This window comes from Bradyrhizobium viridifuturi (assembly GCF_001238275.1).
Classification (GTDB): Bacteria; Pseudomonadota; Alphaproteobacteria; order Rhizobiales; family Xanthobacteraceae; genus Bradyrhizobium; species Bradyrhizobium viridifuturi.
In genome coordinates this window covers 1-54,009 of the sequence record NZ_LGTB01000047.1, presented here as the reverse complement: position 1 = coordinate 54,009, position 54,009 = coordinate 1, and the positions used below count along the sequence as shown (strand labels likewise).

The window sequence follows — 54,009 nt, the reverse complement described above, 5'->3', positions numbered from 1 at the left end:
TCTGGGATGAACCCAACCCAACGACACGGTGTCAGCGCACGGGATCGAGCGTACCTTCACCGCCTCGTGTTTCCATCGTTGTACTGCCGTTCGCCAACCTCAGCGGCGATCCCGAACAAGATTACTTCGTCGATGGTGTAACCGAGAACTTGACAACGGACTTGTCGCGTATCGCTGGCTTGTTCGTAATCGCCCGAAACAGCGCGTTCTCATACAAGGGCAAAGCAATCGACGTACAGCAAGTCGGCCGCGAGTTGAACGTCCGGTACGTGCTTGGAGGCTCCATGCAGCGCATTGGCAAGCGGCTTCGAGTGAACGTGCATCTCATCGATGCCGAAAGCCGTAAACATCTTTGGGCCGAGCGCTTCGAAAAACCTGTCGCCGATCTCTTCGATATGCAGGACGAAATCGTATCGAGGCTCGCCAACTCGTTCGGTGCCCAACTCGTTGTAGTCGAGGCACGAAAAGCGGAGCGCTTGCGGCATCCCGACGCACTAGACCTGTTCTTTCAGGGTACTGCCTGCTTGTACAACGGGCCGACGCTTGAGGACTTGGCCAGGGCGCGCGGCTTTTTTGAACGTGCTTTGGTGATCGATCCCCAAGGGGTCGGAGCGGCTTGGGCGTTGATCGGCATGGCAAACGTCGATCTGACAATGGGAGCCGACCTGCTAACGGACGAACGAGCCGCGCTTCTTTCGGCGGCCGAAGCGAACGCGATCAAAGCACGTTCACTAGCTCCCAGCATTGCCGCGGCCCGCCTGACACTGGCACTCATCTACATCAACACAAACCGCGCCGCGCAAGGGATTACCGAATGCGAGCAGGCATTAGCACTTGATCGCAATTTGGCCTATGCTCATGGCGTTATTGGTTTAGCCAAATTCTATATGGGTCGTGCTACCGAGACTGAAGGCCATGTACTCGATGCTCTCCGTCTGTCCCCTCGCGATCTCGTTGCCAACCGGTTGATGCGTTTTGTGGGCATGGCAAAGCTACATCTCGGTGCGGATGCCGAAGCTGTCAGTTGGCTGCGACGAAGCATTGAGGCCAACCCCACTTATCCTCTCGCCCATTTTTCGCTCGCCGCTGCCTTGGGCTTGCTCGGCGCGCTCGATGAGGCGCGAACTGCTGCGAAAGCGGGATTTGCGCTCAACCCGGGCTTTACGATCCGCCGCTTGCGCGCCGCCAAGATAAGCGACAATCCTATTTATCTCTCTGGACAAGAGCGCCTCTGTGAGGGCATGCGCATAGCCGGGGTGCCGGAGGGGTGATGCCGGAGATGGGTCATAAGCCGTCTGTGGCGGCCAAGCGGAGCGACCTACCTCGGAGTCCGGACGTTTACGAGTAGACGCGCTAGTTCTTCCTCAGCGCAAAATAGGCACCGCAAAACGCCATCACGGCGCCGAGGCACAGGGCGGCGAGGCCGGCGAGCACGGCGGAGATGGTCGACACCGCGCTCGGAGCCGAGGCCGCCTGGCCGGCGCCGGCCAGCATCAGCACGCCGACGACGATCAGGAACTGGCGCATCCGCTGCGGAATCTGCCCGGCCACCGCGCTGTGCATCAGGTTGGCGGTGAAGTAGCCGCCGGAGAACCCGACGCTCGCGATCAGCCACCAGGCGATCGCTGCACCTGCCGGCATGAATTCGTGGCTATCGGAGCGCCACAGCCCGCCGAGATCGAGCCCGTAGCGCGCGCCGAGCATATGCACGGCCAGCGCCAGCAGCACGCCGGATATCATCGCGCCGCCGAGGATGAGGTAACGCGGAAAATAGGTCGTCTCGGGCATGACTCGCTTGTAGGATAGGCGTGACACTCCATGCAAGCGCGCGGATGTGTCCGAACAGGTGGAACGGCGGATTGCCAACAAGGTTGCAGCAGCGGTCGGAGGCAGGCGAGGGCGCCGCCGTGCGCTATGCCTACAAGGCCTCGTTGGTCGGCTCGGCGCACCAGTTCGAGCTGACCGAGGATGGGCTGGCGTGGCGGATCGCCGGCCGCTCGGGGGTGTGGGACTACAACGACATTTCCGCCGTGAAGCTGTCCTATCGCCCGGTGTCGATGCAGCAGCAGCGGTTTCGCGCCGACCTCGACAACGCCAAGGGCGGTCGGATCGCGATCCTCTCGACCACATGGCAGACCGCGACGCTGGTCGCGCCGCAGGGGCATCTCTATCGTGACTTCATCATCGAGCTGCATCGCCGGATGCAGGCGGCCGGCAGCACGGCGAGGCTGTCCGGAGGTCTCGGGCCGAAGACATACATCGCGGCGCTGGCCGTGCTGGCGTGGCTTGCAGTGGCGATGGTCGGCCTGCTGGTGATGGCGCTCATGACATCCAACTGGACCGGCGCGCTGTTCCTGCTTGGCTTCGCCGCGCTGTTCAGCTGGCAGGTCGGCGGCTTCGTCAGCCGCAACCGGCCGCGGCGCTACAGCTTCGATCAATTGCCCGAGACGCTGCTGCCCAAGCCGTTGCCCAAGCCGGACCGCAATCAAGCGCAATGAAACGTGACTTCGTGCACTGCCTCGCGCGCGGCATCGTCGGCGTGTGGTGTCGCGAACGGAGCGGGCAGGGGCATGGACGATCGAAGTTTGCGGATGCCGTCCGACGACGAGATCGCCGCGATCAATGCCCGGCACCTGATCGAGACGCCGCTCAAGCCCGCCGATCTCCTTTTCGTGTTCGGCACCCGCGGCGATGTCGCCGAGCGGGTCGACACGGCGGTCCGGCTCTGGCGCGACGGCTTCGCGCGCTGGTCGATCGTGAGCGGCGGCATCACGCCGGGCGATGGCCGCTCGGAATGCGAGGTCATCAAGGCCGCGATGGTCGCGGGCGGCGTGCAGCCGGAGCGGATCCTGGAGGAGCATCGCGCGCAGAACACCGGCGAGAACGTGATCTTCTCGCTGCCGGTGATCGACGCGGCGTTGGGGCTCGCCAATATCAGGAGCGTGATCTGTCTCGGCAACAGCTGGACCGCGCGGCGCTATCCCATGACGCTGCATCGGCACTGGCCGGAGGTCGAGAAGATGCTGGTGACGGTGGACAGCTTTGCGGTCCCGCGTGCGCTCTGGCACACCGTTCCCGAATTTCGTCGCCGCGTCCTGACGGAATGGGACAAGATCGAGCCGTACATGGCGCGGGGATTCATCGCGCAGTGGCCGGTTGCCTGAACGGCAAATCTGTACGTTCTCGCCGGTCCGGACTGTCAGCGGGCTGTAAGCAACACGCTGTAACATTCCGTCTGAATTGCTTCCAGCTGGAGTGTCAGATGACAATCCGGACCCCCGTTCTGGCTCTGGGCCTAGTGCTCTTGAGTGTCGCGCCGGCTCTTTCCAAGGGCGGCAGCGTCGGCAACAAGCATGATCTGGTTGATCCCCATCACATCGATTCTCTGCCGCTCGAAGTGCGGCAATATATTGCCGGAATCTGCAAGGACACGCCGGTCGCGCAGCACGACTTTGCGACCTACTCGCCGCAAGAGAAGCGCTGGCGGATCAACCTCGAATATCTGCAGTGCGGCGTGATCGGGGAGTTTCGCCGAGGCAACCAGTGCCTGGATGTGGACTTCGTCGCCGACGGCGCGCATTTTCGTCTCGCCCGGAAGACGTATGCGGCCTGTGGTTTTTGATGCTCTGTCGCGTCGAGCAGCGGAAGGCCGGCGCCTCGGAGTGAACGTGCGATGTCACTCCGTCGAGTCAAAATCCTCTTCGGTCGCGCTCAGCATTCCCGCCAGCGTCCGCAGGCCGAGGTCCAGTTGCTCCATCGGCGGCGCGGCGAGCGCAAGCCGCACCGCATTGGGCGCGTGCCCAGGCGTGGCGGCGAAGGTCGTCGACGGCGTCAGCGCGATGTCGCGGCGTGCCGCGGCCGCGACCAGGGTCTGCGAGCGCCAATGTGGCGGCAGGGTCAGCCAGAGATGATAGGACTTCGGGTTGGTCTGGATCTCGAAATTGGCCAGATGCTTCGCTGCGATCTGCTGGCGGCGGCCGGCGTCGATTCGCTTCAGCCGTGACAATTCGGCGGCGGTGCCGTCGGCCATCAGACGCTGACCCGCCGCGAAGGCGTATCCCGACGCGGTCCAGCCGCCCGAGCGCACCGCGGCCATGATGCTTTCGCGCAGCCGCGGCGGCGAGACGATGAAGCCGAGCGCAAGGCCGGGCGCGACCTTCTTCGACAGGCTGTCGAGCACGATGCAGCTGTCGGGCGCGAGCGCGGCCAGCGGCACCTCGTCGTCGAGGAATCCATAGACGCCGTCCTCGATGACGACGAGGCCGAGCTTCTCGATCACGCGCAACAGCTCGGCGCGGCGCTCGGCCGGCATCGTGATGCTGAGCGGGTTCTGGATCGTGGGCTGGACGTAGAGCGCGGACAGATGGGCCTCGCGATGCGCCTTCTGCACCGCATCCGGGCGCACGCCGTGCTCGTCCATCGCGAGCGGCACCAGCGTGATGCCGAGCCGCCCGGCAATGCCCTTCACGAACGGGTAGGTCAGCGCCTCGACGCCGCAGCGTCCGCCAGGCGGCACCACGGCGGCGAGCGCCGCGGCGATGCATTGTCGGCCGTTGGCGGTGAACACGATCTGGTCGGGATTCGGCGCCCAGCTCTTGCGCGCGAGGAATTCCGAGGAGATCGTCCGCGCCGCCCGCGTGCCGTAACTGGTCGCCGGCCGCAGCGCGCCCTCGAGCACCTCGGGCCGCTCCAGCCCCTCGAGGCTCTTTGCGATCATCGTCGCCTGGTGCGGCAGCAGCGGATAGTTGAATTCGAGGTCGATGCGGGCGCCGCGCGGCTCGGGCGGGGCCGCGTTGCCGCGGCGCGCCTCGCCGGACACGAAGGTGCCGCGGCCGACTTCGCCGACCACCAGCCCGCGCCGCAACAGCTCGGTATAGACCCGGCTCGCGGTCGAGACCGCGATGTTGCGGTCATAGGCGAAATGACGCTGCGGCGGCAGGCGGTCGCCCGCCTTCAGCGCGCCGCTGGCGATCTCGGCGGCCACCGCATCCGCCAGCTTCAGATATTCGAATCTCGACATTATTGCACCGAGAGCAATGTTTTCCTTGCTCCGAGCAATGTACCGGATCATTTAAGAGGGAACAAGCCCATGATTGCACCGAGGAGAGCGCAAGCAATCCGAGGTCACGACGGCGCAGGTGCTGAAACGGCATTTGTGTCAACGGCATAGCTTTGCCGTCTGGGCATCGATGGAGATGACAATGACGACGATATCCTCAGCCGCCGCAGCGCCCGTGCGGTCCAGTATGTTGGGCGGATTGCTCCGATTGCTCCGCGTGTCGGGCGATGCATTCGCGACCTATTGGGTGCGCCGCGAGGCGATCAAGACGCTGCGCCAGCTCGACGACCGGACGCTGCGCGACATCGGGATCTCGCGCTGCCAGATCGAGACCGCGGTGGCCGGCAACTTCGACCTGGAGCTGGTGCGGATCCGTTGAGCTGATCCCGTGCGGGCGAGGGGGGCCGGGCGGGGAAGCGGCCACCTGGCTCCTTTGCATGGGGTTATTTTCGATATTTCGGCGGCGCGCACCTGCCGCGGTCGTCGAGATGGTGCGCGGTGCGGCCGGACCGATCGCGCTTCAGTGCCGGACCACCAGCACCGAGCATTTGGCGTAGCGCACCACGTGGCCGGCATTGGAGCCGAGGAAGTAGGTGCGCATCGCCGGGCGGTGCGAGGTCATCACGATCAGGTCGGCCTTCATGGTCGCGGCCTCCTCGAGGATCTCGTGATAGATGCCGCCCTGGCGGACCACGCCGGAGATGCGCCCGGGCGCGATGCCGGATTCGCGCGCCACGATCGCCAGCGCCTCTTCCGATGTTTCACGCTGCTGGCTGTCGAAATCCGCCGGCACGTATTCGGCGAGCATCACCGGCGTCATCGGCAGCACGTTGAGCAGACGCACCGCGCCGTTCCAGGTTTGCGACAGCGTCGCAGCGGTTGCGATCGCAGGCTTCGCCAGATCGGTATCGGCGAGGTCGATCGGCACGAGAATGGACTTGTACATCAGCGCCTCCTGTCCGCGATTGGTCTGGAGCCGTTTGGTCCCTGTGGCGGGACGCGCGCCTTCTTGTTCTTGCAGTAGCTCGTGGTCGACGCGAACCGGTCCCCCTGTCGCGCGATCGTCAACATAGCATGGCGGAGCGGCGGTGTCCGCTTGCGTCAGCCGCGCGAGGCCTGCTTCAACAGTTTAGGGCTGACGAACAGGACGAGCTTGCCGCGCCGGAAGGAGACCTCGTTCCAGTCGTCGATCGCGAAGTCGAACACGGCGAGCCCCGAGGTCGGCAGATTGTCGGCGAGCGCGCGCTTGGCCGCCTCGTCGCCGCTGCCGGTCAGCGTCAGCGCCAGCGCCAGCTCGTGCATGCCGGGATTATGTCCGATCAGCATCAGCTGCTTCGGATCGGTGACCGAGGCCATCCGGATCGCGGTCAGCAGCTGCGCCGGATCGGCGCCGTAGAGTTCCGGGACGAAGTCGACCTTCGGCGCAGGTCCCGCGCCCTTCAGTGCCTCGCGCACGATCTCGAAGGTCTGCGTGGTGCGGACCGCGGGCGACACCAGCGCCAGATTGGGCAAAGGCGGGTGGCGAGCGATCCAGCCGCCGATCTCGGCAGCATCGCGGTGGCCGCGCTCGTCGAGACGGCGGTCCTGGTCCTGCCCCGAGGGCGCGTCGTGTTCGGTCTTGGCGTGACGCAGCAGTAGCAAACGGCGCATGGACTTCCATCTCGATTCGGTCTGGTCGAATTAATTCTACAGGCTCATGCCCTGGACAAGGTGACAAGCGCCGCAGCGGTTCGTAAGAAACGACATGAGCGAGACTTCCACAAGTGCGGCGGACGGCCCCGATGCGGCGGCCTCGCCGTTTCGTGACCGCCTGGCGTTCGACCTCGACGTCGATATCTGCGTGGTCGGGGCGGGGCTGGCCGGGCTGACGGTGGCCCGCGAGGCGGCACGGCTCGGCGCCAGCGTCGCCGTGCTCGAGGGCCGCCAGGTCGGCTGGAACGCCTCCGGCCACCATCTCGGCACCGTGATGCCGGGCTTCGGCTTGCCGATCGCAGATGTGATCGAGCGCGTCGGCCTCGATGACGCCCGCGAATTGTGGGCGCTGTCGAAGGAGGGCGCCGACTATGTTCGCGCCACCGCCACCGAGGAGTTGATCCCGGGCATCAGCCCAAGCGACGGCGCGCTGGAGGTCTCCAATGTCGATGTCGGCGAGGCGCTGATCAGCCGCTTGCAGACGCTGGGCGAGGAATTTGCGACCGAAGTCGAAGGCTGGCAGGTCGATCGCGTGCGCAGCGTGCTGCGGACCGGCCGCTATTTCCACGGCATCTACTATCCGAAGGCGTTCCAGATCGACGGCCGCAAATACGTCCACGGCCTCGCCGCGCTGGCGACGCGCGCGGGTGTGCGGATCTTCGAGGAGACGCCGGTCGTCAGCATCGATTTTTCCGGCATCCGCAAACGCATCGTGACGCCGTCGGCGCGACTGCGCGCCAACCACATCGTCCTCGCCGGCAATATCCATCTCGGTGCGCCGCTGAAGCGCCTGTCCGATACGCTGCTTCCGGTGTGGCGCTACGCGGCGCTGACCGAGCCGCTCGGGGAGCGGCTGGCGGAGACGATCGCCTTTACGGGCTCGGTCGTCGACAGCGACGGCATCGACCATTTCCGCGTCGTCGATGGCGATCGGTTGTTGTGGGCCAGTCCCGAAACCACCTGGGATGCGCGGCCGAAGCGGTTCGGTGCAGCCGTGCAGCGCCGCATCGCCACGGTGTTTCCGCAGCTCGGCAAGCCTCCGATCGCCGATACGTTCGGCGGCGCGGTCGGCGTCACCGTGCATGGCATGCCGCAGATCGGCCAATTGCGCAGGGGCCTGTGGGTGGCGAGCGGCTTCGGCCGGCAGGGGCTCAACACCTCGGCGCTCGCGGGCCAGTTGATCGCGCGCAGCATTCTGTGGGGCGATGACCGCTGGCGGCTGTTTTCGCCGTTCGAGCTGGTCTGGGCCGGCGGCACCACGGGTCGCGTCGCCGGGCATTTCGTCAGCCTGTGGGCGAGGGGCGCTTCGTCGGCGGCGGGCGTCCTCGCGCGTTACCGCGAGGGAGCACGGGCGAGGGAGCGGGCCCGCGAGGCACGGCTGGCCGAAGCCAATCTCAAGGCGGGAACCCGGGGGCCGGCACCCCGCCGTCCGCCCGGGGCTGCCGTGCGGCCGGTGGCGCCGCCCGCGCCGCCCCGGCAGATCGAGGATGGCGAGGAGCGGTATCCTCACGCCTCGCAAGAAAGTGAGCGGATATCCGACGGGCGGATGTAACGTCCGGCGGCGGGGTTCGTATCTGTTGGCGAGCCTGTTTGGCCGTCCGCATCGGAGATGATTGATGATCGATCGCCGTATCCTGCTTGCTTCCGTCGCCAGCCTGCTGAGCTTCGCCGCGTTCCGCTGGCTGCGCACCTCGCCGGCGCAGGCCGCCGAGAAATTCGAGATCGAGAAGACCGACGCCGAATGGAAGGCGCAGCTAACCCCGCAGCAATACGAGATCCTGCGCAACCAGGGCACCGAGCGGCCGGGATCGAGCCCGCTGCTCAAGGAGCACCGCAAGGGCACCTTCGCCTGCGCCGGCTGCGACCTGCCGCTGTTCTCGTCCGAGACCAAGTATGAGAGCGGCACCGGCTGGCCGAGCTTCTGGAAGCCGCTGGACAAAGCGGTCGGCACCACGTCGGACCGCACCTTCGGCATGCTGCGCACCGAGGTGCATTGCCGCCGCTGCGGCGGCCATCTCGGCCATGTCTTCGACGACGGCCCGAAACCGACCGGCCTGCGCTACTGCATGGATGGTTTTGCGCTGGTGTTTCACCCGGCGGCTCCGTCGGCAACCTGACGGCGCCCATAACGCCTCGGGCGAAGGAGCGCAGTTCAGAATTGCGCTCGGTCCCCGGCAATTGTTGCCTGCCCGGCAATTGTGCCCCGGTTAAACGACCGGGGCTTTTTTTTCAAGCGCATGATTTTGTTACGATTCGTTTCCTGGCACGACCTTTGCGACATGCTCCGCCGATGCGGCCATCTGCTGATTGCCAGCCGCCGGGAATCGAATTGGAGAACATGTCATGGGTATCTTCGGCGCACTTACGACGGCGGTCGGTGGCTTGCGCGCAGGGTCGTACGCGCTGGAGAACATCTCCGGCAACATCGCCAACTCGCAGACCACGGCCTTCAAGCGCATCGATACCTCTTTCCTCGACCTCGTCCCGCAGACCGCGCTGACCGCGCAGCTCGCCGGCGGCGTCACCGCGCAGTCGCGTTCGACCAACTCGGTGCAGGGCGACGTGCAGTCGGCGTCGGTCGCGACCTTCATGGCGATCAACGGCAACGGCTTCTTTGCGGTGCAAAAGCCCGGCAGCTTCACCGACGGCTCGCCGGTGTTCGACGGCGTCGACCGCTACACCCGCCGCGGCGATTTCCAGCTCAACAAGGACGGCTATCTGGTCAACGGCGCCGGCTATTATCTCGAGGGCGTGCCGATCGACCCGACCACCGGCAACCCGTCGGGCTCCTCGCCGCAGGTGCTGCGGTTCAAGAACGACTTCCTGCCGGCGCAGCAGACCACCAAGATCGACTATCGCGCCAACCTCGCGTCCTATCCCCTGACCACTGCGCACGACACCTCGGTTCCCGGCTCGGAGCTGATCCGGCCGGGTGCGTTCAGCGCCGGACATAACCCGCTGGTGCTGGGCACGCCGGCCGCGCCGTATACCGATTCCTCCGTCACCGGCACCGCGCAGAACAACAAGGCGACCCCCTCGGTGGCCAACACCGCCGCGACCTTGCTGTCGGGCGCAGCAGGCAGCGACTCGATCAATACCAACTTCAGCGCCGGCTCTGCCGGTCCGCCCGTCGTGCCGGCCGATACGATCACGGTGAACGGCACCGTCATCACCTTCGTGGCTTCGGGCGCGACCGGCAATCAACTCAACGTCACCGACAGCATCGGAACGCTGCTCGCCAAGATCGACGCGATCACCGGTACCGCAACGCCATCGACGATCAGCGGCGGCAAGATCACCCTGCATTCAGGCACCGCGGCTGACCTCAACGTGACGAGCTCGAACTCGACTGCCTTCGCGGCGCTCGGCTTCACCGGCTCGGCGGTCGCGACCCGCGGCGGCGGCGGCACGGTCGGCACCGGCCAGGTGGTCGGCAACGATAACTCGACCTTCCTGAACGAATCCGTCTCGGGCGGCGCCGTCACGGCCTACGACGTCTCGGGTGCGCCGGTGAACCTGCAATTCCGCTGGGCCAAGACCGACAGCTCGTCGCTCGGCTCCGGACACACCGACACCTGGAACCTGTTCTATCAGGTCAATCCGAATGCGACCGGTACGCAGGTTTCCTGGCAGAACGCCAACGTCAACTTCACCTTCGCGTCGAACGGCCAGATGTCGCCGGCGATCTCGTCGGTGACGCTCAACAACGCCGTCGTCAACGGCGTGTCGCTCGGCAACCCCGTGATCAATTTCGGCTCCGGCGGCGTGACCCAGTTCGCGGACGCCAACGGCAACGTCCAGGTCAACCAGATCCAGCAGGACGGCTTCCCCGCCGGCCAGCTGCAATCGGTCAGCGTATCGACCAACGGCCGCATCGTCGGCAACTACACCAACGGCCGCAACATCGACCTCGCGGAAATCTCGGTGGCGACCTTCAACGGCACCAATTTCCTCAAGCGCATCGACGGCGGTGCGTTCGAGGCGACCGACGAGTCCGGCGCGGCGCTGTTCGGCAAGGCCGGCACCATCGTCGGTTCGTCGCTCGAGAGCTCGAACACCGATATTGCCGACGAGTTCACCAAGCTGATCGTGACCCAGCAGGCCTATTCGGCCAACACCAAGGTGATCACGACGACCAATTCGATGGTGCAGGACCTCTTGAACGTCGTGCGCTGATCGCATCGATGATGCACGTGTGAAGCAGTAAAGGCGAGTACACAACATGGGTTTGAGCCAAGCCCTTTCCACCGCGATGTCGGGCCTGCGTGCCACGCAGGCCTCGCTCTCGCTCGTGTCGTCGAACGTCGCCAACGCCGAAACGCCCGGCTACGTCAGGAAGACGCTGAACCAGGATACCGGCACCACCGGCCAGTTCGGCTCGAGCGTCCTGATCACCGGCGTCAACCGCCAGCTCGACGAATTCCTGCAGACCCAGCTTCGCACCGAGACGTCGGGTGCCGCCTACGCCGACGTCCGCTCCGAATTCCTGGCCAATCTGCAGGGCGTCTACGGCAATCCCGACTCCACCGGCACGATCGAGGACGCCTACAACAAGTTCCTGACCGCGCTGCAGGGGCTGTCGACCAGCCCGGACTCGCAGTCGGCCCGCATCGGCGTGGTCAATGCCGCGCAATCCATGGCGCAGCAGCTCAATGCGACCTCGCAGGGGATCCAGACGCTGCGCGCCAATGCCGAGGCCGGCATCAGCGACTCGGTCAACACCGCCAACAATGCGATGCAGCAGATCGCGCGCCTCAATGTCCAGCTCGCGGCCAATGCCGGCACGACCGATGCGTCGACCGCGGCATTGCTCGACCAGCGCGACCGCTACGTCACGCAACTCTCGCAGCTGATGGACATCCGCACTGTCACCAACAGCCAGAACCAGGTGACGGTGTTTACCAATTCCGGCGTGCAGCTGGTGGGCACCGAAGCGGCGACACTCAGCTTCAACGCCCAGGGCACGATGACGCCCAATACGCAGTACAATTCCGACCCGACCAAGAGCACGGTCGGCACCATCACCATCACGTTCCCGCATGGCGGCACCTACGACATGGTGTCGACCAACTCGATCCGGTCCGGCAAGATCGCCGCCTATCTCGAGCTGCGCGACAAGACGCTGGTGCAGGCCCAGACGCAGATCGACCAGTTCGCCGCCGCGATGTCGAGCGCAGCGTCGGACAAGACCACGGCGGGCACCGCGGCGACCGCGGGGGCACAGTCCGGCTTTGACCTCGATCTCTCGGGGCTGCAGAGCGGCAACACCATCCACGTCTCCTACAAGGACAACACCACCGGCCTCACGCACAATCTGTCGATCGTCCGCGTCGACGACCCGAGCGTGCTGCCGCTGAGCAATACCGCGACCGTCGATCCGAACGACGAGGTGCTGGGGGTGGATTTCTCCGGCGGCATGAGTTCGGTGCTGTCGCAGCTCAACGGCGCGCTCGGCGGAACGGGATTGCAGTTCTCCAATCCGTCCGGGTCGACGCTGCGGGTGCTCGACGACGGCGCCGCCAACAAAGCCGACGTGACCGCGGCCTCGGTCACGACAACCGTCTCGTCGCTGACCTCGGGCGATCCCCAGCTTCCGCTGTTCACCGACAATGGCGGGCTCTACACCGGCGCGATCACCGCGAACGGCTCGCAGTCGACCGGCCTTGCCGCACGCATCAGCGTCAACACCGCCCTGGTCGGCGATCCCTCGCGCATGGTCGTGTACGCGACTAACCCGCAGACGCCGGCCGGCGACACCACGCGCGCCAACCTCATTCTGAACCAGCTGTCGAACGCGTCGTACAGCTATTCGCCGCAGACCGGCCTTGGCACCACGGGCGCGCCGTTCACCGGCACGCTGCTGAACTTTGCCAAGCAGTTCATCAGCCAGCAGGGCGAGTCGGCGACCGCGGCCAAGCAATTGGCCGACGGTCAGGACGTCGTCCTGAATACGCTGCAAACCAAGATGGACTCGACCTCCGGCGTCAACATGGACGAGGAGATGGCGCATCTGCTCTCGCTCCAGAACGCCTATTCGGCCAATGCGCGCGTGATGTCGTCGATCAAGCAGATGTACGACGCGCTGCTGCAGCTCACGTGAGGGTAACATGTCGATCGACGGCGTAAGCGGCAGAACTTCCTATATCGGCACCACGATCCTCAACCTGCGCAGTCAGCTCAACGACCTGACGACGCAGCTTGCGACCGGCAAGGTGTCGACGACCTATGCGGGGCAGGGGCTCGATCGCGGCTTTGCGCTCAGCCTGCGTGCGCAGATCAGCAGCATCAACGCGTTCTCCGATACGGCGACCAACCTCAACACGCGGCTCGGTGTCGCCAATCTGACCCTGCAGGGGCTGTCCGACGTCGCACCCAGGTGAAGAACGCCTCGACGACCGCGACGTTGACGCTCAACGACAGCGGCCAGACCTCGGGCCAGATCACGGCGCAGGCCGCCTTCGCCAACGCGGTCGCGATGCTCAACACCCAGTCGGGCGATCGTTACTTGTTCTCCGGCCGTGCCATGGATACGCCGGCGACGGTGTCCGCCGACACGATGTTGAAGGGCACCGCAACCCAGGCCGGCCTGACCCAGCTCATCAACGAGCGCAAGCAGGCCGATCAGGGCGCCAACCTGATGGGACGCCTGAGCGTCTCGTCGCCGCCGGCGACCACCACGGTGACCAGTGTCGCCGAGGACGGCTCGCCGTTCGGCCTGAAGCTGCTGTCGGTACAATCGTCGTTGACCGGCGCCACCGTGACGCAGCCGGCCGGCACGCCGAAGTCCACCTCGGTCGATCTCGGCGCCGTCAATCCGAAGGACGGCGACAAGATCAAGTTCAACTTCACGCTGCCCGACGGCACCACCGATTCGATCGAGCTCACGGCGACGACGACGAATCCGCCGCCGGCCGGATCTTTCCTGATCGGCGCCGACACCACGGCGACGACGGCGAACCTGCAGTCGACGCTGACCTCGTCGATCAAGACCTTGAGCGACACGTCGCTCGTCGCTGCCTCCGCGGTCGCGGCGTCGAACAACTTCTTCAATCCGGTCGCGACGGTCTCGGGCGCCGCCGTCAACAACCAGAACACGCCGCCGGCGCCGATCACGGGTGCCACGGCGCTTTCGGGGGCGGCGGGTACCGACTCGCTATCCACGAGCTTTGCGGCCGGCGACACCATCACGGTGAACGGGACCCTGATCACCTTCGTCGCCTCGGGCGCGACCGGCAATCAGGTCAACATCACCGACAGCGTGCAGACGCTGATGGCCAAGATCGACCAGATCAGCGGCACCAAGAACCCGTCGACCATCAGCAATGGTGTGATCACCCTGCATGGCGCCGATGGACAAAGCCTCTCGATCTCGAGCTCCAACACGGCGGCACTCGGCGCGCTCGGCATCGCCAACAACACGACCGCGGCGCCTGCGCCGCTCAGGGTCGGGGGACCGCCGTTCGACACGGCGACCAGCCTGGTCACGGGCACTCCCGCCAACACCGTGTACTGGTACACCGGCGAAAGCGGCCCGGGCTCGGCGCGCGGCACCGCCGTCGCGCAGGTCGATCAGTCGATCACCGTGCAGTATGGCGCGCGCGCCAACGAGCAGGCGTTCCGCTATCTGTTGCAGAATGTCGCGGTCTATGCGGCGGTCACCACCAACGCCAGCAATCCGAATGCAAGCGCGCAGGTGACGGCGCTGGCGCAGCGCGTCAGCGGCAACCTCGCGCCGCAGAACGGCCAGCAGCAGATCCAGGACGTGCAGGCCGAGTTCGCCGGCGCGCAGACGGCAACCAAGGCGGCCACCGATCGCCAGACCCAGGTCAAGAGCATGGCGGAAACGATGCTGGACTCGGTCGAGGGCGTCAATCAGGACGAGGTCGCGACCAAGATCCTGGCGTTGCAGACCAGCCTGCAGGCGTCGTACCAGACCACGTCGATGCTGTATCAGACCACGCTGTTGAAATATCTGCCGATCAGCTGATTGCCCGCCGCCCATCTCCAGCCAGCAAAAAGGCCTCCTCGCGGAGGCCTTTTTCGTTCAGGCAAGAGGCCAGAGCGTTTTCAGGCGAAGTGGACGCCGGTTCGCGTAAAGACGACACGTCAAGACGCGAAGCTCTACGCGCTCTTGCGGGTATCGTCCTGATTGGGCTTTTGCGGACCGCGCACGCTCTCCAGCAGCTTCTCTTCGTGCGCGATCAGCTTCTTGGATTCCTTCAACGCGTGATAGAGGTCGCCGTTGAGGATGAAGTTGTTGACGCTTTCGATGAACGGCCAGGCGCTCGGCATCGCGGTGATGATGTCGCGCACCAGGCTGAAATAGGTCGGGTGGTGCGCCATCGGGTCCGGCGACAGATACATCAGCTGGACGGCGAGATAGATCAGCTTCGCCGGCGTGTCCGCGGTCTCCGGCGTCAGGATATCCTTCTCGCGCAGGATCGGGATGCGGTCGCCGTCGATCAGGAGGCGGGCGCGCTGATCGGTGTTGGTGATCACGCAATTGCCGACGATGATGCGCTCGTTCGGTTTGAGTTCGACCTTCAGGGCCATGACCGTTCTCCTTTGCCGGGCAGTCGCGCGATGTCGTCGCTTGCGGAACGCAGTTGTGCTCGGCACTGCTTAGCAGCCACCGTCGCGGCTCGGGGCCGATGCGTCAGCGATCCTTTCCCATGATGGTTAACGCTTGGTGAATGACGGGCCGGCGCAGGCGTCGTGGTTCAGCCGGAATCGGCAATCGTCTCAGTAGTTTTCACGGCGAACTTCGCCCAATAGCGACAATTTTATTCTTCGGCATTTGATTGAAATGCCGCGCTGGAGATTTCTTTTTCCTTGGCGGCTCGACCCGCAGGATCGGCCATCCGCCCGATCAGAAAGGATTGGCGCGGTTCTTTCCTCAGTTTCACACCAGAAAGGTATGAAAATGTCCGATATCATTCTCTCGTCCTCCGTTCGCCAGAACCTCCTCTCCCTCCAGTCCACCGCCGATCTGCTCTCCACCACGCAGAACCGCCTTGCCACCGGCAAGAAGGTCAACACGGCGCTCGACAACCCGACCAACTTCTTCACCGCCCAGTCGCTCGACAACCGCGCCAGCGACATCAACAACCTGCTCGACGGCATCGGCAACGGTGTGCAGGTGCTGCAGGCTGCCAACACCGGCATCACCTCGCTGCAGAAGCTGGTCGATACCGCGAAGTCGATTGCCAACCAGGTGCTGCAGAGCCCGACGGGCTACACCACCCGCTCGCAGGTCACCTCGACCGCAGCGCTCGGCGGTACGGCGGCCAACCTGGTCGACGGCACCACGATCAAGAGCGGCGACGTGCTGGCGATCGCGGCCTCGGCCGGTCAGCCCGCCTTCACCTTCACCTTCGGAGCCAACTCGTCGCTGGCGCAGTTGAACACGGCGCTGTCGGCCAGCAACCTGACGGCGAGCCTCGACAGCTCCAATAAGCTCGTCATCACCACGACCAATGACGCGGCGTCCGCGACGATCGGTGCGGTGACCTTCACCAACACCGGCGGCGGCACCGCGACGTTCAGCGCGGCCGGCACGGCTCCGGTTGCCGACTCCGCCTCGCAGTCGGCGCGCGCGGCCCTGGTGCAGCAGTACAACAACACCATCTCGCAGATCACGACGACGGCGCAGGATGCCTCGTTCAACGGCATCAACCTGTTGAACGGCGACAGCCTGAAGCTGACCTTCAACGAGACCGGCAAGTCCACGCTCAGCATCACCGGCGTCACCTTCAACGCCACCGGCCTCGGCCTGAAGTCGCTGACGGCGGGCACCGACTTCCTCGACAACAACTCGGCGAACAGCGTCATCTCGTCGCTGGGCACGGCGAGCTCCGCGTTGCGCAGCGAAGCCTCGACGCTGGGTTCGAACCTCTCGATCGTGCAGATCCGTCAGGACTTCTCGAAAAACCTGATCAACGTGCTGCAGACCGGTTCGTCCAACCTGACGCTGGCCGACACCAACGAGGAAGCGGCCAACAGCCAGGCGCTGTCGACCCGCCAGTCGATCGCCGTCTCGGCGCTCGCGCTCGCCAACCAGAGCCAGCAGAGCGTGCTGCAGCTGCTGCGCTGAGCGCACCAAAACCTGGTTCAGGAACGGCGGGGGCAACCCCGCCGTTTCTCGTTTGTCTCCGGGATATTACGGTATCTGTCCATGCCGTAAGAACGGCGCATTTCGTAACGCCTGCTAACCATATTTAAAGGCGCCGGATGCATAAATATCGGGCGCTAGAATTGCGTCTCCGCGGCTCGAGAAATCCGCATCCCATCGAGGTCATTAATGTCGAATGCAGCCCAGGCCTACGCTCGTACCTCAACGACGACGGCGTCCCCCCGTGAAATCGAAGCGCAGGCGCTCCTGAAGGCCGCGCGGCAGCTGCAGGAAGTCCAGGCGAACTGGAACGGCCTCGACAAGGCGCTCGATCACGCTTTGCTGTTCAATCGCCGGTTGTGGTCGATCTTCCTCAGCGCGGCGGAAGGCAACGATAATCCGCAGCCGCTCGAGGTGCGTCAGAACATCGCCAACATCAGCGTGTTCGTGATGAAGCAGACCATCGACATCCAGATGAATCCGGACCCGGCGAAGCTGAAGTCGCTGATCGACATCAACTGCAACATCGCCGCCGGCCTCGCGGGCCGCGGCTGATCGACACCGTCCGCAGCGGAGCTCTCGACTATGGCCGATGTGTTGAGCATCCTGTCCGCCAACTACAAGACCGTCGGGCTGACCGTTCCGTCGAACACGCCCTATGTGGCGGTCGATCCGAAGCTCTATCAGGGCAGCTGGAGCGGCAAGTACGCCAACAACAAGTCGTTCAACATCTCGGTGTCGAACGTCGAGGGCTTCCGCGCCAAGGTCCACTATCAGAGCGACGGCACCAACAAGTATCAGGACGTCCTGATCAAGGACGGCGCGTTCCGGATCGGCGATACCAAGTTCTCGCTGGTGCAGCAGGGGATGGCGCTGATCGCCAATGTCGTCACCGATCCGGCCACCGGATCGACCTATCTCGACAAGGCCTACGCTACACAGAAGTGAGGCACCGCTCGCCTGCGTCTATGCGTGGCGGTCGGTGGCGCGCGCCCGCGTCGGCGCGTCCTTGCTGAGATCGAGCGCGTGGAAATAGGCGCGGCGGCGCAAGACGGCTTCTTCCGGAAATTGCCTCACCACCAGGTTGGTGCGATTGTCGACCACCTGGTAGACCACGGCGCGTGCGTCGCGATCGATGATGACCTGGTCGGTCACCGCTGGGGCCTGGTTTGAAATTGACGCGTTGACGGCGTTCGGGTCGATCGTGACGCGCACGCTCGGCTCCGGAGCGGTGACGCTCTGGCTCGTCGGCAATTCGGTCTTCACCGCCTTCTGCGCCGTATCGCTCACGGGAGTGATGATCGGCGCTGCGACCGGTGCCCCCACCGGCTTGATGTTGAAATCTGTACTCATGACAGCCTCGTAGTGCACAGGCACTAGTTTGCTTGAGTCAAATCCCAACCCCTCACGATCCGCAACTCTACGGGGAACCTCTCAATAGGGTGTTAGGGAACACGCTGAACGGCGTGCTGCCAGGGCCGCGTCGAATTGAATTAAATTGTTGGCCGTGCGCGTCAGAGCGTGCGGCTGACGGCGATCGGCGTCATGTTGCGCGGACCCGGCGCGGCGCGCTGTCCGTTCGCGGTGTAGGTGTTCGGGATATTGCGGCGCTGCACCTCGGCATTGACGCCGCGCACGATGCCTTCGGAGACGGCGTGCGCGGTCGCAAGCACCGTCAGGTTGACCTGCAGCATCGCGCGGAACGTCTCGTGATGACGCCGCAGCGTTGCGAGCAGTTCGGGGTCGGTCTGCGACAGCATCTTCTGCATCGATTTCAGATGCTCGACCGCGAGCATGTAGCGCCGCGACAGCTCCGACTTCTGCGCCTCGAGCCGCATGCCCTCGCGGATCTTGCCGGCACGGACGAACTCGGTCTCCTGCTCGACGACGACGAGCAGCGCGCTCATCACCTCGGTCAGCTCGTTGGCAAGACGCGCGACGTCGGGAGGCGTCGACGTCGCACTTCGCGCGGCGGGGGCGGAGGCTGGCCGCGGCTGCTGTGGACGCTGGTTCATCGCGCTGCTCCTTAGAAAACAGAACTAGCTCTTGTTCGCCTGCTGCAGGATCAGCGAGCGGAACACTTCGTTGGAAATGCCGACGCCGCCTGACTTGGCGAAGTTCTTCGAATACTCGTCGGTCAGCATCGAGCGCCACGGCCCGGTGCCGACCGTGTCGCCGTAGGGGCCTTCGCCCTTCAGGCCGGTCGTCATCTGCGAGAACATCGTGTTGAGGAACATCGATTCGAAGTCGGTCGCGGTGGCCTTCGCCTTGGTGATCTGCTGCGGCGTGACCTTCTTCATCGCGTCCTGCAGCACGGGATCGGGGCGGCCGTTGAACATCGGCATCAGCGCCTTGTTCGGCATGCTGCCGGTGGTGCTGTTGATCAGGCTCGCCATCACATCACCTCGATGTCGGCTTCGATCGCGCCGGCGGCCTTGATCGCCTGCAGGATGCTGATGAGGTCGCGCGGCCCGATGCCGAGGCCGTTGAGGCCGTCGACGAGCTGTTGCAGCGAGACGCCGTCCTTGACCACCGCGAACTTCTTGCCGTCCTCGCTGACCTGCACATTGCTGCGCGGCGTCACCACGGTGCGGCCGCGCGACAGCGGATTGGGCTGGCTGACCTGCGGGGTTTCCGAGATCGTGACGGTGAGATTGCCCTGCGCCACTGCGACGGTGGCGACGCGGACGTCGCGGCCCATCACGATGATGCCGGAGCGTTCGTCGATCACGATCCGCGCGGCGAGGTCGGGATCGACCTGCAACTGTTCGATCTCGGTCAGGAAGGCGACCACGTTGCCCTTGAACTCTGGCGGGATCGAGAGCTGCACCGTCGAGGGATCGAGCGGCTCGGCGGTCTTGACGCCGAGATAGTCGTTGACCGCGGCGGCGATCCGCTTGGCGGTGGTGAAGTCGGCGTTGCGCAGTGCGAGCCGCACATTGGGCAGGCGGTTGAGCGCGAACTCGATCTCGCGCTCGATGATGGCGCCGTTGGCGATGCGGCCGACCGTCGGCACGCCGCGCACGACCTTGGCGGCCTCGCCCTCGGCGTTGAAGCCGGAGATCGCCAGCGTGCCCTGCGCCACGGCGTAAACATTGCCGTCGCGCCGAGTAGGGGGGTGACGAGCAGGGTGCCGCCGCGCAGGTCCTTGGCGTCGCCGAGCGCCGAGACGGTGACGTCCATGCGCGTGCCCTGGGTGCCGAACGGCGGCAGGTTGCCGGTGACCATCACGGCGGCGACGTTGCCGGTACGGATGGTGGCGCCGCGGATGTTGACACCCATGCGCTCGAGCATCGCCTGCAGCGATTGCTTGGTGAAGGGGATGTTGTTGAGCGTGTCGCCGGTGCCATTGAGGCCAACCACGAGGCCGTAGCCGATCAGCTGGTTCTGCCGCACGCCCTCGATGTTGGCGAGATCTTTGATCCGCGAGGTCGCGGCCGCGGGCATGGCGGAAGCCGCTAGCGCCAGCAGCGCGGCGCAGGCCAACCCGAATAAGCTTACGATGCGGATGCCGGGCATCCTGATGCTCCCCTCAAACTCACTGGCGGATCACGCGACACTCCCATGACGGCGATCCGCCATTAACCATGCGATCTGCGTGCCACTTCGTTTTGTTGGGGCAATGTATTGATATATTTATCGAAATTGTCTGGCTCCCGTTTGGCTGCGGTTGGCCAGGGAGCGCGAAACTGCCGTGCGGCGGCAGAAATTGCCGGGTCGTTTACGCATCGTTAACCATAAAACGGCGATGCTCGCGGCATTCAGGCCTGCGGGATCATGGCGATGCGCATCTACGGACCGAACGGCACCACGCTTGGCACGTCCACCAGCGCCACGCGGCGCACCTCGTCGAGCGGCTTCTCGCTGCCGGATGCAACGAGCGCGCAGGAGGAGGTTCGCTCCACCTCAGCACCAAAGGCCGCCGCCAGCCTCGATGCGCTTCTCGCGCTGCAGGGCGTCGAGGACCCGACCGAACGCCGCAAGCGCTCGGTGGCCCGCGGCAAGGGCGCTCTCGACGTGCTCGACGCGCTCAAGCTCGGACTGCTGTCCGGCAATTTCGATTCCTCGACCGTGAACCGGCTGCGCGATGCCGCGGCGAGCCTCAAGGAATCCTCCGGCGATCCCGGCCTCGATGCCGTGCTCGGTGAGATCGAGCTGCGCGTCGAAGTCGAGCTCGCCAAGGCCGGGCAATACTAGGCGCCTCTTGATCGCCTGACCTGTTTCACGCCGCCATCGCCTCAGGCCGCCAGTGCCTTGCGCTGCTGATCGTAGCGGCGTTGCGCAGCCAGCACCTCCTTCAGATTCTGCTCGGCCCAGTCACGCAGCGGATCGACCGCCTCGGCGAGTGTCGATCCGAGCGGCGTGATCGAATACTCGACGGTGACGGGAACGGTTGCGATCGCGCGGCGGCGCAGCAGCCCGTCACGCTCCAGGCTCTTCAGCACCTGCGACAGCATCTTCTGCGAAATGCCCTCAATGGCGCGGCGAAGCTGGTTGAAGCGCATCGGCTCGCTGCGCAGCAGCAGCAGGATCAGCACCGCCCATTTGTCGCCGACCCGGTCGAGGATCTGCCGCGTCGGGCAATTGGCGGCATAGGCGTCCGGCTTCAGGCTCGAGGCTTTCATCGGGTTACTCCGGCGTAATCAGGTGAGACAAGAGTGTCTTCTTCACACCTACATCCATTTCGCTATCTAGTCACCATCGGAAACTACCAATCGGAGACTTGAGATGAAGATCGCCATCGCCGGCGCATCCGGCCAGGCCGGCTCGCGCATCACGGCGGAACTGGCCCGCCGCGGCCATGCCGTCACCGCCATCGCCCGCAATCCGGAGAAGATCGCGACCCTGCCGGGCGTGACCGCCAGGAAGGGGGACGTGAACGACCAGGCGGGCCTCGCAGCGCTGTGGGCCGGGCACGATGCCGCGATCAGTTCCGTCCATTTCTCGGTCAGCGACCCCCTCACGCTGATCGGGGCAGCCAAGCTCCGGGGTCGGCCGCTATCTCGTGGTCGGCGGCGCCGGCAGCCTCGAAGTGGCCCCCGGCGTCCGCCTGGTGACCACCCCGAACTTCCCGCCCCAGTACAAGGCCGAAGCCTCGAAGGGGGCCGAATTCCTTGACCTGCTGCGCCGCGAAAGCGACCTGAACTGGACCTTTTTGTCTCCCTCGGCGCTGTTCGTGGCGGGTGAGCGGACCGGCAAGTTCCGGCTCGGGACCGACCAGCTTCTGACCGCCGCCGACGGCAAAAGCTCGATCTCGTTCGAGGATTTCGCAGTTGCACTCGCCGACGAAATCGAGCGTCCGGCCCATCTGCGGCAGCGTTTCACGGTCGGCTATTGAGGGGGCGGGGCGGCCCCCAGGCAGGGCGGATAAGTTTGCCTGTGCAAGGCCTTGGGGGCGGCCCTCCTTTCGCGGTGGCAGATATTGTCTGTCACATGACGTGGCTATATAAGGCGCCGCGCGGAGGGGTCCTGTTCCCTCCGCCTCACAGGGACATGGCTGCCTTTGGAAAAGCTGAAGAACTACCGGCCGACTGAAAAAGAGCCTTTCATGAATGAGCGGCAGCGCGACTATTTCCGCGCCAAGCTGCTGGCCTGGAAGGATGAGATCCTCCGCGAATCGAAGGTCACGCTGCAGACGTTGCAGGAAGAGAACGTCAATCACCCCGACCTCGCGGACCGAGCTTCCTCGGAAACCGACCGCGCGATCGAACTCCGTGCCCGCGACCGTCAGCGCAAGCTGATCTCGAAGATCGACGCGGCGCTCCAGCGCATCGAAGACAACACCTACGGCTATTGCGAGGAGACCGGTGACCCGATCTCGCTGAAGCGGCTCGAAGCCCGCCCGATCGCAACGCTGTCGGTGGAGGCGCAGGAACGCCACGAGAAGCGCGAGAAGGTCTATCGCGACGAATAGTGGCGGCTGGCCACTCCTGATTGATTCCGGCGCGCACCGGTCGTAGGTTCGCGCCGCCATGATGACACGTACTCTCAACATCGCATCGGTCTTCTTCCTGGACTGATCCCGTTTCCGACAGGAAACGCTGATCGTTCCCCGCGAGCATGGGCTCGTGGGAGTCCAGTGATCCGAATGGGCCGGCCAGGTTCCGCGCAGCGCGGACCATCGATGGCTGGCGACAGTTTGAGAGACAATCATGATTCACCCCGACGACGCGCGTGCGCTGAGCGACGCGCAAATCGCGCAATTCATCGAACAGGGCTTTGTCAGGATCGACAACGCCTTCCCCCGCGAACTCGCCTATGCTGGCCGCGCCATCATGTGGCGGGATCTTCCGTGCAGCGAGCACGATCCATCGACATGGACGCGCCCGGTGGTGCGGCTGCCCGGCTACGGCGAGGAACCGTTCCGGCAGGCGATCAACACGCCGGTGCTGCATCGCGCATTCGACCAGATCGCCGGTTCCGGCCGTTGGTCTCCGCGCCACAACATCGGGACCTTTCCGGTGCGCTTCCCGCATCCGGATGATCCCGGCGACGCCGGCTGGCATGTCGATGTCAGCTTTCCCGGCGAGGACTGCGATCCGGACGAGCGGAGCGACTTCTCCACCTGGCGGGTCAACGTCAACTCGCGCGGCCGCGCGCTGTTGATGCTGTTCCTGTTCTCCGATGTCGGCGAGGACGATGCGCCGACCCGGATCAGGGTCGGCTCGCATCTGCCGATGGCGCGCTACCTCGCGCCGGCCGGAGAGGCCGGACGTGCGCGGATGAACCTCGAGCACATGGGCGCCGACTGCGAGCTTGCGCTGGCGACCGGCGAGGCGGGCACGGTCTATCTGTGCCATCCGTTCCTGGTGCATGCCGCGCAGAAGCACCGGGGCAAGCGGCCGCGCTTCATGGCTCAGCCGGCGCTCGGTTCCGGCGAGCCTTACCGGCTCGCGCGTCAGGACGGTGCGTACTCTCCAGTCGAGATCGCGATCCGGCAGGCGCTTGGTATGCGGTGACCCGTCGATCTAAAGGCGAGGCGACATTCAGGCCAGCCCGGCTTCGAGTGCCGCCTCGCTTGCCGCGGTGCTGCGGCGCGGACCGTAAGTCTTCGACCACGCCAGCAATTCGCGGAAAGCCGGCGTCAGGCCCCAGGCCGAATCCGTCAGCTCGTATTCGACCTGCAGCGGCTTCTCGGCCAGCACCTTGCGCGCCACCAGCCCGTCGCGCTCGAGCTCGCGCAGTTGCGCAGTGAGCATATGCTGGGTGATCGGCACCAGCGCGCGACGTAGCGCGCCGAACCGCACGCCGCCGTGCATCAGCGTGAACAGGATCTCGAGCTTCCACTTGCCGCTGAGCGCGTGGATCGCCTGCTTGGAGTCGATCAGCAAAGTCGGGTCGGTGGGGCAGCGGTCGCAGTCACCGCCGTCACACACATCACTGGTATTGTTTTCCATACCGGTCTCGATTTTCATTCTACTTGCTCGAGCAGAGATAGTGACCAGATGCGGCCTGTGCAGGGTGGGCATTGCGATGTCCGACCCCGACGAACCATCGAAAGGGCGAGGACATGAGCACGGTGTTGGTCACGGGCGGAACGGGTTTCATCGGCGTGCATACCATTCTGCAACTGCTGGCCGATGGGCATGCGGTACGCACCACGGTGCGCAATCCGGACCGTAGCAAGGACGTGATCGCGATGCTGCGCGAAGGCGGCGCTGATACGGCCGACCAGATCGGCTTCGTGACCGCGGACCTGACGCGCGATGACGGCTGGCGCGAGGCGGCCAGCGGATGCGATTACGTGCTGCATGTTGCATCGCCGCTCGGCTCCCATGTGCCGGACGACGAGAACGAGCTGATCGTTCCGGCGCGGGAAGGCACGCTGCGGGTGTTGCGCGCGGCGCGCGAGGCCGGCGTCAAACGCGTCGTCGTGACGTCGTCGTTTGCGGCGATCGGCTATGGCCATCCGCCGCAAGCCAAGCCGTTCGACGAAACCGTCTGGACCAATCTCAAGGGCCCCGACGTGCAGGCCTATCCGAAGTCCAAGACACTGGCCGAGCGCGCCGCCTGGGATTTCGTCGCGCGCGAGGGCAATGGCCTCGAGCTTGCCGTGGTCAATCCGACCGCCGTGTTCGGCCCGGCGCTCGGTCCCGATTTCTCCGAGTCGATCGGCATCATCAAGTCGCTGCTCGACGGCGCGATGCCGGCGGTGCCGCGGATCCATTTCGGTCTCGTCGACGTCCGCGATGTTGCCGACCTGCACCTGCGCGCCATGACTTCGCCGAGGGCCAAGGGGGAGCGGTTCCTCGCGGTCGCCGGCGAGACCATGTCGGTGCTGCAGGTGGCCCGCCTGCTGCGCAGGAAGCTCGGCGGCAAGGCGCGGCGCGTGCCCCGGTTCCAGGCGCCGGACTGGATGATGCGGCTCGCCGCACGGCGCAATCCGCTGGCGCGCGCCGCCCTGCCGCTGCTCGGCAAGGTGCGCCGCTCGACGAGCTCCAAGGCGCAGAACCTGCTCGGCTGGAAGCCGCGCGGCAATGAGGAGATGATCCTCGCGACCGCCGAAAGCCTGATCAGGCTCGGCCTGGTCAAAACCTGACGGCCCCTTCCGTCCGGCACGCTTGCCAGACACGTCGGCGAGTGCTGAATTGCCGTGAGCAGACACAGCATCAGGGAGGCTGCGCAGATGGATCGGGTCCTCGCGGCCGCAAAGGCGATTGCCAGCGCGCGTCGCAGCCGCGCGCCGCTCAAGGCGCTTCCGAAAGACGTCGTGCCGCTCGACGAGGCCGAAGGCTACCAGGTGCAGTACGCGCTGCATGATCTGCTGCAGCCGCAGGTCGGCAGCCTCGTCGGCTACAAGATCGGCTGCACCAGCGCGGTGATGCAGGAGTACATCAACATCCCGCACCCCTGCGGCGGTGGCGTGTTCGAGAAGCTCGTGCATGACAGTGGCGTGCGGCTGCCGGCGGCCGACTTCGTCCATGTCGGCGTCGAATGCGAGATCGCGGTGAAGCTGGCGCGTAATCTGGCTGCGAGCGAAGCGCCATTCACCGCCGAATGGGTCGCGGAGGCGATCGAGGCCTACTATCCCGCGATCGAGATCGTCGACGACCGTTATGTCAAATGGGAGACGCTCGGCGCGCCGACATTGATCGCCGACGATTTCTTCGCCGCCGGCTGTGTGCTCGGCGAGGCCGTGCCGCGCATCACTGCGCCCGATCTGCGCGACGTCGTGGGACGCGCGATGGTCAATGGCAAGGAGGAGGGACGCGGCACCGGCGCCGACGTGCTCGGCCATCCGCACAACGCGCTCGCCTGGCTTGCCAATCATCTCGCCGCCGAGGGCCGTGGCCTGCATGCCGGCCAGATCGTCATGACCGGCAGCCTGGTCAAGACGGTGTGGCTTAAGCCGGGCGACGTGGTCGTGATGGAGCTCGACGGGCTCGGCAAGGTGGAAGCGACGTTCACCTGATGTGAAGTTGGGTTGGCGGGCTCGTCTCCAAATAAAGATGGCGTCGCTGCCTAGTGCGCAATTGCGCACCGGAGCAGGGACCCATACGCCGCGGCCGTTGTCGTGAACGGGGCTCGTCGTTCCGGCGATGCGCAACAATCAGCATTCGTGGTTATGGGTCCCTGCTTTCGCAGTGACGACGCTGAGTGCTCGGAGCGATCTTGCATGCCTTCCGCGTCGGGGTGCCACTGTTTCCTACATTTGATCGTTCGTGCACATCAGAACCTTGCCGTCCCACAGGCTCCTGACGGCGTCGAACGGCACGGCCAGCCTGGCATATTTTCGATTGAACCAGACGCCGACCTCGAAGCCGTCATCGCTCACCACGAGGCGATCGAATTCGTGTTGCAGGATGATCGTGATCTCCTCCGGATATTTCTCGACCACGGCGGCGGGCAGCCTTACGCCGTCGGCCCGGGTTGCGAAGGTGATGTTGACCGGCCGGTCCTCCGCGGCGCGGCGGAGCAACGCGGTCATTTCGATCCGCTTCTGCGTGGTATTGCAGGGCTCGACGGCGGCGCGCGCCGGCAACGAAGCAACCAGCAGGAGCAGCACTCCAGCTATCCATTCGCTCCCGCGCCACATCCGCCTTCTCCATGTCGCTCGCGCGACGTCGTTCTTGGCTTCTGTGGTCGCAGGCCGCGCCGAGGTTCAAGTCGCCGGCCGCTTGCCGTCCGCGACCAGCTCGACCTTGCCGTCGGTCAGCCGGTAGACCGCGCCGACAATCCTGAGCTTGCCCTGATCGACCGCGGCGTTGAGGATCGGCGTCGCCGTCTTGAGCTTGGCGACATTGTCGATGACGTTCTGCCTGATGGCGTTGGCGAGGTGGTCGCCCGGCTTGCCCTCGGTTGCCTTCACCGCCGGCGCGATCGCAGTGACCAGCGAGGGCAGGTGGCCGGGCAGGGTGGTGTTGTCCTTCAGCGACTTGATCGCGGCGTCGACTGCCCCGCAGCTGTCATGGCCGAGTACCATGAACAGCGGCACGCCGAGCACCGACGACGCATATTCGAGGCTCGCGACCATCTCGTCGCTGGCGAAATTGCCGGCGACACGGCAGACGAACAGATCGCCGCGGCCGGTGTCGAAGGCGTACTCCGGCGCGATGCGGGAATCCGCGCAACTCAGGATGCCGGCGAACGGATTCTGTCCGCCGGCCAGCGCCTCGCGCTCGTGCTTGAAATCATGCCGCCGCGAAATGCCTTCGACATAGCGGAGATTGCCCTTCACCAGCCGGTCGAGCGCGGCGTCCGGCGGCAGCACGTTCTGCGGCTTCGGCGGCGGTTTTGTCTCCTTGGCGGCGACAGGGGCAGCGAATGCGAGACTGGCGGCGGTGCACGCCGCGGCAGCGAGGAAGGATCGTCGGGAGGTCTGGCCGGAAGGTGTGACGTCGCAGAGCTCGCACATCAAGGTTCTCCGTGAACAGGGACCGCATCCGCGCGATATTTGTAGGGTAAGCGCAACTTCTTCGCAACGACGTGCATGCGCATGCTTGCGGTCGCCACCGCCACAACGGTCGTCCCTGCCTGGTGCGCAATTGCGCACGGAAGCAGGGACCCATAGCCACTGCAGTTGCTGATAGGCGGGAATGGGGCCTCAGCGTCGCCCAACAATCATCGCTCGGGGTAATGAGTCCTGGCTTATGCCAGGATGACGATGTGGATGGTTCAACAACCGGTGTCGTCACCCGCGCATGCGCTTGCAGGTGATCCGGTATTCCGGAGGCCGAAGTGCTTTCGCCCTCCGCTCACGGAGTCCCCATCGTTCGCGCCGTGAGCCAGCGGACAAATCGGCTTCAGTGAATAACTCATGGGTTATGAAAAAGCCGGCGTTTGGGATCAGGACTGAGCCGTTCAACACCGGGCGATCCATCATAACCGAATTCCCGCTTGACTAATTCATAGCTGGCTAGTTATATGTAGATCTATAACCAACGGGTTATTGATTGCAAATGCTAGACGCTCACGACGTGCTGTTTCGAACCCTCGCAGACCCGACCCGCCGGGCGATCTTCGAGCGCCTGTGCCGCGAGGGCGAGCAGACCGTCAGCGCGCTGACGGCGCGGGCGCGGATTTCCCAGCCGGCGGTGTCGAAGCATCTCGGCGTGCTGAAGCAGGCCGGCCTGGTGCGCGATCGCCATGAAGGCAGGCAGACGCATTACAGCGCGCAACTCGGTGCGCTGGCGCCGCTGATCGACTGGACCAGCCAGATGGCCGGTTTCTGGCAGAACCGGTTCGACCACCTCGAAGATCTCCTCAAAAGGATGGACCAATGAACAACACCACCCGTGAGATGCGCTCGGCGATCGTCGAGCGCGAATTTTCTCATCCGCCGGAAAAGCTCTGGCGCGCGCTGACCCAACCGCATTTGATGGAGGAGTGGCTGATGAAGAACGACTTCAAGCCCGAGGTCGGGCACAGCTTCAATCTGCGCGGCGAGTGGGGCGGCGTGCTGGACTGCAAGGTGCTCGCCATCGAGCCGCACAAGACGCTGTCCTACACCTGGAATTTCGCGCATGAGGATGCCGCCTATAATCTCGAGAGCGTGGTGGTGTTCACGCTGACGCCGACGGCACGCGGCACCCGTCTGCGCGTCGAGCAGTCCGGCTTCCAGCCGCATCAGAAGCAGGCCTATGGCGGCGCCCATGCCGGGTGGAAGCAGTTTTTCGAGAAGCTCGATCAGCTGCTGGTACGCGAAGGCTGATCGTTTCTCGCGTCATTGCAAGCGAAGCAATCCATCTCTGTACCGCACGACGGATTGCTTCGTCGCTATCGCTCCTCGCAATGACGACCGCACACGGACACACACAACAGGAGATCACATGAACTGGAACAACTGGATCAGGCAATCGCACCGCTGGCTCTCGATCGTCTTCACGGTCGCCGTCATCGTCAACATCGTCGCGATGGTCGCGGAGCAGCAGGCGACCTGGATCGGCCTGCTGGCGCTGTTCCCGCTGATCCTCATGCTGCTCAGCGGCCTGTACCTGTTCGCGTTGCCCTATCTGGCGCCACGACGCCGGTTCGGGGGATCGACCCCGGCATCGCAAGTATGATTGATTGGGGCAGGCGAGGAGGCGTGAGGCAACGATGACGGCATCGGAACGGATCGACCAGATGATCGAGGATCTCACCGACTGGCGCGGCAAGACCCTTGCCAGCCTGCGCAAGAGCATCCTCGCCGCCGACCCCGGCATCATCGAGGAATGGAAGTGGATGGGCAGCCCGGTGTGGTCGCGCGACGGCATCATCGCGGTCGGTAACGCGCACAAGGGCAAGGTGAAGCTGACCTTCATGTATGGCGCGCAGCTTCCGGATCCCGACAAGCTGTTCAACACCGGCTTCGAGGGCAATGTGCGGCGCGCGATCGACCTGTTCGAGGGCGACAAGATCAACGCCGCTGCATTGAAGGCCCTGATCCGTGCTGCGATCGAGCTCAACCAGGCCAAGTCGAAGAAGCCAGCGAAGAAGTCGGCGAAGAAAGCCGTGCGCACTCGCGCAGCCGCGAAGAAGGCATGAACTGCGCCTGCATGCGGCCGGTTGATCCGGTCTGTCCAAAATGATCAGAACCCGGCTCGCCATACCGTCGGACGCCGACGCGATCTCGGCGCTGCTGATGGCCAATTCCGGCGATCGCGGCGGGATGCTGCTCGGGCAATGGCCGCGCGAGGCGATCGCCGCGCGCATGGCACGCGGGCAATCGATCGTGGTCGCGACCGGCGAGGCCGGCCGGCTGCTCGGCGCGCTGCTGACCTCGGCGAAGGGATTCGACGACGCGCCGTCGGTGCAGGCCATGCTGAAGGCCTGGCCAGGGAGTCCCGATGCGTATGTGTACGGCCCGGTGTGCGTCGCCCAGGACGCGCGCGGTCTGGGTGTCCTCGACGCGCTGTACGCGATGCTTCAGACGCTATTTCCCGGCCGCGAAGCAATCCTCTTCATCAGGGAAGAAAATCCGCGCTCGCTGAAAGCCCATCTGCGGCTCGGCATGCGCGAGGTCGCGCGATACGATTTCGGCGGCACGGTTTTCATTGTCCTGAGCGACGGGGCCGAGCTCGGGTGATAGCCGGATGATTGCAAGGGAGCTTGGTTCCGCGCGCGGGAACCCGAGCCCCAAGATCGGCAACAATCAGAAACAAAGTTTTTACCATCGGATACGAATGCCGGGCGACCTGCCACAGGTTGTACTGTCTTACCGACACAATTGAAAGGACGGCTGCTAAACCTGTGGCTGTGGAATGAGCGGGTCTCGTGTCGAGGCGCCCGCTGGAATGGCAGTCGCAATGTTCAGTCAGTTGGTCGGTCCGTCACGGATCGCTTCGTCGGCGGACACCGAAGTCGCACCGCAGGCCTCCCCGAGAACAGCAGCTAGCGCACCTCGAACACCGCAACCTCATCAGCGGGTCGAGCGCGGTTCATGGCTGATCGGCATCGCGGCGAGCGGTTTCGCCGGCTTCCTGCTCTGGAAATTCCAGATCGACGTCGAGCCGGAAAGCCTGGCGCTGTTTTCGGGCCTGATGGGCTTTCTGCTTGCCGTCGATATCGTCTATGGCAGATGGCGGTCCGCACCGGTTCTGTCCAACCTGGCCGCAGCCGTTGCCGTGTTCTTCTGGTCGGCTGCGGCGGCCGCAACGATCAGCCTCGTCGGCCTCAGATACAAATTTCCCCTGATCGACGACAGTCTCGCCGAGGCCGATCGTCTCATCGGAATCGATTTGCTCGTCGATCATCCCATGGTTTGCGAACCATCCATGGCTGACTGAATTGCTCGCTGCGGCATATTGCAGTTCCTTCGTGCAGATTGCCGCGCTGTTCGTCCTCCTGGCGGCGACAAGGCGCTTCGACAAGCTCTGGCAACTGGTGTTCGTATTCGCCCTGACGATCGTTGCGTCGACGATGTTCTCGGTGTTCTGGCCCGCCAAGGGCGCCTTTGTCTATTTCGACTATCCTCTGGCGATCCTCAAGGCGCTGCCTGAGCATGCCGGGAATTATCATCTCGCCAAGTTCGAATACTTCCGTAACGCCGCCGCTCCGGAGCTGTCGTTGAGCAATCTGCAGGGCGTGGTGACGTTTCCGTCGTTCCATACCTGCCTCGCTTTGATGACGATTTTTCGCGACGATCGGCACACGATGGCTGTTCGGCATCACCCTGATCTGGAATCTCCTCGTCCTGGTCTCGACGATCCCGATCGGCGGCCATTACGTCATCGACCTCACTTGCGGCGCGCTGCTGTGGCTGGCGGCGATGAAGGTCGAGGCGATGCTCGGCAGATCATCGATGGCGATGCGTGCAATGCCGATGCCCGCAGCCGTGTCCGCCTAGCGGTGCAACGACGCGCGGCGCCGTTCGAGGCCGGCGAGAACGCTCGGGTTGAACCCGCCGATCGCCGGTCCGATAAATCTGAAAGGTGGAGCTGTTGGCAATGGACTGGGAAGCGCTTTGGGAGGCCGTGCTGGGCTCGCTTCTCCCGACGCAGTCTGGTTCCAGATTGCTTGACGCCGCTCCAACCGGAATCTTCCGCTCGCCGCTGTTCTGGACGTGGACAGCACTGCTCGCCGGTCTGATCGGGCTTGCGTACTGCATCATTCACATCGGCTTCCGGTCAGCGCCGGCGTTGCTTTGGCTCGCTCTCCTCGCGGATGCCGTGGCTCTGGTGTTCGTGCGGCGCGCGCTCAAATGGCGCTATCCGATCTAGCGATTTCGGTCGTGCGTCGGGTTGCACGCGGCCAACCTAGGCCGAAATGTCGACCGCCTGGCCGGCCTTGCCGGCATTCTTCTGGAACGACTGCTCGATCAGCTCCTTGATCTTCTGCTCGACCGCGGCGCGCTGATCCGGCGTCATGTTCTTCAGGTCTTCCTCCGACAGTCCCATGCTCTTGAGGATGTTGGCGCGCATGCGGTCCATCGGGCTCATCTGCGCGTATTTGAGAAACTTCTGCTCGACGCTGTCGTCGGAAGCGCTGCCGCCGGTGGCTTGCGCGGACCCGGAGGCATCGGCAGTCAACGGCTTCTTCAATGTGCCAGTCGTCATGCTGGCTGCGACCGATCCAAAGGCCGAGATGGACGTCATCTGCGCGCGCTGTCCCCGTTGCAATGCTGCAGTCGCGGAGCAAACGGCGTGCCATACGCCACCTCAGCGTTTTCAAGCAGATCGCGACGATGCTGCGAGCGTCAATCGTGCCGCAGGAAAGTTCTGCCGGGTGAAGCTTGCCGGGGAAGCGGCCGTCACGCCTTCGTATGTACGATCACCGGACCCGCTACAGCAGTTGCCTGCCCGACCAGCAAGGGACCGAGATTGTCGTCGATCCAGGCCAGTGCGCGGCGATTGGCTTCCTCGGCGCCGGCATGATTGTTGAAGATGCTGATCGCGGTGACGGTGTCGTCGCCGGCATAGACCACGTAATAGGCCATGAAGCCTTCGACATCGCTGATGATCGGGATTGCGCCTTCCTTGATCCGGCGCGCGAGTTCTTCGGCGGTGCCGGTCTTTGCCTTGGCCTGACGGATGGCGGCATACATGGTTTGCTCCTTCCGGCTGGATCGATCGGGCTGCGCTTTGATGCGCGGGCATGATCGTACGCCGGCTCTGGCGTGGACGCCATCGGGAAGGGGGCGGGTCAGACGATGCGCTTGCCCGCGAACGGGTTCGGTGAACGGCGGCTGACAGCGGGCCTTGGCAGCCTTGCGAGGCCGGCAGACGCCGGCGCGGATTTCGGCGGCGGGGTGGGCGCAGTTTCCGGTTGCTGCAAGAATAGCGTGGCCTCGAACACCACGCCGGGGGCTTGCTTGGCCGTTCCCATGCACACCGCGCGATTGCCGCTGAACGAGCCGGTCAGCTCCGCCTCGACCTCGTCGCAGCCGAACACGGTGGTGAACGGACCGTCGACATAGCGGCGCGTCGTCAGCACGGCGGTGAAGCGGTCATCGTTGAGCTGATAGGAGCCGCCATAGGTGAACATGGCGTCGCCGCCGCTGATCCTGCCATTTGCCAGCTGGACTATTCCGGTGCCTTCGCCGCGCGGCGTCCGGAACCACGCCGCATATTGTCCGTCTCTTTGCATGACCGTCATACAAACAGAAACCCTGCGTTGTTCTCTTGCTACGTTGCAAGCGTCGGGACTGCCACTGCGGGCTGCTGCGACGGTTAACGAACCGAGAAGGCGATCGCGCGACTTGCACGCAGAGGTATCGGACTGGTGCGCGACGACAGCGCGAGTGCATGCGACCGGTCACAGGAGCCGCGCTGCAAATGCCACGCCCCCGCCAGGGGAGCTGGCGAGGGCCGTGTTGGTACACCGCGTCGCGCCTAGGTTCGCGACGAGATGTGGGAGCTCGTGAAAGTCTTACTCAGGCATGATCCTCATCCCTTTGCGGGATCACGCGGCTAGAAGGGCAAGAGCACGTCGAGAACCTGCTGGCCGTAGCGCGGCTGCTGCACGTCGGTGATCTGGCCGCGGCCGCCATAGGCGATGCGGGCCTGGGCGATCTTCGAGGAGTCGATGGTGTTGTCGCTCTGGATGTCCTCCGGGCGCACGATGCCGGCCACGATCAGCTCGCGGATTTCGAAGTTGACGCGGATCTCCTGCTTGCCCTCGACCACCAGATTGCCGTTCGGCAACACCTGGGTGACGACGGCGGCGACGCTGGTCTGCAACGCTTCCTGGCGGTTCACCGAGCCCTTGCCGTCGCTGGACGCGGTGGAGTCGGCGGTCAGGATCTTTCCGGGCAGGATCTTGTTGGCCTGCGTAATGGTCTGCGAGCCCAGGAAGTTGGTGACCCCGGAGTCTTCCGAGTTGGTTCTGCTGCGCTGGGTCTCGTTGGCGATCGCGGCCTTGTCGGTGAAATTCACCGTGATGGTCAGGAGGTCGCCGACGCGCGCGGCGCGCTGGTCCTTGAAGAAGGCGCGGGAGCCGCTGCGCCACAGCGAGTTCGGGCTGTAGGAGGCGACCTCGGGCTTCGGCATCGGCATCTGCACCGGCTTGTAGCCGGGCTGCGTCGTCGGATTGTCGATGGACGTCAGCTTCGGCTGTTCGCCGATCTGGGAGAGACGGTCGATCGACGAGCAACCGCTGGCGATCGTTCCGAGTGCGAACAGCGCACCGGTCAGGATGAGGCGGTTGATACGATACTGGGACATGAACTTTACTCGGCGTTTGGTGCGACTGAACTCAGCTTGACGGGAGCGGAATCGGAAGAGGTGGCATCGGCGCCAGGTGCCGCCCGCGGGGTCGCGACCGAGATCGAGACCTCGCCGCGGCCGGTGACGACGCCGGAGACGGCGCGCTTGGACTGCAGGTTCATCACGCTGACGACGTCGCCCTCGGCGCCGCCGTCCATCGCCTTGCCGCGGATGGTGAGATAGATGCCGGCGGTGCGGTAGATCAGCACGACGTTCTGGTCGCGGGTGACGAGATCGGGTTTCGCCATGTCGGCGACGCGCAGCGCCTGGCCGGCGCGGAGCTGGCGGCGCACCTGCATGCCGATCGAGCTGTCGCGCATCGCCGCGTCGTTGCCGATTTCGGCCTTCGGACGGCGCTCGATCATCACGTCGGAGGCCTTCAGCACGTCGCCGCGTTCGACATTGCGGGTCAGCACGGCGGCCTCGATGGTTTCGATCGCGGTGCCGGTGAGGCGCAGCTTGTACGGCGCCGTGCCGGCGTCGTTGCTGATCTCGAAGGTGACGTCGAAACGCGTCGAGCGCGGGTCGTAGCGCACCGCGATCGGCTGCATCGCGCCGGTGTTGGTCGCCTCCAGTCTGATATCGCCGGGATCGCGGTCGAAGGTCAGCGCGATGTTGCCGGCCCGGCCGAGGCCGTGGCGGCCCTCGAGCGCGCGCGACAGCTGCTGCTCGATCTCCTTGCTGTCGATGGTCCGCGCAAGCCGCGTGACGGTGATCTCCTTCAGCTCGCGGGTATCGACGCCGATCACCTGATGCGAGCGCAGCACGTTGATTACCTGCGCGACCGGCAGCGTGCCTGTCGTGCCGAGGTCGGGCGCGCGGTAGATCGCGATGGTGCCGGCGCTGCCGGCGTTGTCGATCAGGTCGCCGACCCGCACGATGTCGTCCGCGACCGTGGTGCTGGCGCGCAGCGTCGGCACTGCGATGGTCTCGCTGCGGCTCTGCGCGGCGGCCGGCACCGCCGTCACCGCGAGGAGCGCGGCTGCAATCAGGAGTGAGCGGGCGATCATCGACATCATCCTCAGCGGAACAGGTTGGAGGTCGACTGCATCATCTGGTCGGCGGCGGAGACCACCTTCGAGTTCATCTCGTAGGCGCGCTGCGCTGCGATCAGGTCGGAGATTTCCGAGACCACCTCGACGTTGGCCTGTTCGAGGTTGCTCTGCTGCATGTCGCCATAGCCGTCGGTGTTGGCGGTGCCGTCCTGCGGCTGGCCGGAGGCCGGCGTTTCCTGGAACAGATTGTCGCCGATCGGCATCAGCCCGGCCTTGTTGATGAAGCGGGTCAGGCCGATCGTGCCGATGTTGGTCGATGCGGTCTGGCCCGGCAGCGTCACCGAGACCTGGCCCTGCGCATTGATGGTGAGGCCGGAGGCGTTCTGCGGGATCGTGATCGTCGGCTGCACCAGATTGCCCTGCGCGTTGACGATCCGGCCCTGGTTGTCCATCTGGAACGAACCGTCGCGGGTGTAGGTGAAGGTGCCGTCCGGCATCAGGATCTTGAAGAAGCCTTCGCCGCGGATCGCGATGTCGAGATCGTTGCCGGTCGGCGACAGCGTGCCCTGGGTCATCATCCGCGGCGTGCCGACGGTCTTGACGCCGCCGCCGAGGTCGATGCCCATCGGCATGATGGTGTTCTGGTCGGAGGCCTGCGCACCGACCCGGCGCACATGGTCGTAGATCAGGTCCTGGAACGCGGCGCGCTGCTTCTTGTAGCCGGTGGTGCGCAGGTTCGCGATGTTGTTGGAGATCACCTGAACAGAGAGTTCCTGTGCCGCCATTCCGGTCGCTGCAGTATAAAGAGCGCGCATCGGTCAATCCCCCGGATCAGTTCGGCACGTCGGCGAGCTTCTCGATCGCCGATTTGTGCAGGTCGCTCTGCTGCTGCAGCAGCGAGGCGATTTGGGTGTAGGTCCGCGTGATCTCGATCATGCGGCTCATCTCGACGACGGAATTGACGTTCGACTTCTCGATGAAGCCCTGGCGGATCTGGGACTTGGTGTCCGGCAGCGGCTGCGCGCCCTCGCCGGGCGCGTAGAGGTTGGAGCCTTCCTTGAGCAGGCGCTGGGCCTGCGCGAACGAGACGAGGCGCAGCTTGCCGCGGATCGAGTCGAGGCGGGACGTGCCCTCGAGCACGGAGATGTTGCCGTCGGGGGCGATGTTGACGTCGTGATCGGTCTGCTGGAACGTGATCGGGCCGGAGGTGCCGAGCACCTGGTAGCCCGAGGCGGTGACCAGCTGGCCGCGGTTGTTGATCTGAAGATTGCCTTCGCGGGTGTAGCGCTCGCCGGCCGGCGTCTGCACCACCAGGAAGGCGCTGCCGTCGATCGCGACGTCGAGCGGGTTCTTGGTCTCTTCGGTCGGACCCTGCGAGAAGTCGTGGAAGGTCGCGCGGTCCTGCACAAAGGAGACGCGGCGGTCGGCGCCGGCGAAATTGTCCTCATGCGCGTTCGAGGAGAGATACTCCTGGAACAGCGAGCGGTCGGCCTTGTAGCCGTTGGTGGTCATGTTCGCGATGTTGTTGGAAACGACATCCATCTGCCGTTCCAGCACCATCTGCTTCGATAGGCCGACCAGAAGCGTATTCTGCATCGGTGGTTCTCCCCTGTGAGGCGATCCGAATGCAGGTTCTCCCAAACCTTCACGCCGGACCCGTCAGTAACCATTGGGTTCTCCCAAACCCACTGGTCACGTCGTCCTCTCAGCGAAAGCCGTGCCAACTTGAAATAGATAGATATTTGAATGGCTTAGGTGCATGGGCGGGTACCGTAGGGGGCGGCAGAAAGGTCTTGTTGACCATGTTTGCCCGGCAGTTTTTTCCTAGTGGATGGTAAATCCTAAGCTTCCGTTAACCATTATGACCCCAGTGTTGCCGGCATTGGGGCGCGTGTGCGCCGGCGGCATTTGTATCGCGTCTTCAGGCCAAAGCTGGGGCAAATCGCGTTCGCATCCTTCTGTTGAAGCGGGCGGACGATGGCGGACGAGGAAAAGACGGATAGCGGCGAAGGCGCGGCCGCACCGAAGAAGGGCAAGCTCAAGCTGATCATTGCCGTCGTCGGCTTCCTCGTCGTGCTCGGCGCGGGCGCGGGCGGATGGTTCTTCTTCATGCGCGGCCACGGCGAGGAGCAGCACGCCGAAGCGCCGCCGCCGAAGCCGCCGAGCTTCGTCGACGTGCCGGACATGCTGGTCAACCTGGTCGGCGCACCCGGCGAGCGCGTACAATATCTCAAGCTGAAGCTCGTGCTCGAGGTCAAGGAAGAGAAGCAGGCCGAGGCGATCAAGCCGGCGCTGCCGCGCGTCACCGACCTGTTCCAGACCTATATGCGCGAGCTGCGCCCGAGCGACCTCAACGGTTCTGCCGGCCTGTTCCGTCTCAAGGAAGAGCTGACCAAGCGCGTCAACCTCGCGCTGGCGCCCAATTCAGTGAACGCGGTGCTGTTCAAGGAAGTCGTGATCCAGTGACGGGGTGGATGTAAGGCCATGGCCGGCAACGACCAGATGGACCAGGACGCCATTGCGGCCCAATGGGAAGCCTCGCTCGATTCCGAGGATCCCGCGGCGGCCGCGGCGGAAGCTGCCAAGAACGAACTCACCGAGAACATGGCGCTGCAATGGGCCGCCATGGTCGAGGACGGCAGCCGCGACTTCGGCAGTAAGAACACCAATGGCGAGCGCGTGCTGTCGCAGGAGGAGATCGACAATCTCCTCGGCTTCACCGTCGGCGACGTCAGCCTCGACGACCATTCCGGCATCCGCGCCATCATCGATTCCGCGATGGTGTCCTACGAGCGTCTGCCGATGCTCGAAATCGTGTTCGACCGCCTGGTGCGGTTGATGACGACGAGCTTGCGCAATTTCACCTCCGACAACGTCGAGGTCTCGCTCGACCGCATCACCTCGGTGCGGTTCGGCGACTACATGAACTCGATCCCGCTGCCGGCGGTGCTCTCGGTGTTCAAGGCGGAGGAGTGGGAGAATTTCGGCCTCGCCATGGTCGATTCCAACCTGATCTATTCGATGATCGACGTGCTGCTCGGCGGCCGCCGCGGCCAGACCCAGCTCAAGATCGAGGGGCGGCCCTACACCACGATCGAGACCAATCTGGTGAAGCGGCTGGTCGAGGTGGTGCTGTCGGATGCCGAGCAGGCGTTCCGGCCGCTGTCGCCGGTGACCTTCACGATCGACCGGCTCGAGACCAATCCGCGCTTTGCCGCGATCAGCCGCCCGGCCAACGCCGCGATTCTGGTCCGCCTGCGCATCGACATGGAAGACCGCGGCGGCAACGTCGAATTGCTGCTGCCCTATGCTACCATCGAACCGATCCGCAACGTGCTGTTGCAGATGTTCATGGGCGAAAAATTCGGCCGCGACCCGATCTGGGAAGGTCATTTCGCGACCGAGGTGGCGCAGGCCGAAATTTCGGTCGATGCGGTGCTGTACGAGGCCGAGATCCCGCTGAAGGAGCTGATGAAGCTCAAGGTCGGCGACACGCTGCCGCTGGACATCCGCTCCGACGCGCTGGTCTCGGTGCGTTGCGGCAACGTCACCCTGACGGAAGGCCGCATGGGCCGCGTCGGCGACCGTGTCGCGATCCGCGTCACCAAGAATTTGCGTAAACCCCAAACCACCTTCGCGATGTTCGAGAAGGCGGACGAGCGGACCAAGATGATGGAGGCACCATGAGTCATGTGCTTGGACTAGCGATCGAGAGTCTGGTGGCCGTGCTGCTGATGCTGACGATCGGCTATTGCTGGCTGCTCAACAAGCGCCTGCAGCGGCTGAAGGCGGACGAGCACTCGCTGAAGGCGACGATCGCCGAACTGATCACCGCAACCGAGATCGCCGAGCGGGCGATCGGCGGGCTGAAGCACGCGGTGCGCGACGTCAATGAGAATCTGGGCAACCAGCTCGACGCGGCGACGCAGATGTCGGCGCTGCTGAAGACCCAGCTCGCCGAAGGTGACGGGGTGGTCCGCCGCCTGTCCAAGATCGCGGCGGCCGCGCGGCCGGCGGAGCCGCGCGGGCACCTTCACAGGCAGCTGCGCCCGCCGCGCCAGTGGCGCCGGCACCGAGGGTTTCCGCCGCGCGCGCGGTTGCCGCGGCGGCTGAAGCCTTCACCGAGCGCAGGAGGGCCGGCGGCCTCGCTGCATGAAGTTGCTTCGTGACATCAGAGTGATGCCTGTGGTGCTGGTCGCGATCTTCGGCCTGATGGTGCTGAAGGTCGCCGGCCTCGTGCTCGATAGCGGTTATGTGTTTGCCGAGGACGCGCCGCCTGCCGGCCCCTCTTGGGCGCAGCAGAATTTCAACTTCCCCGGCGCCGGCAAGGCGGTCCTCGACAGCAAGAGCAAGGCCGATCCCGGCGACATCACGGGGTCGGTCGAGAACAAGGACGCCAAGAAGGACGACAAGAAGGACGAAGCACCGAAGCCGGCCGCACCGGCCGCGGAGCTGTCGAAGCCCGACGGCGTGGTGGTCAACCTGGATGCGCCGGCGCCGGTGTCGGCATCCGAGCGAGCGATCCTGGAACGGTTGCAATCGCGCCGCCAGGAGCTCGAGACGCGCGCACGCGAGGTCGAGATCCGCGAGAGCCTGTTGAAGGCGGCCGAGAAGCGCATCGAGGCCAAGGTCGAGGAGGCCAAGGCCAACGATGCCAAGGCGAACGCCGACGCCGCCGCCAAGGCGGAAGCCGAGGTGCGCGCTTCAAGGGCATCGTCACCATGTACGAGAACATGAAGCCGAAGGATGCCGCCAAGGTTTTCGATCGCCTGGAAATGAACGTGCTCTACCAGATCGCCTCGCAGATCCAGCCGCGCAAGATGTCCGACATTCTCGGTCTCATGCAGCCCGAAGCTGCCGAGCGGCTCACCGTCGAACTCGCCCGCCGCGCCGGCGGCGACAAGTCGGCATCGACGGACGATCTCCCCAAGATCGAAGGCAAGATGCTTGCGCCGAAGACCAATTGACGGGCGCTGACCGCGCCGCCCGTCGATTGCCAGGTGTCGGCAGGTTCAGCCGTAAGCCGGATCCGGCCTGAGATCAGGTTGCCTGCATTTCATCCAGATGATCGCGATCACCGTTGCGCACATGAACGGACCAACCGGCACGAGCACGAACGGGAAAGCGTATCCCAGGACGACGATGACGCCGAGACCGATACGGATGGCTCGCCGGTTGCCGACCAGCGAGCCCTGATCGAGGTCAGCCTTCATCAGGAAGACCAGCGCCATCGCCAGGATCGGAAGATCGTAGATGACAAAGTAGGGAGACATGAGCGGCGTGGCCGCGAGCAGGCTGGCTGCCTGCAGGGCGAAGCCGACGTTGCGACGCCATAGGGTGACCACCCAGATCAGGGCGGCTGCCGCGACGGCCATGTGGAGCGACCAAGCCAGCCCGTAACCAAGGCCGGCAACCCGAAGCAGGCCATAAACACTCGACAGATTGTACCAGGCGACCCCTCCACCAGCCTGGAGCCGCGTCGAAACAGTCGTTGCCCCTTCGCCGAATGCCTTGAACGTATCCCAGCCGAAGATCGCTCCGGTGAGCAGCACGAGAACCAGCGTTGCCAAGGCTGCGATGACGATGACGTTCCAGCGCCTGGTCGCGATCAACACGAAGGGAAGCAGCACACCGAATTGAGGCTTGAAGACGAGCAACGCGATCAGGACGCCACTGAGGAGCGGGCGCCTTTCCAGCGTCAGCAGGATGCCGCCGAGCAGCGCCGAGGCAAGCAGGCCGGTTTGGCCGTGAAACACATCATAGAAGACCGGCGGGGTCGCGAGTGCCAGCAGCAGAGCGCCAGGGCGCGGCCGGATGGCATAGATGACAAGGAGCCAGCAAGACAGTTTTGCCGCGCTCCAGACCCAGAACGCGGTCGGAAACGGCAGCAACGCAAGCGGCGCCAGGACCAGGAGAAACACTGGCGGATAAAAGAATGGCAGTGGAATCTGATCGTAGGGAAAGCGGAGCTGATCGATCGGCGGCATCCGAAGCAGAAGTTGCCGATGCAGTTGCTCCCAGTCATAGGCAGCGGCCGCGTGGCCATCGAGCGCCAACGTGCCCGCGCCCCAGAAACATGAAAAATCGAACCCGGGGCCCTCGCCGTTACCACTGACGAACGGCAAGACCGCAAACGCGATCAGGAGAGCACAGGCGATTGCCTGCGCCGGGTCATCTCCTGCAGAAGCATTCCGGCGTGAGACTTCGTTCATGACTTTGGTTTGAAAAATCTTAAAGCAATCAAAAGTGGAATTTATCATTGCGTTTCCGGGCCGGGCAAGGCCGGGCATTCCCGGGCTCGTTCCGAGAGTTAATTCCGGATTTGAGATCAGCGCGATCGGCCGCTCGGCAACAGGGCGAGCGCTCGCCGTTGGCGGCGCTGGCGGAGGGCACGAGCCAAGCCCGCAGGTGAGCGAATGCGGAACGAGGCGCATACGCCGCCCCTCGAAAATGCGGTCGATGAGTTTACGTTAACAGCTCCTTAACGTCGCCCGATCCAAGATCGGGGCGCGTGGGCGAGGGCGCTTCGCGCTGGTATGGCTGAGGTCCCGAGAAAACGTTTCGAGATGGCGCGAACGGCTGCCGCTGGAACATGGTCGCTAGGCCGCGCCTGGGCGCGGACCGCGCGCCTGTGCCTGCTCGCCACCGGCCTTGCCCTGACGAGCCTCACATTCCCGACCGTGGCGCATGCCGACGACCCGGTGCCGGGTGAGGCGACATTCTCGGCCGCGAACGGCTATGCAAGGCTGGTGCTGAAGCTGAAGGAGGATGTCGAGTCGGAGGTCACGACCGCCGGTTCGATCATCGTGATCCGCTTCAAGCGTCCGGTCGATATCCCCGTTGAGAAACTGTCGGATGCGGTGCCCGACTATGTCGGCGCCGCCCGACGCGATCCTGACGGTTCGGCGATCCGCCTGTCGCTGGCGCGCCGCGTCACCGTCAACACCATGACCGCCGGCGAGCGCATCTTCGTCGACTTCCTGCCCGACGGCTGGACCGGCCCGCCGCCGTCGCTGCCGCAGGACGTGATCCGCGAACTGGCGGAGCGGGCCCGCGCCGCCGAGCGCTTGCTGCGCATCCAGCGCGCCGCCGACGCCGCCAGGAAGAAGCCGCCGATCCGCGTTCGCGCGCTGGTGCAGCCCACCTTCGTCCGTTTCGTGTTCGAGGTTCCCGACGGGGTCAGCGTCTCCTCGGTGCTGAACGAGCAGAAGCTGACATTGTCCTTCAACTCGGTGCTGAGCTTCGACCTTGCCGATGCCAAGGTCGCCGCTCCGCCGAACGTCGCGTCGATCAGTTCGCGCGCCGATACGGACACCTCGGCGGTCGATGTGACCCTGATCGGCGATGTCGACGTGCATTCGTTCCGCGACGAGAAGAACTACATCGTCGATGTCGCTTTCCAGCAGAGCGAGCAGCAGCAGGCTGCAAAGCCCTCGCTGAGCTCGTTGCTGCCGACGCCGCGCAGCAAGAAGGGCGCGGCGATCGCGCCGGTGACATCGGAAAGCTTCGCGCGGCAGGCCAAGATCGAGATCCGGCCCGGTCAACCCAAAGCGGAGCCTGCCAAATCTGAGCAGGCGACATCGGAGCAGACCCGGTCCGAGCCGCCACCATCCGAGCCGGCCAAGCCCGAGCAGGCTACGACCGAACAACCGGCCACGGCGCCCGCCAAACCCGAACAGCCGAGATCGGAGCTAGCCGATCCGGAACTGCCGAAGATCGCGGCTGCACCAGCGGCCGGCGCCGAGAATGCGGCTGCGCCGCCAGCGCCGCGCGAGGGCAGCGCCGGTGCCGCGGCGGAACAAGACAAACCGCCGGTCAGCGAAGCGCCGAAGCCTGCTCCCGCCGTCGCGGCCGCGCCGGCGATGGAGACGCCGAAGCCCACCGCCGCACCATCGCCAGCCGAAGCCCGCGCCGGCGCCAAGTCCGGCGCCAGCTCCTCGGTCGACGCCCAGCGCGACAGCGACGGGCTTCGCGTGACGTTCTCGTTCCCCGCAGCAACGCCGGCGGCACTGTTCCGCCGCGCCGACACCGTGTGGATGGTGTTCGACACGCCTGAGGCGATCGATGTCGATCCGATCCGCGCCAAGGGCGGCTCGCTGATCGCGGACGTCAGCCGGATCGCGCTGGAGAAGGGGCAGGCGGTGCGCTTCCGCCTCAACCGGCCGCAGATGCCGTCGCTCGAAAGCGACGACCGTTCGCAAGGCGTGAGCTGGGCGCTGACCTTTGCCGACCGCGTGCAGAAGCCGCCATTGCCGCTGACCGTGGTGCGCAACATCAGCGAGCCGTCGCTCGCCAATGTCAGCGTGCCGCTCGCCAATCCCGGCCAGTTGCACAAACTGGTCGATCCCGATGCCGGCGATACGCTCTGGGTGGTGACCGCGCCCCCGCCGACCCGCGGCATCATCAAGCGGCAGGATTTCGTCGAGCTCTCGCTGCTGGAATCGATCCACGGCGTCGTGGTTCATCCGAACGCCGACGACGTCAAGGCCGAGGTCGGCGCCGACAAGGTGATGCTGGGCCGGCCCGGCGGCCTGACGTTGTCGTCGGCCGACGTTGCCGCCGAGCGCGCGACCGCGGCGGTGAAGCCGCTGTTCGATCCGGACGAGTGGCGCAAGAACCAGTCGGAGAATTTCCTCAAGCAGCTCGACGGCCTGATTGCGGCGGCTTCGACCGCCAATGCCGAGCAGCTGCCGCAGGCGCGGCTCGATCTCGCCGAGTTCTACATGGCGCGCGGCATGTACCAGGAAGCCCATGGCGTCGCCAACCTGATCCTGTCCGAGAGCAAGCGCGGCAGCGAGACACCGTCGGTGGTGATGGTGCACGCGGTCGCCAGCATCCTGATCGGCCACCCCGAACGCGGTCTGAAGGATCTCGCCAATCCCGTGATCGGCAACGGCTACGATTCCCAATTGTGGAAGGGGCTGGCCTTTGCCCGCGAAGGCAAATGGGCCGAGGCGCGCGAAAAATTCAAGAACGCCGAGTTCTCGGTCGCGACGCTGCCGCCCGACCTGCAGCGCATCGTCACGATGGATTCGATGAAGGCCTCGCTCGAGGTCAAGGACTATGCCGGCGCGCGCGGCGCAAGAGCGATCTTGATGTGGTCGGCGTTCCCGATGCGCTCAAGCCCGCGGTTGCGGTGCTGCGCGGCCGGCTCGCCGAAGCCCTCGGCCAGGAGAAGGATGCGCTCGACGCCTACCGCTTCGCCGCCAATTCGGCCGATCGCCAGGCCGCTGCCGAAGGCATGCTGCTCGAGACCCTGCTCAAGCAGAAACGCGGCGAGATCGGCCGCGACGATGTGCTGAAGGAGCTCGAGCTGTTGTCGATGCTGTGGCGCGGCGACAATATCGAATTGAAGACGCTCTATGTGCTGTCGAAGATCTATGCCGAGACCGCGCGCTATGCCGACGCCTTCGCGGTGACGCGTGCCGCGACCCGGCTGCAGCCGAACGCGCCGGAATCGCGCCAGGCGCAGGATGCCGCCTCGGCACTGTTCGTGCAGCTCTATCTCGGCCCCAAGGGCGACGAGATGGCGCCGATCGATGCGCTCGGCACCTTCTACGAATATCGCGAACTGACGCCGATCGGCCGCCGCGGCGACGAGATGATCCGCCGTCTCGCCGACCGCCTCGTCGGTGTCGATCTGCTCGACCAGGCCGCCGACCTCCTGCAATACCAGGTCGACAAGCGGCTGGAAGGCGCGGCGCGCGCCCAGGTCGCCGCGCGGCTTGCGATGGTCTATCTGATGAACCGCAAGCCTGATCGCGCCATCGGCGCGCTGCGCTCGACCCGGATCGCGGACCTCTCCGGCGAACTGCGCCAGCAGCGGCTGCTGCTCGAAGCGCGCGCGCAGAGCGACGTCGGGCGGCACGACCTCGCGCTCGACATCATCTCGAACATCACCGGGCGCGAGGCGATCCGGCTGCGCTCCGACATCTACTGGGCGTCGCGGCACTGGCGCGAGGCGTCCGAGCAGATCGAGCTCTATTACGGCGACCGCTGGCGCGATTTCACCCCGCTCAATCCCAGCGAGAAGGCCGACGTCATCCGCGCCGTGGTCGGCTACGCGCTCGCCGAGGACGCCATCGGGCTGTCCCGGTTCCGCGAAAAATACGCGCCGCTGATGTCCGGCGATGCCGACAAGCTCGCGTTCGACGCGGCCAGCAAGCCGGTCGCGACCTCGAGCGCGGAGTTCGCCCAGATCGCGCGGATGGCCGCCAGCGTCGACACGCTCGACGGCTTCATCCGCGAGATGAAGACCCGCTTCCCCGACGCCACCGCCCGCGCGCCGCTGCCCGATCCGGTGTCGACCGGATCGGTGCCCGACATGCCGAAGGCTGCGCCGGTGAGCGCGCTGCCGGCGATCAAGGGCGAGCGCCGCGCCAGCGCGGGTCAGTAGCAGCGCAGGCTGCTACGGTCCAGGCGTCACCCACGCCGAGGAAATGATCCCCTTGTCGTCGAGCGCAATACGCCAGTGCGTGGCTCCGTTGTCCTGCCTGACGCTGTAGACGTCTTCGCCCTGTTCGCCGACACCGAGAAAGCGGATCGACTGGATGTTGCCGAGGTCCGCGAGAGGCTGGAGCCACTGCATTTGCTTGCGGGTGGCCGCCGCCAGCGCCGGGCTCATCGCGTTGTAATCGGGCTTCCCCGATGCGATCCCATCGATCAGGCGATGAAGCGCAGCTTCGGTTCCAGGGCTGGCTGACTGGTGCTTGACGCGCTCCGCCGTCTGATCGGCGATCTTCGTTGCCGTTGCGGCGTCGATGCGCGCCATAGGAATATCGCTGCCGTTCTGATGCAGAACCAGCGAGGTGGCCCGTCCGTCCGGTCCGACGACGAAGCTGACTTGCGCATCGACGATCTTGGCGAAGAATTCGGTTGGGCTCTCGGCAAAGAACCGCACCGCGCGCTGTCCTGTGAGCTGCATCATCAGATGATGTCCATCGGGCGTCACCGTGAACACGGCGCGGTCATTGAGCTGGTAGAACCCGGAATAATGATCGAGCGCGGCTGGATCGACGGCGATCTCCTGCCGCGCCGCGATCGGCGGTGATTCCGCAGCGGGGTCTGCGGCGGCCTGGGCCGACATGCTTGGCGGCCCGGCAGCCTGTATCCGCGCCGCCAGCGTGTTCCAGTCGCGCTGACCGAACAGCCTGGCGATCAGCTCCAGGCTGTCGCTGTGGGTGAGGGGGATCGATTTGGCGCCGAGCGTTTCGCGCAGCGTCTGCGCCATGGCCTTGGCATCACGGAAGTCGCGCATGGATTGGTCCTCTGCATCGACGAACGGAAAGCGTCAGGGGCGTGCGTTGCTGACCCGTTCGTGCGGGCAAAGGAAGCCTGAAACCGGCTTGATACATTCACCGTCCCCGGGCGGGGTGCAAGCGGCAGGTGGTATCGACCCGGCCGAATGTTCGCCGGGGAGGTGCGATTTGTCAATTGCAAGAGGTCGTGATCGCGTTCGCGCTCTCGACATCCTGCTGCCAATTCGGCAACCATGGCTGATATTGCCAGCCGGGAGGACGTCGTCACATGAGCAAGCCGATCAAGACCGAAGCCGAACTCATCGCGATGGCGCGGGCCGAGCTGAAGGTGCATGCCGACTGCCCCGACGGCATCGACATTTCCGTGCTGCGCGACGGCGACAGCTGGGAATTCCGCGCCAGCGCCAACGAGGCGACGGTGGCGAGGCCCGGCTATCCCGAATGCGTCGCGATGCTGGTGCAGATCGGCGACCACCTCAGCAAGCAATACGATGTAAAGGGTTAGCGGCGGCGGCGAAGCGGGGGGACCGATGGACCGCATCGACGCCATGAAGGTCTTCGTCGCGGCGGTCGACGAGGGCAGCCTTGCCGGTGCGGGCCGCAAGCTGCGGCGATCGCCGGCGGCGGTCAGCCGGGCGATTGCGTTCCTCGAGCATCACGTCGGCGCCGAGCTGCTTCATCGCACCACGCGGTCGCTGAAGCTGAGCGATACCGGCCAGCGCTATGCGGCGGCGTGCCGACGTATCCTCAGCGAGCTCGAGGAAGCCGACATCTCGGCCGGCGGCGAACGGGCCGCGCCGCGCGGCACGCTGACCATCACCGCGCCGATCGTCGTGGGCGAGGACGTGCTGCGGCCGGTGCTCGACGCCTTCATGGCGGACCATCCGGCGGTGACGGTGCGGCTCGTGATGCTCGATCGCACCGTCAATCTGATCGACGAAGGCTTCGACGTTGCGCTCCGCATCGCGCATCTCTCCGATTCCAATTTCGTCGCCATCAAGCTCGGCGAGGTGCGCCGCGTGGTCGCGGCGTCGCCGGGCTATCTCGCGGGGCATCCCCTGATCGGCGAGCCGGCCGATCTGGCGAAGCACCAGATCATCGCGATGACGCATTTTGGTCTCGACTCCTGGAGCTTTCCGCCGGCCGCGAAGTCGAAGATCGCGCGTGCGGTCCAGTTCACGCCACGGCTGGTCGTCAACACGGTGCGGGCAGCGGTTGCGTCGGCCAGCGAGGGGTACGGCGTCACGCGGTTGTTCTCGTACCACATCGCCGAGGAGATCCGTGACGGGCGGCTGCGGATCCTGCTTGCCAAGGACGAGCATCCGCCGCTGCCGGTGCATTTCTTGGCGCCGCAGGGCCGCTTCGACGTGCCGAAGGTGCGCGCCTTCGTCGACTTCGCGGCGCCAAAGCTGAAGCGCTATTTCGAGCGGTTGTCGCGCGAGGCCAGCAAGGCCGGCGCCAAGACCCGATGAGCCAAGACCCGATGAAGCCAAGCACGATGGAGCCGTCTCTTACTTTCTTTCCCCGGGCCGTGCTCATTCGTTCGCGCCGCGGAAGAGTGTCTGCCGAATAGCGGCCATTCGCGCGGAATGCGGATGTATCTAGGTTCCTCTCCATCGAAGCGGCGCTGCGTCGCTTCAGCAACGGATGGAGAGGAATCATGGGTGCAGAGCAGAAGGTTGCCATCATCACCGGTGCGTCGCAGGGCCTCGGCGAGGCGATCCTGAAGGGTTATCGCAACCGCAACTGGCGCGTCGTCGCTAACTCCCGCAACATCAAGCCGTCGTCGGACCTCGATGTTCTGGCCGTGCCGGGTGACATCGGCGATCCCGAGGTTGCCGAGCGCATCGTCAAGCAGGCGCTTGGGCATTTCGGCCGGATCGACACGCTGGTCAACAATGCCGGCATCTTCGTCGCCAAGCCGTTCACCGATTACACCGACCAGGACTACGCCGCGGTGCTCGCGACCAACCTCAACGGCTTCTTCTACATCACCCGCCGTGTCGCCAGGGAGATGGAGAAGCAGGGATCGGGACACATCGTGCAGATCACGACCAGCCTGGTCGATCATGCCAACAGCAACGTGCCCTCGGTGCTCGCGTCGCTGACCAAGGGCGGCCTGAATGCCGCGACCAAGTCGCTTGCCATTGAATACGCCGCCAAGGGCATCCGCGTGAATGCGGTCTCGCCCGGCGTGATCAAGACGCCGATGCACCCGCCTGCGACGCTCGACTTCCTCGCCAGGCAACATCCGGTCGGCCGGATGGGCGAGGCGAAGGACATCGTCGACGCGGTGCTGTTCCTGGAGAACGCGGGCTTCGTCACCGGCGAGATCTTGCATGTCGACGGCGGCCAGAGCGCCGGGCACTGAAGCGATCGGGAGACAGTCATGCCTATCGTCACCATCCAGGTCACGCGTGAGGGGACGACGCCCGGTGCGTCGTCCACCACGCCGGCGGAGAAGGCCGCTCTGATCAAGGGCGCCAGCGAGTTGCTGCGCGACGTGCTCGGCAAGCCCCTGGAATCGACCTTCGTCGTCATCGAGGAAGTCGACACCGACAATTGGGGCTGGGGCGGCCTTCCCGCGCTGGAATATCGCAGGAAGCTTGCAGCTGCAGCTTCTTGCCGCTGACGGCCTTCACCAGAAGAGCCCTGCACCTCTCCGATCGGGAGAGGTGAGCAGTGATCGCTGCGAGCGATTGCTGCGATCGCAACTAATCATTTTTCACGAACGGCCGGAGGGCCTACTGCGATGTCCATGTCAGCCAATGTCGATCATGATCGGCGCCATCGTGCCGGGCCGCATCGCGATGCGGGTGGGCCGCTGTGGCTGTCAGCCGCCGCAGGGCTTTGTGCCTCGCTGGTCGGGCTTGGACTGGCGCGCTTCGCCTACACGCCGCTGATCCCTGCATTGATCGCGGCGAAGTGGTTCACGCCGGCGGAAGCGGTCTATCTCGGCGCCGCCAACCTGGCCGGCTACCTCGCCGGCGCGCTGATCGCGCGTGACCTCGGCGCGCGGATCGGCTCGGTGTGGGCGCTGCGCGGCATGATGCTGCTGGCCGCCGTCACCTGCTTCGCCTGCGCGGTGCCGATCTCGTTCATCTGGTTCTTCGGATTCCGCTTCCTCGCCGGGATCAGCGGCGGCGTGATCATGGTGCTGGCGGCGACCGCGATCCTGCCGCACACCGCGCCAAGCAAGCGCGGCCTGATCGGTGGCGTGATCTTCGCCGGCGTTGGCCTCGGCGTCGCAGCCTCTGGCACGCTGGTGCCGCTGCTGCTGCAACAGGGCGTCAAGCAGGCCTGGTACGGCCTCGGCGTGCTGTCCGCGGTGTTGACCTTGATCAGCTGGAAGGCGTGGCCTGCCGAGGCGCCTGCCGCGCATGGTGCAGCCGAGGCGCACATCGCGGCGCACGGCGTGCGCTCGCCGCTGGTGATCGCGCTGTGCGTGGAATACGGCCTCAATGCGCTGGCGCTGGTGCCGCACATGGTGTTCCTGGTCGATTTCGTCGCCCGTGGTCTCGGGCAGGGGATCGCGGCAGGATCGTACTACTGGGTGCTGTATGGCATCGGCGCCGTGGTCGGCCCGCTGCTGACGGGACATCTCGCCGATCGCGCCGGCTTCGCGGCGGCGCTGCGCGCGGCGTTCCTGATCGAGGCGGTCGCGGTCGCGATGCCCGCGGTCACGAACGCGCCTGCTGCGATGATCGTGTCGAGCCTCATCGTCGGCGGCTTCACACCCGGGATCGTGCCGCTGGTGATCGGCCGCATCCACGAACTGATCCCGCATTCCGCCGCGAGCCAGCGCTCGGCTTGGGCGCAGGCCACCACGACGTTCGCGCTGTTCCAGGCGGCGGCCGCCTACGGCCTGTCTTATCTGTTCGCGCAGAGCGGCGGCGACTATGCGCTGCTGTTCCTGATCGGCGCGGCCGGCGTGGCCGCAGCGCTCGCGATTGAATTGTTCAGCGTCGTCGCGCGAGGGCGCGAGTTCAGCTAGCCACGCAGCGCCTTGCTCAATGCGGCGACGAGGCGGTCGAGATCGGCCTCGTCGTTGAAGACGTGCGGCGAGATCCGCATCCGCCCCAACCGCAGCGCGACGTGGATGTTCTCGGCGGCAAGCCGCGCGATCAGCTCCTTCGGGATGCCGCCGGCGATTCCAAGGCTCAGGATGTGCGGCGCGCGCACGCCCTGCGCCGGCACGTCGAGCCCGAGATCACGGACGCCCTCGGCGATCCGCTGCGTCAGCATCGCGAGCCGCTCGCTGACGGCGGCGGCGCCCCATTCGGCCATCATCTCCATGCCGATCGAGGCCATTTCCAGCGTGATGAAATGATCGCGCTCGCCCATGTCGTAGCGGCGGGCATTGTCGACATAGGCGAGATCGCCGAAATAAACCGGGTTCTCGGAGTTGACGTTGCGACGGCCGGCGGAGGTCTGCTCCAGCGGCACGCCGTTCTGGTGGCGTTTTGCGATATAGAGGAAGGCGCGGCCGTAGGGGCCGATCAGCCATTTGTAGGTCGGGAAGATCACCGCATCCGGATCGAGCTTCGTCACGTCCATCGCCACGACACCGGCGCTCTGCGTCGCGTCGATGACGAACATCGCCCCCTGTCGGCGCAGCACGGCTTGCACTCGATCGACGTCGATCATGCCGCCGTCCGACCAGTGCACCGAGGAGATCGAGGCAAGGCCGACCGGCGGCGCGCCCGGGCGCTCGACCGTTGCGAGCACCGCCGATGTCCAGTCGCCGTCGGTAGGTTGCCGCACGGTGTCGACGACGAACCCGTGCGTCTCGGCGCGGGCGTGCCATTCCAGCACCGGCGACGAGTGATCGTTCTCCAGCACGACGACGCGGGTGCCGCGCGGAACGGTCAGCGCCTTCGCCACAGTCGCGACGCCATAGCTGATCGCGGGGATCAGTGCGACGTCATTCGGATCGGCATTGATCAGGCGGGCCGCCGCGCTGCGGGCACGTTCATGCTGGCGAGCGGCAAAATCGGCTTCGATCCGCCAGGGCTGGCCCTTGCGCCCGACTGCCATGCGGCCGGCGTCCAGCGTCTTGAGCGGCAACGGGCTGTAGGACGCCGAGTTCAGGTAGCAGACCTCGCGTGGGATCTCGAACAGGTGGCGCTGGGAGGGAAGCATGTCGTCTCGTTGCTGGAATTTGCAGTGATGGCGTGACGCGGAGATGCGGGCGCTCAACCGTCGTACTGGTCCGGCCCCATCGCCCACGGCGCCTGGTCGTAGCCGTTGGCGAAGGTGCGGTTGGTCTGATCAGGATTACGGTTGACCAGCGGGCGCAGATACATCGGATGGGTGGCGCTGCGCACCTCGTGCTCGACGGTGAACAGATGCCGTCCATTGGCGGGATCGACGATGTCGCAGAAGCGGTACTGGTACTGATTGTCCTCGCGCGAGACCAGATTGCGTTCGCGCAGCCGCTTGTAGGGGCCCGAGAAGTCCGTGATGTAGATCTGGACGTGATGGCCGTCGAACTCGCCTTGCGCCTGGTCGGTCTCGCGGAATTGCAGATACTGGTCCTTGCCGACCTTCGCCCGTGCGACAGCTCCGTTGCCGTTCGCGACGCTGGCGGGGATGCCCATGATCTCGGGATAGAACCGGCTGATCGCTTCAGCAGTGCCGCGCGGCACGTCGAATTCGACATAGGGCATGCCGAGCGCGATCCGTCCGAACCGTTCGGCGTCCGGTTCAAAGCAGCGCAGGCGGTTGCCCCACGGGCAGATGGCCTCGACGTGATCGTTGTGCTCGCGATAGCTGAACGCGGTGCCTTCGAGCTTGGGGGCGACCGCGGCGAGCCTCGCGAGCAGGGCTTGCCTTCCAGCGATCACGATTCCCGTGTGGCCGCGCAGCACCTGCGGCCGGCCGCTCGGCAGATGAAACTGGCTGCGGCCGGCATTCACCCACATGTTGCTGTCGGACACCATCAGATAGGGATCGCGGGTCAGCCCGACGCCGGCGACGTAGAACAGCGTGGCGAGGCGCTGGTCGGGCACCTGCACGTTGACGTGCTCGAGATGGATGGCGTTACCGAGGTCTTCTGCGGCGCGGTCGAATGGCTGCTGCACGGCGCGGCTCCCTGGATGCGGTGCCGCGCATGATAGTGCAACGGCACCGCCGATCCAGCCGACAGGCCATGAATGTTACGCGGGGCTACCCCCCGTAACTCTGCACCAGGCTGCCGGCGACCAGCGCCCAGCCGTCGACCAGGACGAAGAAGATCAGCTTGAACGGCAGCGACACCACGACCGGCGGCAGCATCATCATGCCCATCGACATCAGGACGGAAGCGACCACGAGGTCGATGATCAGGAATGGCAGAAACAGCAGGAAGCCGATCTCGAAGGCGCGCTTCAGCTCGGAGATCATGAAGGCCGGCACCAGGATGCGCAGCGACATCTCCTCGGGCGTCGCCGGCGGCGGCTCGCCGGAGAGGTCCATGAACAACTTCAAATCCTTCTCGCGGACGTTCTTCTGCATGAAACCGCGCAACGGCACCGAGGCGCGCTGCAACGCCTCCTCGACGCCGATCTGGTTGGCGACCAGCGGCTTGATGCCGTCGTCATAGGATTTCTGCAGCACCGGGCCCATCACGAAGGCGGTGAGGAACATCGCGAGCGCGATCATCACCGAGTTCGGCGGCGCCGTTGCGGTGCCGAGCGCGGTGCGCAGCAGCGAGAGCACGACCACGATGCGCGTGAACGACGTCATCATGACCAGGATCGACGGCGCGATCGACAGCACCGTGAGCAGCGCGATCAGCTGGATCGCGCGCTCGGTCACGCCGCCATTGCCGCCGCCGAGATTGATGGAGATGTCCTGCGCCATCGCCGGATCGGCGAAGGATCCGGCGGCGATCAGGACAGCGATGAAAAAAACTCTACGCGGGACGGCCCCGAACCTCACGAAGGATTCTTCGGTCGGCCGAGCAGCGATGCCATCTCGTCCTCGAGGTTCTCGAACCCGCTCTTCTGTCCGCCGGCGGGCGGGGCTGACGGTTCGCTGCGCGGCGCGCGGACCGGCGGCGCCTCGGGCGCAACCGGCGGCGCGACGGTCTCGCCGGCACCGGTCGGGCGGCGCAGGGCCGCCTCGAGCCGCTGCGCCATCTCGGCGAGATTGGCATCGGCGTTCGATGCCGCGGGTGCGGCCGGCGGCGCCTGGGTTGCGATCGGCGGCGGAGCCGGGGGAGGCGGTGGCGGCGGCGTCACGGCACGCTCGGGGCGCGCGCAGCGGCGGCGGTGCCTTCGGCGGCTCG

57 protein-coding genes and 6 pseudogenes (1 of these 63 only partly in view) are annotated in these 54,009 nt (G+C 65.2%); 36 read left to right on the top strand and 27 right to left on the bottom strand.

Annotated elements, in window-relative coordinates:
- Nucleotides 1-1,271, top strand: partial view of an adenylate/guanylate cyclase domain-containing protein gene (locus ALC15_RS34080; RefSeq protein WP_050631074.1) — the 3' portion only. The gene continues 529 nt to the left of window position 1, outside the view; the window shows 1,271 of its 1,800 coding nt (coding positions 530-1,800); its start codon lies off the left edge, out of view; it ends in the stop codon at nucleotides 1,269-1,271.
- 82 nt (nucleotides 1,272-1,353) lie between these two features.
- Here the strand turns inward: ALC15_RS34080 and ALC15_RS34075 are convergent, their stop codons facing one another.
- Complete coding sequence (locus ALC15_RS34075) at nucleotides 1,354-1,788, bottom strand: hypothetical protein (protein WP_050631073.1); 435 nt, start codon at nucleotides 1,786-1,788, stop codon at nucleotides 1,354-1,356.
- A gap of 71 nt (nucleotides 1,789-1,859) precedes the next feature.
- On the opposite strand from ALC15_RS34075, the gene ALC15_RS34070 reads away from it, so the two are divergent.
- The 3 genes from ALC15_RS34070 to ALC15_RS34060 all read left to right on the top strand — a co-directional run bounded on the left by ALC15_RS34070 (nucleotide 1,860) and on the right by ALC15_RS34060 (nucleotide 3,622).
- Nucleotides 1,860-2,498: a hypothetical protein gene (locus tag ALC15_RS34070; RefSeq protein ID WP_244486373.1), complete on the top strand. Its 639-nt coding sequence runs from the start codon at nucleotides 1,860-1,862 to the stop codon at nucleotides 2,496-2,498.
- Nucleotides 2,499-2,570: 72 nt separating this feature from the next.
- Nucleotides 2,571-3,164: a YdcF family protein gene (locus ALC15_RS34065; RefSeq protein ID WP_050631071.1), complete on the top strand. Its 594-nt coding sequence runs from the start codon at nucleotides 2,571-2,573 to the stop codon at nucleotides 3,162-3,164.
- Nucleotides 3,165-3,262: 98 nt separating this feature from the next.
- Entirely contained in the window at nucleotides 3,263-3,622 is a 360-nt protein-coding gene (locus ALC15_RS34060) for a hypothetical protein (RefSeq protein WP_128089658.1), read from the top strand.
- Between the two features lie 54 nt (nucleotides 3,623-3,676).
- Here ALC15_RS34060 and ALC15_RS34055 read toward each other — a convergent pair whose 3' ends face one another.
- Nucleotides 3,677-5,020 (bottom strand): aminotransferase-like domain-containing protein, encoded by a 1,344-nt coding sequence (locus tag ALC15_RS34055; protein ID WP_050631069.1) that lies wholly within the window; start codon nucleotides 5,018-5,020, stop codon nucleotides 3,677-3,679.
- 256 nt (nucleotides 5,021-5,276) lie between these two features.
- On the opposite strand from ALC15_RS34055, the gene ALC15_RS34050 reads away from it, so the two are divergent.
- Nucleotides 5,277-5,438 (top strand): DUF1127 domain-containing protein, encoded by a 162-nt coding sequence (locus ALC15_RS34050; protein WP_094194290.1) that lies wholly within the window; start codon nucleotides 5,277-5,279, stop codon nucleotides 5,436-5,438.
- Between the two features lie 141 nt (nucleotides 5,439-5,579).
- On the opposite strand, the gene ALC15_RS34045 is transcribed toward ALC15_RS34050, so the two are convergent.
- Together ALC15_RS34045 and ALC15_RS34040 are read right to left on the bottom strand one after the other, a co-directional pair.
- Nucleotides 5,580-6,005 (bottom strand): universal stress protein, encoded by a 426-nt coding sequence (locus ALC15_RS34045; protein ID WP_021077991.1) that lies wholly within the window; start codon nucleotides 6,003-6,005, stop codon nucleotides 5,580-5,582.
- Nucleotides 6,006-6,160: 155 nt separating this feature from the next.
- Nucleotides 6,161-6,709 carry a SixA phosphatase family protein gene (locus ALC15_RS34040; protein ID WP_050631068.1) on the bottom strand — a complete coding sequence of 183 codons (549 nt, stop codon included), beginning with the start codon at nucleotides 6,707-6,709 and terminating at the stop codon, nucleotides 6,161-6,163.
- A gap of 94 nt (nucleotides 6,710-6,803) precedes the next feature.
- Between ALC15_RS34040 and ALC15_RS34035 the strand changes: the two genes are divergently transcribed.
- From ALC15_RS34035 to ALC15_RS34015, 6 genes are all read left to right on the top strand, one after another.
- On the top strand, nucleotides 6,804-8,303 hold the full coding sequence (locus ALC15_RS34035; RefSeq protein WP_050631067.1) for an NAD(P)/FAD-dependent oxidoreductase: 1,500 nt from the start codon (nucleotides 6,804-6,806) through the stop codon (nucleotides 8,301-8,303).
- A 64-nt stretch (nucleotides 8,304-8,367) separates the two neighbouring features.
- Nucleotides 8,368-8,868 carry a peptide-methionine (R)-S-oxide reductase MsrB gene (gene msrB, locus ALC15_RS34030; RefSeq protein ID WP_050631066.1) on the top strand — a complete coding sequence of 167 codons (501 nt, stop codon included), beginning with the start codon at nucleotides 8,368-8,370 and terminating at the stop codon, nucleotides 8,866-8,868.
- A gap of 226 nt (nucleotides 8,869-9,094) precedes the next feature.
- Nucleotides 9,095-10,927, top strand: coding sequence for a flagellar hook-basal body complex protein (locus tag ALC15_RS34025; protein WP_050631065.1), 1,833 nt, complete (start codon nucleotides 9,095-9,097; stop codon nucleotides 10,925-10,927).
- A 46-nt stretch (nucleotides 10,928-10,973) separates the two neighbouring features.
- Nucleotides 10,974-12,851 carry a flagellar hook-associated protein FlgK gene (flgK, locus tag ALC15_RS34020; protein ID WP_050631064.1) on the top strand — a complete coding sequence of 626 codons (1,878 nt, stop codon included), beginning with the start codon at nucleotides 10,974-10,976 and terminating at the stop codon, nucleotides 12,849-12,851.
- Between the two features lie 7 nt (nucleotides 12,852-12,858).
- Nucleotides 12,859-13,131: a flagellin family protein gene (locus tag ALC15_RS48005; protein ID WP_430649216.1), complete on the top strand. Its 273-nt coding sequence runs from the start codon at nucleotides 12,859-12,861 to the stop codon at nucleotides 13,129-13,131.
- The gene (locus ALC15_RS34015) at nucleotides 13,128-14,738 is read left to right on the top strand and encodes a flagellar protein (protein ID WP_430649215.1); all 1,611 of its coding nucleotides are present in this window, start codon (nucleotides 13,128-13,130) and stop codon (nucleotides 14,736-14,738) included. The genes ALC15_RS48005 and ALC15_RS34015 overlap by 4 nt, the downstream gene beginning before the upstream one ends.
- 134 nt (nucleotides 14,739-14,872) lie before the next feature.
- Here ALC15_RS34015 and flbT read toward each other — a convergent pair whose 3' ends face one another.
- Complete coding sequence (gene flbT, locus ALC15_RS34010; RefSeq protein ID WP_050631063.1) at nucleotides 14,873-15,304, bottom strand: flagellar biosynthesis repressor FlbT; 432 nt, start codon at nucleotides 15,302-15,304, stop codon at nucleotides 14,873-14,875.
- 370 nt (nucleotides 15,305-15,674) lie between these two features.
- Between flbT and ALC15_RS34005 the strand changes: the two genes are divergently transcribed.
- From ALC15_RS34005 to ALC15_RS33995, 3 genes are all read left to right on the top strand, one after another.
- A complete protein-coding gene (locus tag ALC15_RS34005) occupies nucleotides 15,675-16,844 on the top strand; it encodes a flagellin N-terminal helical domain-containing protein (RefSeq protein ID WP_050631088.1) in 1,170 nt (389 codons plus the stop codon).
- A gap of 207 nt (nucleotides 16,845-17,051) precedes the next feature.
- A complete protein-coding gene (gene flaF / locus ALC15_RS34000; RefSeq protein ID WP_050631062.1) occupies nucleotides 17,052-17,417 on the top strand; it encodes a flagellar biosynthesis regulator FlaF in 366 nt (121 codons plus the stop codon).
- Between the two features lie 30 nt (nucleotides 17,418-17,447).
- Nucleotides 17,448-17,810: a hypothetical protein gene (locus ALC15_RS33995; protein ID WP_050631061.1), complete on the top strand. Its 363-nt coding sequence runs from the start codon at nucleotides 17,448-17,450 to the stop codon at nucleotides 17,808-17,810.
- Nucleotides 17,811-17,828: 18 nt separating this feature from the next.
- Here the strand turns inward: ALC15_RS33995 and ALC15_RS33990 are convergent, their stop codons facing one another.
- The 4 genes and pseudogenes from ALC15_RS33990 to ALC15_RS33975 form a co-directional block, all read right to left on the bottom strand.
- Nucleotides 17,829-18,215, bottom strand: coding sequence for a hypothetical protein (locus ALC15_RS33990; protein ID WP_050631087.1), 387 nt, complete (start codon nucleotides 18,213-18,215; stop codon nucleotides 17,829-17,831).
- Between the two features lie 161 nt (nucleotides 18,216-18,376).
- Nucleotides 18,377-18,877, bottom strand: a complete 501-nt coding sequence (locus tag ALC15_RS33985; RefSeq protein ID WP_050631060.1) for a hypothetical protein — start codon at nucleotides 18,875-18,877, stop codon at nucleotides 18,377-18,379.
- Between the two features lie 24 nt (nucleotides 18,878-18,901).
- Nucleotides 18,902-19,258 carry a flagellar assembly peptidoglycan hydrolase FlgJ gene (flgJ, locus tag ALC15_RS33980; protein ID WP_094194282.1) on the bottom strand — a complete coding sequence of 119 codons (357 nt, stop codon included), beginning with the start codon at nucleotides 19,256-19,258 and terminating at the stop codon, nucleotides 18,902-18,904.
- Nucleotides 19,258-20,381: pseudogene (locus tag ALC15_RS33975) on the bottom strand (flagellar basal body P-ring protein FlgI). Before ALC15_RS33975 ends, flgJ begins: the two are co-directional and overlap by 1 nt.
- Before the next feature lie 264 nt (nucleotides 20,382-20,645).
- On the opposite strand from ALC15_RS33975, the gene ALC15_RS33970 reads away from it, so the two are divergent.
- Nucleotides 20,646-21,059, top strand: coding sequence for a flagellar assembly protein FliX (locus tag ALC15_RS33970; RefSeq protein ID WP_050631085.1), 414 nt, complete (start codon nucleotides 20,646-20,648; stop codon nucleotides 21,057-21,059).
- A gap of 41 nt (nucleotides 21,060-21,100) precedes the next feature.
- Here the strand turns inward: ALC15_RS33970 and ALC15_RS33965 are convergent, their stop codons facing one another.
- Nucleotides 21,101-21,487, bottom strand: coding sequence for a winged helix-turn-helix transcriptional regulator (locus tag ALC15_RS33965; RefSeq protein ID WP_050631059.1), 387 nt, complete (start codon nucleotides 21,485-21,487; stop codon nucleotides 21,101-21,103).
- Nucleotides 21,488-21,590: 103 nt separating this feature from the next.
- Here ALC15_RS33965 and ALC15_RS33960 point away from each other — a divergent pair.
- From ALC15_RS33960 to ALC15_RS33950, 3 genes and pseudogenes are all read left to right on the top strand, one after another.
- Nucleotides 21,591-22,200: pseudogene (locus tag ALC15_RS33960) on the top strand (NAD(P)-dependent oxidoreductase).
- A 210-nt stretch (nucleotides 22,201-22,410) separates the two neighbouring features.
- Nucleotides 22,411-22,776 carry an RNA polymerase-binding protein DksA gene (gene dksA, locus ALC15_RS33955; protein WP_021077973.1) on the top strand — a complete coding sequence of 122 codons (366 nt, stop codon included), beginning with the start codon at nucleotides 22,411-22,413 and terminating at the stop codon, nucleotides 22,774-22,776.
- A gap of 238 nt (nucleotides 22,777-23,014) precedes the next feature.
- A complete protein-coding gene (locus tag ALC15_RS33950) occupies nucleotides 23,015-23,821 on the top strand; it encodes a phytanoyl-CoA dioxygenase family protein (protein ID WP_050631058.1) in 807 nt (268 codons plus the stop codon).
- 27 nt (nucleotides 23,822-23,848) lie between these two features.
- Here ALC15_RS33950 and ALC15_RS33945 read toward each other — a convergent pair whose 3' ends face one another.
- Nucleotides 23,849-24,277 carry a winged helix-turn-helix transcriptional regulator gene (locus ALC15_RS33945; protein ID WP_094194281.1) on the bottom strand — a complete coding sequence of 143 codons (429 nt, stop codon included), beginning with the start codon at nucleotides 24,275-24,277 and terminating at the stop codon, nucleotides 23,849-23,851.
- 95 nt (nucleotides 24,278-24,372) lie between these two features.
- Here ALC15_RS33945 and ALC15_RS33940 point away from each other — a divergent pair, with 95 nt between their 5' ends.
- Nucleotides 24,373-25,401, top strand: a complete 1,029-nt coding sequence (locus ALC15_RS33940; protein ID WP_050631057.1) for an SDR family oxidoreductase — start codon at nucleotides 24,373-24,375, stop codon at nucleotides 25,399-25,401.
- An 87-nt stretch (nucleotides 25,402-25,488) separates the two neighbouring features.
- Nucleotides 25,489-26,274, top strand: coding sequence for a 2-keto-4-pentenoate hydratase (locus tag ALC15_RS33935; RefSeq protein WP_050631056.1), 786 nt, complete (start codon nucleotides 25,489-25,491; stop codon nucleotides 26,272-26,274).
- 234 nt (nucleotides 26,275-26,508) lie between these two features.
- On the opposite strand, the gene ALC15_RS33930 is transcribed toward ALC15_RS33935, so the two are convergent.
- Complete coding sequence (locus ALC15_RS33930; protein WP_050631055.1) at nucleotides 26,509-26,868, bottom strand: ClpXP protease specificity-enhancing factor SspB; 360 nt, start codon at nucleotides 26,866-26,868, stop codon at nucleotides 26,509-26,511.
- 96 nt (nucleotides 26,869-26,964) lie between these two features.
- Complete coding sequence (locus ALC15_RS33925) at nucleotides 26,965-27,717, bottom strand: carbonic anhydrase (RefSeq protein WP_050631054.1); 753 nt, start codon at nucleotides 27,715-27,717, stop codon at nucleotides 26,965-26,967.
- Nucleotides 27,718-28,261: 544 nt separating this feature from the next.
- Here ALC15_RS33925 and ALC15_RS33920 point away from each other — a divergent pair.
- The 5 genes from ALC15_RS33920 to ALC15_RS33900 all read left to right on the top strand — a co-directional run bounded on the left by ALC15_RS33920 (nucleotide 28,262) and on the right by ALC15_RS33900 (nucleotide 30,369).
- Nucleotides 28,262-28,585 carry an ArsR/SmtB family transcription factor gene (locus ALC15_RS33920; protein ID WP_050631053.1) on the top strand — a complete coding sequence of 108 codons (324 nt, stop codon included), beginning with the start codon at nucleotides 28,262-28,264 and terminating at the stop codon, nucleotides 28,583-28,585.
- The gene (locus ALC15_RS33915) at nucleotides 28,582-29,013 is read left to right on the top strand and encodes an SRPBCC family protein (RefSeq protein WP_050631052.1); all 432 of its coding nucleotides are present in this window, start codon (nucleotides 28,582-28,584) and stop codon (nucleotides 29,011-29,013) included. The genes ALC15_RS33920 and ALC15_RS33915 overlap by 4 nt, the downstream gene beginning before the upstream one ends.
- Before the next feature lie 118 nt (nucleotides 29,014-29,131).
- Nucleotides 29,132-29,365, top strand: coding sequence for a hypothetical protein (locus ALC15_RS33910; RefSeq protein ID WP_050631051.1), 234 nt, complete (start codon nucleotides 29,132-29,134; stop codon nucleotides 29,363-29,365).
- 34 nt (nucleotides 29,366-29,399) lie between these two features.
- Nucleotides 29,400-29,828, top strand: coding sequence for a DUF1801 domain-containing protein (locus tag ALC15_RS33905; protein WP_050631050.1), 429 nt, complete (start codon nucleotides 29,400-29,402; stop codon nucleotides 29,826-29,828).
- Between the two features lie 97 nt (nucleotides 29,829-29,925).
- Entirely contained in the window at nucleotides 29,926-30,369 is a 444-nt protein-coding gene (locus ALC15_RS33900) for a GNAT family N-acetyltransferase (RefSeq protein ID WP_244486372.1), read from the top strand.
- A 352-nt stretch (nucleotides 30,370-30,721) separates the two neighbouring features.
- Here ALC15_RS33900 and ALC15_RS43665 read toward each other — a convergent pair whose 3' ends face one another.
- A complete protein-coding gene (locus ALC15_RS43665; protein ID WP_128089657.1) occupies nucleotides 30,722-31,036 on the bottom strand; it encodes a hypothetical protein in 315 nt (104 codons plus the stop codon).
- 34 nt (nucleotides 31,037-31,070) lie between these two features.
- Here ALC15_RS43665 and ALC15_RS44600 point away from each other — a divergent pair, with 34 nt between their 5' ends.
- The gene (locus ALC15_RS44600) at nucleotides 31,071-31,871 is read left to right on the top strand and encodes a phosphatase PAP2 family protein (RefSeq protein ID WP_094194279.1); all 801 of its coding nucleotides are present in this window, start codon (nucleotides 31,071-31,073) and stop codon (nucleotides 31,869-31,871) included.
- Nucleotides 31,872-32,038: 167 nt separating this feature from the next.
- Here ALC15_RS44600 and ALC15_RS33885 read toward each other — a convergent pair whose 3' ends face one another.
- The 7 genes from ALC15_RS33885 to flgF all read right to left on the bottom strand — a co-directional run bounded on the left by ALC15_RS33885 (nucleotide 32,039) and on the right by flgF (nucleotide 37,077).
- Nucleotides 32,039-32,377, bottom strand: a complete 339-nt coding sequence (locus tag ALC15_RS33885) for a hypothetical protein (protein ID WP_050631046.1) — start codon at nucleotides 32,375-32,377, stop codon at nucleotides 32,039-32,041.
- Between the two features lie 155 nt (nucleotides 32,378-32,532).
- Complete coding sequence (locus ALC15_RS33880) at nucleotides 32,533-32,826, bottom strand: hypothetical protein (protein ID WP_050631045.1); 294 nt, start codon at nucleotides 32,824-32,826, stop codon at nucleotides 32,533-32,535.
- A 98-nt stretch (nucleotides 32,827-32,924) separates the two neighbouring features.
- Nucleotides 32,925-33,368, bottom strand: coding sequence for a hypothetical protein (locus ALC15_RS33875; protein WP_050631083.1), 444 nt, complete (start codon nucleotides 33,366-33,368; stop codon nucleotides 32,925-32,927).
- A 323-nt stretch (nucleotides 33,369-33,691) separates the two neighbouring features.
- Nucleotides 33,692-34,444: a flagellar basal body L-ring protein FlgH gene (gene flgH, locus ALC15_RS33870; RefSeq protein WP_050631044.1), complete on the bottom strand. Its 753-nt coding sequence runs from the start codon at nucleotides 34,442-34,444 to the stop codon at nucleotides 33,692-33,694.
- Between the two features lie 5 nt (nucleotides 34,445-34,449).
- The gene (gene flgA, locus ALC15_RS33865; protein WP_050631043.1) at nucleotides 34,450-35,505 is read right to left on the bottom strand and encodes a flagellar basal body P-ring formation chaperone FlgA; all 1,056 of its coding nucleotides are present in this window, start codon (nucleotides 35,503-35,505) and stop codon (nucleotides 34,450-34,452) included.
- Nucleotides 35,506-35,507: 2 nt separating this feature from the next.
- Complete coding sequence (gene flgG / locus ALC15_RS33860; RefSeq protein WP_050631042.1) at nucleotides 35,508-36,296, bottom strand: flagellar basal-body rod protein FlgG; 789 nt, start codon at nucleotides 36,294-36,296, stop codon at nucleotides 35,508-35,510.
- Between the two features lie 16 nt (nucleotides 36,297-36,312).
- Entirely contained in the window at nucleotides 36,313-37,077 is a 765-nt protein-coding gene (gene flgF / locus ALC15_RS33855; RefSeq protein ID WP_050631041.1) for a flagellar basal-body rod protein FlgF, read from the bottom strand.
- 381 nt (nucleotides 37,078-37,458) lie between these two features.
- Between flgF and fliL the strand changes: the two genes are divergently transcribed.
- The 4 genes and pseudogenes from fliL to ALC15_RS33835 all read left to right on the top strand — a co-directional run bounded on the left by fliL (nucleotide 37,459) and on the right by ALC15_RS33835 (nucleotide 40,448).
- Nucleotides 37,459-37,947 carry a flagellar basal body-associated protein FliL gene (fliL, locus tag ALC15_RS33850; RefSeq protein ID WP_050631040.1) on the top strand — a complete coding sequence of 163 codons (489 nt, stop codon included), beginning with the start codon at nucleotides 37,459-37,461 and terminating at the stop codon, nucleotides 37,945-37,947.
- A gap of 18 nt (nucleotides 37,948-37,965) precedes the next feature.
- Entirely contained in the window at nucleotides 37,966-39,168 is a 1,203-nt protein-coding gene (fliM, locus tag ALC15_RS33845) for a flagellar motor switch protein FliM (protein WP_050631039.1), read from the top strand.
- Nucleotides 39,165-39,637, top strand: a pseudogene (locus ALC15_RS33840) (DUF6468 domain-containing protein). The gene fliM and the pseudogene ALC15_RS33840 overlap by 4 nt, the downstream one beginning before the upstream one ends.
- A pseudogene (locus ALC15_RS33835) lies at nucleotides 39,634-40,448 on the top strand (MotE family protein). The pseudogenes ALC15_RS33840 and ALC15_RS33835 overlap by 4 nt, the downstream one beginning before the upstream one ends.
- A gap of 45 nt (nucleotides 40,449-40,493) precedes the next feature.
- Here the strand turns inward: ALC15_RS33835 and ALC15_RS33830 are convergent.
- Nucleotides 40,494-41,771: a glycosyltransferase family 87 protein gene (locus ALC15_RS33830; RefSeq protein WP_244486371.1), complete on the bottom strand. Its 1,278-nt coding sequence runs from the start codon at nucleotides 41,769-41,771 to the stop codon at nucleotides 40,494-40,496.
- Nucleotides 41,772-42,047: 276 nt separating this feature from the next.
- Here ALC15_RS33830 and ALC15_RS33825 point away from each other — a divergent pair.
- Nucleotides 42,048-45,877, top strand: a pseudogene (locus ALC15_RS33825) (tetratricopeptide repeat protein).
- 12 nt (nucleotides 45,878-45,889) lie between these two features.
- Here ALC15_RS33825 and ALC15_RS33820 read toward each other — a convergent pair.
- Nucleotides 45,890-46,738 (bottom strand): glyoxalase superfamily protein, encoded by an 849-nt coding sequence (locus ALC15_RS33820; RefSeq protein WP_050631037.1) that lies wholly within the window; start codon nucleotides 46,736-46,738, stop codon nucleotides 45,890-45,892.
- 269 nt (nucleotides 46,739-47,007) lie between these two features.
- Here ALC15_RS33820 and ALC15_RS33815 point away from each other — a divergent pair, with 269 nt between their 5' ends.
- From ALC15_RS33815 to ALC15_RS33795, 5 genes are all read left to right on the top strand, one after another.
- The gene (locus ALC15_RS33815; RefSeq protein WP_050631036.1) at nucleotides 47,008-47,244 is read left to right on the top strand and encodes a hypothetical protein; all 237 of its coding nucleotides are present in this window, start codon (nucleotides 47,008-47,010) and stop codon (nucleotides 47,242-47,244) included.
- A gap of 25 nt (nucleotides 47,245-47,269) precedes the next feature.
- Nucleotides 47,270-48,211, top strand: a complete 942-nt coding sequence (locus ALC15_RS33810; RefSeq protein WP_050631035.1) for a LysR family transcriptional regulator — start codon at nucleotides 47,270-47,272, stop codon at nucleotides 48,209-48,211.
- Between the two features lie 188 nt (nucleotides 48,212-48,399).
- The gene (locus ALC15_RS33805; protein ID WP_050631034.1) at nucleotides 48,400-49,110 is read left to right on the top strand and encodes an SDR family NAD(P)-dependent oxidoreductase; all 711 of its coding nucleotides are present in this window, start codon (nucleotides 48,400-48,402) and stop codon (nucleotides 49,108-49,110) included.
- A gap of 18 nt (nucleotides 49,111-49,128) precedes the next feature.
- The gene (locus tag ALC15_RS33800) at nucleotides 49,129-49,371 is read left to right on the top strand and encodes a tautomerase family protein (RefSeq protein ID WP_050631033.1); all 243 of its coding nucleotides are present in this window, start codon (nucleotides 49,129-49,131) and stop codon (nucleotides 49,369-49,371) included.
- Between the two features lie 120 nt (nucleotides 49,372-49,491).
- A complete protein-coding gene (locus tag ALC15_RS33795) occupies nucleotides 49,492-50,733 on the top strand; it encodes a YbfB/YjiJ family MFS transporter (protein WP_244486370.1) in 1,242 nt (413 codons plus the stop codon).
- On the opposite strand, the gene ALC15_RS33790 is transcribed toward ALC15_RS33795, so the two are convergent.
- From ALC15_RS33790 to ALC15_RS33775, 4 genes and pseudogenes are all read right to left on the bottom strand, one after another.
- A complete protein-coding gene (locus tag ALC15_RS33790) occupies nucleotides 50,730-51,881 on the bottom strand; it encodes an aminotransferase class V-fold PLP-dependent enzyme (RefSeq protein ID WP_050631031.1) in 1,152 nt (383 codons plus the stop codon). The two genes, ALC15_RS33795 and ALC15_RS33790, sit on opposite strands and share 4 nt — an antisense overlap.
- 53 nt (nucleotides 51,882-51,934) lie before the next feature.
- The gene (locus ALC15_RS33785; RefSeq protein ID WP_050631030.1) at nucleotides 51,935-52,822 is read right to left on the bottom strand and encodes a hypothetical protein; all 888 of its coding nucleotides are present in this window, start codon (nucleotides 52,820-52,822) and stop codon (nucleotides 51,935-51,937) included.
- Between the two features lie 85 nt (nucleotides 52,823-52,907).
- On the bottom strand, nucleotides 52,908-53,660 hold the full coding sequence (gene fliP, locus ALC15_RS33780; RefSeq protein ID WP_050631029.1) for a flagellar type III secretion system pore protein FliP: 753 nt from the start codon (nucleotides 53,658-53,660) through the stop codon (nucleotides 52,908-52,910).
- Nucleotides 53,657-54,009, bottom strand: a pseudogene (locus ALC15_RS33775) (hypothetical protein); the annotation flags it as partial. The pseudogene ALC15_RS33775 and the gene fliP, both read right to left, overlap by 4 nt.

Coding starts and splice junctions, on each gene's coding strand:
- dksA (WP_021077973.1), top strand. CDS start 22,411: ATGAATGAGCGGCAGCGCGACTATTTCCGCGCCAAGCTGCTGGCCTGG.
- ALC15_RS33795 (WP_244486370.1), top strand. CDS start 49,492: ATGTCCATGTCAGCCAATGTCGATCATGATCGGCGCCATCGTGCCGGG.
- ALC15_RS33810 (WP_050631035.1), top strand. CDS start 47,270: ATGGACCGCATCGACGCCATGAAGGTCTTCGTCGCGGCGGTCGACGAG.
- ALC15_RS48005 (WP_430649216.1), top strand. CDS start 12,859: ATGTCGATCGACGGCGTAAGCGGCAGAACTTCCTATATCGGCACCACG.
- fliM (WP_050631039.1), top strand. CDS start 37,966: ATGGCCGGCAACGACCAGATGGACCAGGACGCCATTGCGGCCCAATGG.
- flaF (WP_050631062.1), top strand. CDS start 17,052: ATGTCGAATGCAGCCCAGGCCTACGCTCGTACCTCAACGACGACGGCG.
- ALC15_RS33885 (WP_050631046.1), bottom strand. CDS start 32,377: ATGACGTCCATCTCGGCCTTTGGATCGGTCGCAGCCAGCATGACGACT.
- ALC15_RS34035 (WP_050631067.1), top strand. CDS start 6,804: ATGAGCGAGACTTCCACAAGTGCGGCGGACGGCCCCGATGCGGCGGCC.
- ALC15_RS33940 (WP_050631057.1), top strand. CDS start 24,373: ATGAGCACGGTGTTGGTCACGGGCGGAACGGGTTTCATCGGCGTGCAT.
- ALC15_RS33790 (WP_050631031.1), bottom strand. CDS start 51,881: ATGCTTCCCTCCCAGCGCCACCTGTTCGAGATCCCACGCGAGGTCTGC.
- ALC15_RS34005 (WP_050631088.1), top strand. CDS start 15,675: ATGTCCGATATCATTCTCTCGTCCTCCGTTCGCCAGAACCTCCTCTCC.
- flbT (WP_050631063.1), bottom strand. CDS start 15,304: ATGGCCCTGAAGGTCGAACTCAAACCGAACGAGCGCATCATCGTCGGC.
- flgK (WP_050631064.1), top strand. CDS start 10,974: ATGGGTTTGAGCCAAGCCCTTTCCACCGCGATGTCGGGCCTGCGTGCC.
- ALC15_RS33910 (WP_050631051.1), top strand. CDS start 29,132: ATGAACTGGAACAACTGGATCAGGCAATCGCACCGCTGGCTCTCGATC.
- ALC15_RS33995 (WP_050631061.1), top strand. CDS start 17,448: ATGGCCGATGTGTTGAGCATCCTGTCCGCCAACTACAAGACCGTCGGG.
- ALC15_RS33905 (WP_050631050.1), top strand. CDS start 29,400: ATGACGGCATCGGAACGGATCGACCAGATGATCGAGGATCTCACCGAC.
- ALC15_RS33900 (WP_244486372.1), top strand. CDS start 29,926: ATGGCCAATTCCGGCGATCGCGGCGGGATGCTGCTCGGGCAATGGCCG.
- ALC15_RS33830 (WP_244486371.1), bottom strand. CDS start 41,771: ATGCCCGGCCTTGCCCGGCCCGGAAACGCAATGATAAATTCCACTTTT.
- ALC15_RS33970 (WP_050631085.1), top strand. CDS start 20,646: ATGCGCATCTACGGACCGAACGGCACCACGCTTGGCACGTCCACCAGC.
- ALC15_RS33965 (WP_050631059.1), bottom strand. CDS start 21,487: ATGAAAGCCTCGAGCCTGAAGCCGGACGCCTATGCCGCCAATTGCCCG.
- ALC15_RS33820 (WP_050631037.1), bottom strand. CDS start 46,738: ATGCGCGACTTCCGTGATGCCAAGGCCATGGCGCAGACGCTGCGCGAA.
- ALC15_RS33915 (WP_050631052.1), top strand. CDS start 28,582: ATGAACAACACCACCCGTGAGATGCGCTCGGCGATCGTCGAGCGCGAA.
- ALC15_RS33815 (WP_050631036.1), top strand. CDS start 47,008: ATGAGCAAGCCGATCAAGACCGAAGCCGAACTCATCGCGATGGCGCGG.
- ALC15_RS33935 (WP_050631056.1), top strand. CDS start 25,489: ATGGATCGGGTCCTCGCGGCCGCAAAGGCGATTGCCAGCGCGCGTCGC.
- ALC15_RS33920 (WP_050631053.1), top strand. CDS start 28,262: ATGCTAGACGCTCACGACGTGCTGTTTCGAACCCTCGCAGACCCGACC.
- msrB (WP_050631066.1), top strand. CDS start 8,368: ATGATCGATCGCCGTATCCTGCTTGCTTCCGTCGCCAGCCTGCTGAGC.
- ALC15_RS33990 (WP_050631087.1), bottom strand. CDS start 18,215: ATGAGTACAGATTTCAACATCAAGCCGGTGGGGGCACCGGTCGCAGCG.
- fliL (WP_050631040.1), top strand. CDS start 37,459: ATGGCGGACGAGGAAAAGACGGATAGCGGCGAAGGCGCGGCCGCACCG.
- ALC15_RS34075 (WP_050631073.1), bottom strand. CDS start 1,788: ATGCCCGAGACGACCTATTTTCCGCGTTACCTCATCCTCGGCGGCGCG.
- ALC15_RS33800 (WP_050631033.1), top strand. CDS start 49,129: ATGCCTATCGTCACCATCCAGGTCACGCGTGAGGGGACGACGCCCGGT.
- ALC15_RS33925 (WP_050631054.1), bottom strand. CDS start 27,717: ATGTGCGAGCTCTGCGACGTCACACCTTCCGGCCAGACCTCCCGACGA.
- ALC15_RS33875 (WP_050631083.1), bottom strand. CDS start 33,368: ATGCAAAGAGACGGACAATATGCGGCGTGGTTCCGGACGCCGCGCGGC.
- ALC15_RS33805 (WP_050631034.1), top strand. CDS start 48,400: ATGGGTGCAGAGCAGAAGGTTGCCATCATCACCGGTGCGTCGCAGGGC.
- ALC15_RS33950 (WP_050631058.1), top strand. CDS start 23,015: ATGATTCACCCCGACGACGCGCGTGCGCTGAGCGACGCGCAAATCGCG.
- ALC15_RS34045 (WP_021077991.1), bottom strand. CDS start 6,005: ATGTACAAGTCCATTCTCGTGCCGATCGACCTCGCCGATACCGATCTG.
- flgF (WP_050631041.1), bottom strand. CDS start 37,077: ATGCAGAATACGCTTCTGGTCGGCCTATCGAAGCAGATGGTGCTGGAA.
- ALC15_RS43665 (WP_128089657.1), bottom strand. CDS start 31,036: ATGATCGACGAGCAAATCGATTCCGATGAGACGATCGGCCTCGGCGAG.
- ALC15_RS34065 (WP_050631071.1), top strand. CDS start 2,571: ATGGACGATCGAAGTTTGCGGATGCCGTCCGACGACGAGATCGCCGCG.
- flgA (WP_050631043.1), bottom strand. CDS start 35,505: ATGATGTCGATGATCGCCCGCTCACTCCTGATTGCAGCCGCGCTCCTC.
- flgJ (WP_094194282.1), bottom strand. CDS start 19,258: ATGGCGAGCCTGATCAACAGCACCACCGGCAGCATGCCGAACAAGGCG.
- ALC15_RS33985 (WP_050631060.1), bottom strand. CDS start 18,877: ATGAACCAGCGTCCACAGCAGCCGCGGCCAGCCTCCGCCCCCGCCGCG.
- ALC15_RS34060 (WP_128089658.1), top strand. CDS start 3,263: ATGACAATCCGGACCCCCGTTCTGGCTCTGGGCCTAGTGCTCTTGAGT.
- ALC15_RS34055 (WP_050631069.1), bottom strand. CDS start 5,020: ATGTCGAGATTCGAATATCTGAAGCTGGCGGATGCGGTGGCCGCCGAG.
- flgH (WP_050631044.1), bottom strand. CDS start 34,444: ATGTCCCAGTATCGTATCAACCGCCTCATCCTGACCGGTGCGCTGTTC.
- flgG (WP_050631042.1), bottom strand. CDS start 36,296: ATGCGCGCTCTTTATACTGCAGCGACCGGAATGGCGGCACAGGAACTC.
- ALC15_RS33945 (WP_094194281.1), bottom strand. CDS start 24,277: ATGAAAATCGAGACCGGTATGGAAAACAATACCAGTGATGTGTGTGAC.
- ALC15_RS33880 (WP_050631045.1), bottom strand. CDS start 32,826: ATGTATGCCGCCATCCGTCAGGCCAAGGCAAAGACCGGCACCGCCGAA.
- ALC15_RS34040 (WP_050631068.1), bottom strand. CDS start 6,709: ATGCGCCGTTTGCTACTGCTGCGTCACGCCAAGACCGAACACGACGCG.
- ALC15_RS34025 (WP_050631065.1), top strand. CDS start 9,095: ATGGGTATCTTCGGCGCACTTACGACGGCGGTCGGTGGCTTGCGCGCA.